General features: G+C 35.1%; 58 protein-coding genes and 1 pseudogene (1 of these 59 only partly in view). 22 read left to right on the top strand and 37 right to left on the bottom strand.

All coding sequences use genetic code 11. The features are described from left to right. Positions 1 to 85: the 5' portion of a S1/P1 nuclease gene (locus JHL15_RS13500; RefSeq protein ID WP_200246520.1), read on the bottom strand. Its footprint begins 707 nt before the window's first position; 85 of the gene's 792 nt are visible here — the first part of the coding sequence; it begins with the start codon at positions 83 to 85; the stop codon falls past the left edge of the window. Positions 86 to 424: 339 nt separating this feature from the next. Between JHL15_RS13500 and JHL15_RS13495 the strand changes: the two genes are divergently transcribed. The 3 genes from JHL15_RS13495 to JHL15_RS13485 are packed head-to-tail and all read left to right on the top strand — an operon-like array spanning position 425 to position 3,465. Beyond that, positions 425 to 1,342, top strand: a complete 918-nt coding sequence (locus tag JHL15_RS13495; RefSeq protein ID WP_234047774.1) for a type VI secretion system baseplate subunit TssG — start codon at positions 425 to 427, stop codon at positions 1,340 to 1,342. A 54-nt stretch (positions 1,343 to 1,396) separates the two neighbouring features. Further along, positions 1,397 to 2,299, top strand: coding sequence for a TssN family type VI secretion system protein (locus tag JHL15_RS13490; RefSeq protein ID WP_200246515.1), 903 nt, complete (start codon positions 1,397 to 1,399; stop codon positions 2,297 to 2,299). A gap of 26 nt (positions 2,300 to 2,325) precedes the next feature. Further along, the gene (locus tag JHL15_RS13485; RefSeq protein WP_200246513.1) at positions 2,326 to 3,465 is read left to right on the top strand and encodes a hypothetical protein; all 1,140 of its coding nucleotides are present in this window, start codon (positions 2,326 to 2,328) and stop codon (positions 3,463 to 3,465) included. A 65-nt stretch (positions 3,466 to 3,530) separates the two neighbouring features. Here the strand turns inward: JHL15_RS13485 and blaIND are convergent, their stop codons facing one another. Then, positions 3,531 to 4,256, bottom strand: a complete 726-nt coding sequence (gene blaIND, locus JHL15_RS13480; RefSeq protein ID WP_200246511.1) for an IND family subclass B1 metallo-beta-lactamase — start codon at positions 4,254 to 4,256, stop codon at positions 3,531 to 3,533. A gap of 164 nt (positions 4,257 to 4,420) precedes the next feature. After that, entirely contained in the window at positions 4,421 to 4,903 is a 483-nt protein-coding gene (locus JHL15_RS13475) for an Lrp/AsnC family transcriptional regulator (RefSeq protein ID WP_200246509.1), read from the bottom strand. Between the two features lie 119 nt (positions 4,904 to 5,022). On the opposite strand from JHL15_RS13475, the gene JHL15_RS13470 reads away from it, so the two are divergent. Both JHL15_RS13470 and JHL15_RS13465 read left to right on the top strand, forming a co-directional pair. Continuing rightward, a complete protein-coding gene (locus tag JHL15_RS13470) occupies positions 5,023 to 5,922 on the top strand; it encodes a DMT family transporter (protein WP_200246507.1) in 900 nt (299 codons plus the stop codon). 225 nt (positions 5,923 to 6,147) lie between these two features. Continuing rightward, the gene (locus tag JHL15_RS13465; protein ID WP_200246505.1) at positions 6,148 to 8,562 is read left to right on the top strand and encodes a TonB-dependent receptor; all 2,415 of its coding nucleotides are present in this window, start codon (positions 6,148 to 6,150) and stop codon (positions 8,560 to 8,562) included. Positions 8,563 to 8,631: 69 nt separating this feature from the next. On the opposite strand, the gene JHL15_RS13460 is transcribed toward JHL15_RS13465, so the two are convergent. After that, positions 8,632 to 9,285 carry a metal-dependent transcriptional regulator gene (locus tag JHL15_RS13460; RefSeq protein ID WP_200246503.1) on the bottom strand — a complete coding sequence of 218 codons (654 nt, stop codon included), beginning with the start codon at positions 9,283 to 9,285 and terminating at the stop codon, positions 8,632 to 8,634. A gap of 85 nt (positions 9,286 to 9,370) precedes the next feature. On the opposite strand from JHL15_RS13460, the gene JHL15_RS13455 reads away from it, so the two are divergent. Further along, the gene (locus tag JHL15_RS13455; RefSeq protein ID WP_200246501.1) at positions 9,371 to 10,399 is read left to right on the top strand and encodes a threonine aldolase family protein; all 1,029 of its coding nucleotides are present in this window, start codon (positions 9,371 to 9,373) and stop codon (positions 10,397 to 10,399) included. Between the two features lie 58 nt (positions 10,400 to 10,457). On the opposite strand, the gene JHL15_RS13450 is transcribed toward JHL15_RS13455, so the two are convergent. Both JHL15_RS13450 and JHL15_RS13445 read right to left on the bottom strand, forming a co-directional pair. Continuing rightward, positions 10,458 to 10,787 carry a hypothetical protein gene (locus JHL15_RS13450; RefSeq protein ID WP_200246499.1) on the bottom strand — a complete coding sequence of 110 codons (330 nt, stop codon included), beginning with the start codon at positions 10,785 to 10,787 and terminating at the stop codon, positions 10,458 to 10,460. Positions 10,788 to 10,884: 97 nt separating this feature from the next. Then, positions 10,885 to 11,385: a hypothetical protein gene (locus JHL15_RS13445; protein WP_200246497.1), complete on the bottom strand. Its 501-nt coding sequence runs from the start codon at positions 11,383 to 11,385 to the stop codon at positions 10,885 to 10,887. A 239-nt stretch (positions 11,386 to 11,624) separates the two neighbouring features. Here JHL15_RS13445 and JHL15_RS13440 point away from each other — a divergent pair, with 239 nt between their 5' ends. Beyond that, positions 11,625 to 12,629: a hypothetical protein gene (locus JHL15_RS13440; RefSeq protein ID WP_200246495.1), complete on the top strand. Its 1,005-nt coding sequence runs from the start codon at positions 11,625 to 11,627 to the stop codon at positions 12,627 to 12,629. Positions 12,630 to 12,986: 357 nt separating this feature from the next. Here JHL15_RS13440 and JHL15_RS13435 read toward each other — a convergent pair whose 3' ends face one another. From JHL15_RS13435 to JHL15_RS13380, 12 genes are all read right to left on the bottom strand, one after another. Next, positions 12,987 to 13,544, bottom strand: a complete 558-nt coding sequence (locus JHL15_RS13435) for a DUF4256 domain-containing protein (RefSeq protein WP_200246493.1) — start codon at positions 13,542 to 13,544, stop codon at positions 12,987 to 12,989. 23 nt (positions 13,545 to 13,567) lie between these two features. Beyond that, the gene (locus tag JHL15_RS13430; protein ID WP_200246491.1) at positions 13,568 to 14,137 is read right to left on the bottom strand and encodes a GNAT family N-acetyltransferase; all 570 of its coding nucleotides are present in this window, start codon (positions 14,135 to 14,137) and stop codon (positions 13,568 to 13,570) included. Between the two features lie 303 nt (positions 14,138 to 14,440). Further along, positions 14,441 to 14,878, bottom strand: coding sequence for a DoxX family protein (locus JHL15_RS13425; RefSeq protein WP_200246489.1), 438 nt, complete (start codon positions 14,876 to 14,878; stop codon positions 14,441 to 14,443). Positions 14,879 to 14,896: 18 nt separating this feature from the next. Then, on the bottom strand, positions 14,897 to 15,475 hold the full coding sequence (locus tag JHL15_RS13420) for a YdeI/OmpD-associated family protein (protein WP_200246487.1): 579 nt from the start codon (positions 15,473 to 15,475) through the stop codon (positions 14,897 to 14,899). A gap of 222 nt (positions 15,476 to 15,697) precedes the next feature. Then, a complete protein-coding gene (locus tag JHL15_RS13415; RefSeq protein ID WP_200246485.1) occupies positions 15,698 to 16,156 on the bottom strand; it encodes an SRPBCC family protein in 459 nt (152 codons plus the stop codon). A 295-nt stretch (positions 16,157 to 16,451) separates the two neighbouring features. Further along, on the bottom strand, positions 16,452 to 16,772 hold the full coding sequence (locus JHL15_RS13410; protein WP_200246483.1) for an ArsR/SmtB family transcription factor: 321 nt from the start codon (positions 16,770 to 16,772) through the stop codon (positions 16,452 to 16,454). Between the two features lie 107 nt (positions 16,773 to 16,879). After that, a complete protein-coding gene (locus JHL15_RS13405; RefSeq protein ID WP_200246481.1) occupies positions 16,880 to 17,758 on the bottom strand; it encodes a YDG/SRA domain-containing protein in 879 nt (292 codons plus the stop codon). A gap of 236 nt (positions 17,759 to 17,994) precedes the next feature. Next, complete coding sequence (locus tag JHL15_RS13400; protein ID WP_200246479.1) at positions 17,995 to 18,471, bottom strand: DUF6265 family protein; 477 nt, start codon at positions 18,469 to 18,471, stop codon at positions 17,995 to 17,997. Between the two features lie 68 nt (positions 18,472 to 18,539). Then, entirely contained in the window at positions 18,540 to 19,352 is an 813-nt protein-coding gene (locus tag JHL15_RS13395; protein WP_200246478.1) for a DUF6597 domain-containing transcriptional factor, read from the bottom strand. Positions 19,353 to 19,519: 167 nt separating this feature from the next. Next, a complete protein-coding gene (locus tag JHL15_RS13390; RefSeq protein ID WP_200246477.1) occupies positions 19,520 to 20,386 on the bottom strand; it encodes a DMT family transporter in 867 nt (288 codons plus the stop codon). 206 nt (positions 20,387 to 20,592) lie between these two features. After that, positions 20,593 to 20,988, bottom strand: a complete 396-nt coding sequence (locus tag JHL15_RS13385) for a VOC family protein (protein ID WP_200246475.1) — start codon at positions 20,986 to 20,988, stop codon at positions 20,593 to 20,595. A gap of 241 nt (positions 20,989 to 21,229) precedes the next feature. Next, positions 21,230 to 21,823: a dual specificity protein phosphatase family protein gene (locus JHL15_RS13380; protein WP_200246473.1), complete on the bottom strand. Its 594-nt coding sequence runs from the start codon at positions 21,821 to 21,823 to the stop codon at positions 21,230 to 21,232. Positions 21,824 to 22,216: 393 nt separating this feature from the next. Here JHL15_RS13380 and JHL15_RS21350 point away from each other — a divergent pair, with 393 nt between their 5' ends. Then, positions 22,217 to 25,084 (top strand): S8 family serine peptidase, encoded by a 2,868-nt coding sequence (locus JHL15_RS21350; RefSeq protein WP_200246471.1) that lies wholly within the window; start codon positions 22,217 to 22,219, stop codon positions 25,082 to 25,084. A gap of 79 nt (positions 25,085 to 25,163) precedes the next feature. On the opposite strand, the gene JHL15_RS13370 is transcribed toward JHL15_RS21350, so the two are convergent. Beyond that, the gene (locus JHL15_RS13370; protein ID WP_200246470.1) at positions 25,164 to 25,883 is read right to left on the bottom strand and encodes a hypothetical protein; all 720 of its coding nucleotides are present in this window, start codon (positions 25,881 to 25,883) and stop codon (positions 25,164 to 25,166) included. Between the two features lie 221 nt (positions 25,884 to 26,104). On the opposite strand from JHL15_RS13370, the gene JHL15_RS13365 reads away from it, so the two are divergent. Beyond that, the gene (locus tag JHL15_RS13365; protein ID WP_234047772.1) at positions 26,105 to 26,779 is read left to right on the top strand and encodes a helix-turn-helix transcriptional regulator; all 675 of its coding nucleotides are present in this window, start codon (positions 26,105 to 26,107) and stop codon (positions 26,777 to 26,779) included. 76 nt (positions 26,780 to 26,855) lie between these two features. Then, a complete protein-coding gene (locus tag JHL15_RS13360; RefSeq protein WP_200246467.1) occupies positions 26,856 to 27,248 on the top strand; it encodes a RidA family protein in 393 nt (130 codons plus the stop codon). Positions 27,249 to 27,359: 111 nt separating this feature from the next. On the opposite strand, the gene JHL15_RS13355 is transcribed toward JHL15_RS13360, so the two are convergent. Continuing rightward, on the bottom strand, positions 27,360 to 27,764 hold the full coding sequence (locus JHL15_RS13355) for a GNAT family N-acetyltransferase (protein WP_200246466.1): 405 nt from the start codon (positions 27,762 to 27,764) through the stop codon (positions 27,360 to 27,362). A gap of 54 nt (positions 27,765 to 27,818) precedes the next feature. Beyond that, positions 27,819 to 28,310, bottom strand: coding sequence for a cupin domain-containing protein (locus JHL15_RS13350; RefSeq protein ID WP_200246464.1), 492 nt, complete (start codon positions 28,308 to 28,310; stop codon positions 27,819 to 27,821). A 244-nt stretch (positions 28,311 to 28,554) separates the two neighbouring features. Here JHL15_RS13350 and JHL15_RS13345 point away from each other — a divergent pair, with 244 nt between their 5' ends. Next, positions 28,555 to 29,349, top strand: coding sequence for a CPBP family intramembrane glutamic endopeptidase (locus JHL15_RS13345; RefSeq protein WP_200246462.1), 795 nt, complete (start codon positions 28,555 to 28,557; stop codon positions 29,347 to 29,349). Between the two features lie 270 nt (positions 29,350 to 29,619). Here the strand turns inward: JHL15_RS13345 and JHL15_RS13340 are convergent, their stop codons facing one another. Then, entirely contained in the window at positions 29,620 to 29,889 is a 270-nt protein-coding gene (locus tag JHL15_RS13340) for a bacteriocin-like protein (protein ID WP_200246460.1), read from the bottom strand. A 274-nt stretch (positions 29,890 to 30,163) separates the two neighbouring features. On the opposite strand from JHL15_RS13340, the gene JHL15_RS13335 reads away from it, so the two are divergent. The 4 genes from JHL15_RS13335 to JHL15_RS13320 all read left to right on the top strand — a co-directional run bounded on the left by JHL15_RS13335 (position 30,164) and on the right by JHL15_RS13320 (position 33,165). Further along, positions 30,164 to 30,742 (top strand): TetR/AcrR family transcriptional regulator, encoded by a 579-nt coding sequence (locus JHL15_RS13335; protein ID WP_200246458.1) that lies wholly within the window; start codon positions 30,164 to 30,166, stop codon positions 30,740 to 30,742. A 17-nt stretch (positions 30,743 to 30,759) separates the two neighbouring features. Beyond that, on the top strand, positions 30,760 to 31,671 hold the full coding sequence (locus tag JHL15_RS13330; RefSeq protein ID WP_200246457.1) for an alpha/beta fold hydrolase: 912 nt from the start codon (positions 30,760 to 30,762) through the stop codon (positions 31,669 to 31,671). 185 nt (positions 31,672 to 31,856) lie between these two features. Continuing rightward, a complete protein-coding gene (locus JHL15_RS13325) occupies positions 31,857 to 32,429 on the top strand; it encodes a TetR/AcrR family transcriptional regulator (RefSeq protein WP_200246455.1) in 573 nt (190 codons plus the stop codon). A gap of 4 nt (positions 32,430 to 32,433) precedes the next feature. Continuing rightward, positions 32,434 to 33,165: an alpha/beta hydrolase gene (locus tag JHL15_RS13320; protein ID WP_200246453.1), complete on the top strand. Its 732-nt coding sequence runs from the start codon at positions 32,434 to 32,436 to the stop codon at positions 33,163 to 33,165. 169 nt (positions 33,166 to 33,334) lie between these two features. Here JHL15_RS13320 and JHL15_RS13315 read toward each other — a convergent pair whose 3' ends face one another. Continuing rightward, complete coding sequence (locus JHL15_RS13315) at positions 33,335 to 34,657, bottom strand: phosphatidylserine decarboxylase family protein (RefSeq protein WP_200246451.1); 1,323 nt, start codon at positions 34,655 to 34,657, stop codon at positions 33,335 to 33,337. Between the two features lie 266 nt (positions 34,658 to 34,923). On the opposite strand from JHL15_RS13315, the gene JHL15_RS13310 reads away from it, so the two are divergent. Then, positions 34,924 to 35,391, top strand: coding sequence for a hypothetical protein (locus tag JHL15_RS13310; protein WP_200246450.1), 468 nt, complete (start codon positions 34,924 to 34,926; stop codon positions 35,389 to 35,391). Positions 35,392 to 35,441: 50 nt separating this feature from the next. Here the strand turns inward: JHL15_RS13310 and JHL15_RS21290 are convergent, their stop codons facing one another. Together JHL15_RS21290 and JHL15_RS13305 are read right to left on the bottom strand one after the other, a co-directional pair. After that, on the bottom strand, positions 35,442 to 35,576 hold the full coding sequence (locus tag JHL15_RS21290; RefSeq protein WP_262895632.1) for a bacteriocin-like protein: 135 nt from the start codon (positions 35,574 to 35,576) through the stop codon (positions 35,442 to 35,444). Between the two features lie 91 nt (positions 35,577 to 35,667). Further along, positions 35,668 to 36,168 (bottom strand): hypothetical protein, encoded by a 501-nt coding sequence (locus JHL15_RS13305; RefSeq protein WP_200246448.1) that lies wholly within the window; start codon positions 36,166 to 36,168, stop codon positions 35,668 to 35,670. Positions 36,169 to 36,506: 338 nt separating this feature from the next. Here JHL15_RS13305 and JHL15_RS13300 point away from each other — a divergent pair, with 338 nt between their 5' ends. The 5 genes and pseudogenes from JHL15_RS13300 (at position 36,507) to JHL15_RS13280 (ending at position 40,368) form a co-directional block, all read left to right on the top strand. Next, the gene (locus tag JHL15_RS13300) at positions 36,507 to 37,439 is read left to right on the top strand and encodes an NAD-dependent epimerase/dehydratase family protein (RefSeq protein WP_200246446.1); all 933 of its coding nucleotides are present in this window, start codon (positions 36,507 to 36,509) and stop codon (positions 37,437 to 37,439) included. 29 nt (positions 37,440 to 37,468) lie between these two features. Then, the gene (locus JHL15_RS13295; RefSeq protein ID WP_200246444.1) at positions 37,469 to 38,377 is read left to right on the top strand and encodes a helix-turn-helix domain-containing protein; all 909 of its coding nucleotides are present in this window, start codon (positions 37,469 to 37,471) and stop codon (positions 38,375 to 38,377) included. Positions 38,378 to 38,475: 98 nt separating this feature from the next. Next, the gene (locus JHL15_RS13290; protein WP_200246443.1) at positions 38,476 to 38,850 is read left to right on the top strand and encodes a hypothetical protein; all 375 of its coding nucleotides are present in this window, start codon (positions 38,476 to 38,478) and stop codon (positions 38,848 to 38,850) included. A gap of 139 nt (positions 38,851 to 38,989) precedes the next feature. Next, positions 38,990 to 39,478, top strand: a complete 489-nt coding sequence (locus JHL15_RS13285; protein ID WP_200246441.1) for a DoxX family protein — start codon at positions 38,990 to 38,992, stop codon at positions 39,476 to 39,478. Between the two features lie 99 nt (positions 39,479 to 39,577). After that, positions 39,578 to 40,368, top strand: a pseudogene (locus JHL15_RS13280) (PhzF family phenazine biosynthesis protein). A gap of 100 nt (positions 40,369 to 40,468) precedes the next feature. Here JHL15_RS13280 and JHL15_RS13275 read toward each other — a convergent pair. The 12 genes from JHL15_RS13275 to JHL15_RS13220 all read right to left on the bottom strand — a co-directional run bounded on the left by JHL15_RS13275 (position 40,469) and on the right by JHL15_RS13220 (position 55,108). Next, entirely contained in the window at positions 40,469 to 40,657 is a 189-nt protein-coding gene (locus JHL15_RS13275; protein ID WP_200246440.1) for a hypothetical protein, read from the bottom strand. A gap of 118 nt (positions 40,658 to 40,775) precedes the next feature. Then, on the bottom strand, positions 40,776 to 42,296 hold the full coding sequence (locus JHL15_RS13270; protein WP_200246438.1) for a TSUP family transporter: 1,521 nt from the start codon (positions 42,294 to 42,296) through the stop codon (positions 40,776 to 40,778). After that, entirely contained in the window at positions 42,293 to 45,178 is a 2,886-nt protein-coding gene (locus tag JHL15_RS13265) for a TonB-dependent receptor (protein WP_200246436.1), read from the bottom strand. The genes JHL15_RS13270 and JHL15_RS13265 overlap by 4 nt, the downstream gene beginning before the upstream one ends. Positions 45,179 to 45,612: 434 nt before the next feature. Then, positions 45,613 to 47,286, bottom strand: coding sequence for an NADPH-dependent assimilatory sulfite reductase hemoprotein subunit (locus tag JHL15_RS13260; protein WP_200246435.1), 1,674 nt, complete (start codon positions 47,284 to 47,286; stop codon positions 45,613 to 45,615). A 36-nt stretch (positions 47,287 to 47,322) separates the two neighbouring features. Then, positions 47,323 to 49,071 (bottom strand): diflavin oxidoreductase, encoded by a 1,749-nt coding sequence (locus tag JHL15_RS13255; protein ID WP_234047771.1) that lies wholly within the window; start codon positions 49,069 to 49,071, stop codon positions 47,323 to 47,325. Then, positions 49,022 to 49,867, bottom strand: a complete 846-nt coding sequence (cobA, locus tag JHL15_RS13250) for a uroporphyrinogen-III C-methyltransferase (protein WP_200246433.1) — start codon at positions 49,865 to 49,867, stop codon at positions 49,022 to 49,024. Before cobA ends, JHL15_RS13255 begins: the two co-directional genes overlap by 50 nt. 25 nt (positions 49,868 to 49,892) lie before the next feature. Then, the gene (cysK, locus tag JHL15_RS13245; RefSeq protein WP_200246431.1) at positions 49,893 to 50,804 is read right to left on the bottom strand and encodes a cysteine synthase A; all 912 of its coding nucleotides are present in this window, start codon (positions 50,802 to 50,804) and stop codon (positions 49,893 to 49,895) included. Positions 50,805 to 50,830: 26 nt separating this feature from the next. Continuing rightward, entirely contained in the window at positions 50,831 to 51,661 is an 831-nt protein-coding gene (gene epsC / locus JHL15_RS13240) for a serine O-acetyltransferase EpsC (protein WP_200246430.1), read from the bottom strand. 3 nt (positions 51,662 to 51,664) lie between these two features. After that, a complete protein-coding gene (locus JHL15_RS13235; RefSeq protein ID WP_200246428.1) occupies positions 51,665 to 52,903 on the bottom strand; it encodes a sulfate adenylyltransferase subunit 1 in 1,239 nt (412 codons plus the stop codon). A gap of 76 nt (positions 52,904 to 52,979) precedes the next feature. Next, on the bottom strand, positions 52,980 to 53,888 hold the full coding sequence (gene cysD / locus JHL15_RS13230) for a sulfate adenylyltransferase subunit CysD (RefSeq protein ID WP_234047770.1): 909 nt from the start codon (positions 53,886 to 53,888) through the stop codon (positions 52,980 to 52,982). 11 nt (positions 53,889 to 53,899) lie between these two features. Continuing rightward, the gene (locus JHL15_RS13225; protein ID WP_200246425.1) at positions 53,900 to 54,613 is read right to left on the bottom strand and encodes a phosphoadenylyl-sulfate reductase; all 714 of its coding nucleotides are present in this window, start codon (positions 54,611 to 54,613) and stop codon (positions 53,900 to 53,902) included. 78 nt (positions 54,614 to 54,691) lie between these two features. Beyond that, positions 54,692 to 55,108 carry an RrF2 family transcriptional regulator gene (locus JHL15_RS13220; RefSeq protein ID WP_200246423.1) on the bottom strand — a complete coding sequence of 139 codons (417 nt, stop codon included), beginning with the start codon at positions 55,106 to 55,108 and terminating at the stop codon, positions 54,692 to 54,694. Positions 55,109 to 55,828: 720 nt separating this feature from the next. On the opposite strand from JHL15_RS13220, the gene JHL15_RS13215 reads away from it, so the two are divergent. Then, entirely contained in the window at positions 55,829 to 57,079 is a 1,251-nt protein-coding gene (locus tag JHL15_RS13215) for a hypothetical protein (protein WP_200246421.1), read from the top strand. The last annotated feature ends 592 nt before the right edge of the window (positions 57,080 to 57,671 follow it).

The following is a 57,671-nucleotide window of genomic DNA, read 5'->3' as shown; positions in this document are numbered from 1 at the left end:
TGTGTCCCGTTAATCCCCATGCATATGAATAAAGAGAAGAGGAGATGAATGCTAAAATTAAAATTTTAGAATAAATACTTTTCATTGTAAATAACATTTTCAATCTGCAAAGATAGGCTAGCTTTTCATATGTATGGGTAAAAAAGGTGAATTTCTTATCATAATGAGGTTAACAAAATGTAACCTTGCCGAATGATTTTACGAGTATTGGTTTTAAAAATTAAGATCGTTGGTTTTTATTTTCTATTTTTTAACCAAGCTACCTTTTGATTATATAAAAATTTTATATTTTTACCTCTATTAATGATGATATTATCTATGAAATATAAAAAATGAGTAATATTTTTTTTCATTGCGATGAGATATATTATCTTTACAAGCCATAATCACAGGAAACACTATGTATGAGAATAATATTGTAGATATGTATTACAATAAACTGCAGACCGATTTTAAAGCAGAATCAGTAGCGGTTAATCTTTTGAAATACCACAGAAGCGTAAGTAATATTTTCATTGATCGCATCGGAATCAATGACAGGGCCTATTTAAAAGATATCAAGAGTATTTCTAGTAATTACTTAGGCTTTGATGAAGAAGTATATACTATAGAAACGTATAGAGAGGGTATTTACGATTATCTTCCGGAAGGCTTATTTCACCCACCTTCATTAAGTACCACAAGAAAGAATATAGAGAGCGTAGTTAAAGAGATCCGTAAACAAAAAAGGATCGAGGGTGATGCCAGGAAATTTTTCCGTCCGTTTGAGCTGGAGATCTTTTTTACTGAGATCAGTGCTTTATCAAAAGAATTTGATTTTGATGTTTCCAGTGATACAGACACATTGCTTAAAACCATCAGTGATCTTTGGCCTATCGTAAAACAGCTTGATGATAAAAATGCGCATATCTTTATGCATATTTTACCTTTCTTCCATAATATCCGCGGGGATAAAAGATGGTTTGAGAGATGTTTGATGGCTTTTTTACAGGTTCCTGTAGAAGTAACTTTCACTCCAAACATTATAGATGACATAGAAGAAAATGATGACTCTATGTTATTGGGAAATTCCACATTGGGTGTAACGTATATTCCCAGTGGACGACATATGGATGGACAGAGAAACTGGGTAGTGAATATAGGCCCTATACCTTATGAAAGTATGATAATGTATATCTCAGGAAATCCTTTCAGAAAAGTACTTCAGGCTTTGTATGATTATTTTCTTCCTGTGACAGTGGATGTAGAAGAGAATTTTATCACGGAGAAACAGGAATATTCTTTTCAGCTTGAAGATGATGAAAGAAATGCAAACCGCCTTGGATACTCTACCTTTCTGTAAAATATTTTACTATATTTACAAGCACCAATACATTATAAATTTGAAAAACAACCAATGGAAATTTCTTCAGTAAAGGGAATCTTTTTAAGATATATTTTAATGCCTTTAATAGCGGTAATTATGCTGATTATACTCGGTGTGATCAGACGAAACAAACCTGCTATAAAAATTAAGGTCATTATCATTTATGTTCTATTATGCAGCTTATGTCTCGCCTTACCAGGCTTTTTTGGGTTTTCAGGGAATTTATTTAATCCCTACTGGTATCTTATTGCACAGATTATCTACTTGATTTTTGGTATTATCCACGTTAATTTATTGGACAAATACTTCAAAAAGCATATCGATTCTTTACCTATGAGTATTTTATTTGAATCTATACTTTCATTAACGTGTATCGCTTTTGGAGGATATCTTTTTGTGCTTTTGTTCAGATGGATGAGTGTGGGAACAGGTTACCCGGTAATGTCTGCAACAAGTGTTATCATATTCCTTGTCCCAATGGTCTTTTATTACTGCTATGTTCAGTTTATCAGCATTCCTGTTGATATTTACAAAACATGGCGTTATTCTCCAGAACAGAGGCTTCCGGAATTTGAAGGCGCGGATTTTGATAGACTTATGGTATTAAATGTAGAATTAAGTAAAAATCTGGAGGATTCCAACAGATTCAGGATTAAAGCTAAAACATTACCTACAGGAATAACGTTTGGTGATTGGTTTTACAGAGTAGTGGATGATTACAACCATAAGAATCCCAAGTCTATCATTCATCTTACCGATGAAGAAAAAGAATCTTATTATTGGATATTTTATACTAAAAAATCATTTTTCAGCTTTAGGAAATATATTGATTTTAACCAGGACATTACGGCAAACAATATTTCTGAAAATGAAATAGTTATTTGTAAGAGAGTTATTCAGCATGAAGAAGAAGGAATAACAAGAAAAGCATAACCACACAAAATTTAAAAGTATTTAATATGATACAGCCTATTAAACATTTTGCAATCAATTGGGTAGATGGGATGAAAGTTTCCCAGAGACACCTCAATGATCAGGATAATTTTTTAATTGACACCATCAGAGATTCCAATTCTTTAGGAATCACTCCTTATAACTTCGGGCTTTTACCTATTTCAAACGAATTTACCGACAAGACCATTTTTGATGTTCATAATACAGCAACTAATGATGTCCAGTTGGTGATCAAACGTTGTAGCGCTGTAACATTGGCAGGCTATAGAATAGAGCTAAGTGATAGGAGAGTGAGCGTAAAATCACTGGCTAAATCGATGAATGAAGAGCAGGCTGATGGAGAATATTTTATTCTGATTTCGGTAAATCCTTTTGACAAAGTACCTTTTGGTGATATTGATCCTGAGGAAATTCCACCACGACATCCTAATGCTCAACCTAATTATCATATCGAACTCCTTCCGGTTACCTCTTTAAACAGTAGTTATTCCGGAGGAAACTATCTGATCGTTGGAAAGGTTGATTTAAAAGGAAATATCGCTCAGGTAAATTCTACTTTTATTCCGCCATGTACTTCTATCCAGAGTCATCCGGTTTTGATTGATTATTATGGAAGTTTTGCGAAATCTATCGGAAATCTACAGCAATATGCATTTAAGATCATTCAGAAAGCATCACATAAAAATCAGAATACAGCATTAGCTCAAAATGTAAAGTTCCTATGCAACTCAATGATCAATACATTTGGAGATATGTATTTCCAATTCAGAAATGTAATTCCTTGGCAACCACCAGTATTTCTGATTGATTCTTTTGCTAAATTGGCGCTTCGACTTTATAATTCTACCCAGGTTTTAGTTCCTGCAGAATTAGAAGAAATGTTGAATTATAGTTTGGAGTGGAGTGAGATTGCTCCTCATACTTTGCTTAACCAGCTTTCAATCGTTGCAGAAACCAATTACGATCATCATAATTGCGGAGAACCGTTATTATACATCCAGCAGATGTTGAGAAGTCTGGAAATCATTTTCTCTAAATTAAGTGAACTTGATTATATCGGTCAGAAAAAAGAAAATATTATTGTTAATGAGCAGGAAGTTTCTAATAATGCCAATCCTAAGAGAGGTTGGAGTGTATTGGATTAGCAATTGACAACATATACAATAATAAAAACGGCTTGACAATTTGTCAAGCCGTTTTTATTGATCTCTTATTTTTTATTTAAAAGTTCCAGTGTATGTTCCACGTGTCCACCACCTTTCCATTCATCATGACCTGGGACAACCATTGTTGCTTTTGCATATTTGGTTTTCAGTTTCGCCATTGTTTCCGGCCATTGTTTTACGTTGGCCTCTCCGGTGTAGCCCAGATCTGTTGCACTTCTGCTTTTTACCAGACATCCACCATCTAGGATATTGTACTTGGGAAACCATACCACTACATTATCCTTTGTATGTCCTTCACCAAGAAAATCAACGATAAACTCCTCACCTCCGATACGGTAAGGTTTTCCGATTTTTGTAATTTCAGTAGATGTGGCTTTTCCTTCTTTTTTCAGCAGTTCATTGGTCTTTGCTGTTGCATAGGTCTTTATTCCTTTCTTATTATAAAAACTTAAATCTCCCGCTCTGTCTTCATGGGAGTGAGTTGCAAATACAGCAATAATAGGAAGGTTGTGTCGTTTTTGTATAGTGTCCATTAAGCTTTGATACTGTGTCTTCTGCCAGGGAACGTCAAACAGAACAACTCCTTTTTTGGTAATCAGGTACATTGCATTGGTAGAATATTCCTTTCCTCCGAATACCCCAAATGTTTTATAGATGTATAAATTAGGCTTGATGGGAGGTTCAATAACAAAATCTCTTACTTGTTGAGCATTAATAAATTGACTTAAAAACAGTAGTGAAACAATCGAAAATCGAATACTTTTTTTCATAATTTTTTAGAATAATAGTTTAAGTGTTGCTGCTTGTAGAAAGAAAAAAGCAAGCAGAAGATTTTGCAAACCTAATTAAAATAAAGATATCAACCATTTTAAAGAAGAGGTTTAACCGTTTTTTAACGGTTGTAGCAAAATCAATTACTAACTATTGAAAAGTTCTATTCAATTTGATTTAAAATACTTGCCGGGATTTCCAAATTTGATTTTATATTATCCATTGATACTAACGTTTTGAAATGTTTAACATTATCATTGCTGTAGAATAATTTTCGGGTAAGTAATTCATAATCTTTCATTGATGGGACGACAATAATTAAGACAAAATCAGCCTCACCCGTTACATAATAACACTGTTGAACTTCAGGCGTATTCTTAAAGATTGTTTTCATCTTATCGATCAGAATAATTTTGTCACTTTCTATAAATACTTCTACAATTAGGGTGACTGAATTTTTGAGCTCTTCAATGTTAATTACAGAAACATCTGCCTTAATAATACCGGATTCCCGCATTCTTTTAATGCGTCTCTGAACAGCAGCGGCCGATAGACCGATGTGATCACCAATATCCCGTTGTGGTGTCAGATTATCTTTTTGTAAAATCTCCAGAATTGATATGTCGAAACGATCTAAATTTTTCAAATTGTAAATATTAAGTGATGAAACAAAATTGCAAATAAGCTATCAAATTTCATACAAAAACAATTGTTTTTTGATGCATTTTTGCATCGTAAGATAATGAAAACAATTTATTTAAGGACATGGATAGATTAAAAGGCTTTTTTTTAGCAATGATAGCTGCAATGCTATGGGGAGTTTCAGGTACTTTTGGGCAATTTCTATTTCATGAACGTGAAATAAGTATAGAATGGTTGCTTACTATGAGGCTTCTAATATCTGGAATAGGTCTGCTTTTGTATGCTCAGTTTGGAGAAAGATCCCATCTTTTTGAAGTATGGAGGGATAAAGGAGATGCTTTGCAGTTGATTGTTTTTAGTATTACAGGTATTCTGGCTGTACAATATACCTATTTTGCAGCGATCAAACATTCCAATGCGGCTACTGCTACTGTTCTTCAGTATGCTGGTCCGGTAATTATAGCTATTTACCTGGCCTGTAAAAATAGAAAAGCGCCTACTTTATTGGAGTTAGCTGCAATTACGCTAGCAGTACTGGGTACTTTCTTATTGGTTACCCACGGAAATGCCAATCGTCTCTCTATCTCGGGAACAGCACTATTTTTTGGCATTGCCTCTGCTATTGCACTGGCTACATATACCTTGCAACCCATTCGATTATTATCAAAATATAAACCTTCGGTAATTATGGGTTGGGGAATGCTCGTTGGAGGAATTGTCTTTAGTTTTGTTAAGGCTCCTTGGGACATTGAAGGAATCTGGGATCTGAAGACATATGGATATACTGTATTCATTATCATATTTGGAACTTTGATTCCATTTCAGGCGTATCTTACTGCAGTACAAATGATAGGAGGGCAAAAAACAAGTTTATTGGCCTCTGTTGAACCTCTGTCTGCTGCGGTTCTGGCGGTTGTATGGTTACATGTTTCATTTTCAACAATGGATTGGATTGGAAGTTTATTCATTATTTCAACTGTTTTCTTATTGAGTAAAGGCAGCCCGAAAGAGGTAAGAGAGTAATTGAGAATGAGGATGTTTTAAAAATGGAGAGGTATTTTTTTCTAAGATAAATTTTATACGAATAAATTAAAAAAACAAACTAATGCAACAAAGTTGCATTAGTTTGTTTTTTTTTATACTTTTGTTTTTTTTATTCACATAAATTTCTATCAAAGTTTAGCCTGGGCATCAGGCTAAACTTTAAATTAATTCCAACGTAGTATGATGTATAAGAAATCTAGATTAATGCTTTTAGCTTTAGGGATCTTCACTTTTTCTATCATAAAAGCTCAAGATGCAGAAGCGACAGGAAGAGTCCTTTTTGAAAACGGAGGATCTCCAAATACCGAAATAATGCTTAAAGACACACCCACGAAAACTACAACCGATAAAAATGGGAATTATACAGTTAAAAATCTTGTTCCCGGAAACTATAAACTTTTAATTAAAGCCAAAGGATATGAAGATATTGAGCAAGAGATTTCTGTAGAGAAAGTACATACGATAATTCCAGATATCCTGTTGCTTCGTAACAGTAATAAGATAGATGAAGTGGTCATAACAGGAGTATCCAAAGAAACCTTAATTAAAGAAAATCCTGTTGCCATCATTAGTATTTCGGCTAAACAGATCGAAAAAACAGTAGCTACCAATATTATCAGTGCCTTGGTAAAATCGGCTCCCGGACTGAATGTAGTAGAAACGGGACCTAATGTTTCAAAACCTTTTATACGAGGATTGGGATATAACCGGGTATTAACACTCTACGATGGTGTACGCCAGGAAGGGCAACAATGGGGGGACGAACACGGTATAGAAGTGGCTCCATATATTGTAGAACGTGCAGAAGTGATAAAAGGACCCGCTAGTTTGATGTATGGCTCTGATGCATTGGCAGGAGTAGTTAGCCTCTTTCCTTATCTTCCTACTCAGGATGATGGAATTGTTCACGGGAAAATAACTAGTGAATTTCAGGGAAACAATAGCCTTATCGGAAATGGAATGCAATTGGGTTATAAAAAGGACTCTTTCATAGCTGCATTTAACGGATCTTACAGGATGGCCAAAAATTATAAAAACCCTATGGATGGTAGAGTATATAATACCAATTTTGAAGAAAAGAATCTTTCTTTTCTCTTGGGACGTAAAACCAATACAAGTTTTTCAAAGATCAACTTTACCTTATATGATAACCTACAGGGAATTCCTGATGGCAGCCGTGATCCGAAGACGGGAAAATTTACTTATCAGGTAGGAGAAGGTGATGATGATGACATTGAAAAAAGACCTACCGTTTCAGAAAAAGATCTGAACTCATATGGACTTTCTCCTTTACATCAGAGAATTCAGCATTATCGATTGTATGCACAGCACAGCCAACAATTAGGGAAGGGGGATCTCGATATTCAGTTGGCTTTACAGCAAAATATCCGTAGAGAGTATAATCACCCAACGGTACCTTCTCAGGCGGGGATGGATGTCCGGCTTAATACTTTAAATTATGGAGTACGTTATAACTTTCCCAAATTTTCATCTGTTGAAATTTCTACAGGTATTAATGGAATGGTACAAAACAATAAAAATAAATCAGCGACAGATTTTCCTATCCCGGATTATGATCTGAGCGAAGGAGGGGCATATGTGTATGGTAAATGGAAATATAACAGACTGAATATCAACGGTGGAGTTCGCTATGATATCCGAAACATCCATTGGGATAACTTTTACGTACAAACCAATCCTGTAACCCAGTTTGAAGAACATATAACACAGGCATCTTCAGGTGCAGACTTAAGATTTCCTTCATACAAAAAAACATTCGGAGGGTTGTCTGCGAGTATAGGATCTACTTTTCAACTGACAAACCAGATCAGTCTTAAAGCTAATATAGGAAGGAGTTACAGAGCACCTAACATTACAGAGATTGGTTCCAACGGACTAGATCCTGGAGCACATGTCATTTATAAAGGAAACAGAGATTTCAATCCTGAGTTTTCATTACAGGAGGATCTTGGAATAAGCACACGTTTCAAAGATTTCTCAGCGGATGTAAGCCTTTTTAATAACAATATTCAAAATTACATTTACCTCTCGTTACTGGTAGATGGGCAAGGCAATGCTCTTGTAGATGCTCAGGGAAATAAAACTTATCAGTACCAACAGGCTTCAGCTCAGCTTTATGGTATGGAGGCCTGGTTATCATTACATCCTGAAAAATGGAAAGGATTTAATTTAGAAACCAGCTTATCACTTATTTATGGATTCAATCGTGATAAAATGTTTAAGGATAAAGGAAATAATGGCGAATACTTACCATTGATTTCTCCTTTAAAATTATCCAGTAATATCTCCCAGAAAATATTGACAGGTTCAAAATCCATTTCATCCATTACTCCCACTGCAGAAGTAGAATTTTCTGCAGCACAAAACAGATATCTGGGGTTGAATGATACAGAAACTGCAACTTTGGATTATACCTTATTTAATGTAGGAACCTCTTTTGCGATCAACTATTCTGAAAATCATTCTGCAGTATTGCAATTTCAGGTAAATAATCTATTCGATCGCGGTTATCAGTCGCACCTAAGCCGATTAAAATATTTAGGGAATATATACAATATGGGACGAAATATATCATTAAAACTTGTAGTTCCTTTTTAATATAGACATAGAAAAGGTGACTTCGAGAGCCTCAGTCACCTTTTTATCTAATATATTTTTCAGTACTATTTACTTTTTTACTAAGATTTTCTCGGTTGCTTTCTTGCTGAGAATTTCTTTTTTCCCTTCTATTTCTATAGTGAAAGATTTATCGAAGCTTTCGATTTTAATGATTTTGATTTTAGTATTCAGCAGGAGTTTTCTTTCTGTGAGATAGCTTAAAAAAGCATCGTCAGATAAGGTTACGGAAGTAAAAATTACGGTTTCTCCAACCTCACAATTGCTTAATTTCTGTAAATCTTGTGCGATGATATTACCATCTTTATCCGGAATAGGCTCTCCATGCGGATCGAATTTTGGATAATCTAAAATTTCATCCATCTTATCAAAAAAGACCTGTGAGTGTACGTGTTCCAATTGTTCCGCAATTTCATGTACATTTTCCCAACCAAAGTTCATTTTTTTCACCAGAAACATTTCTGTAAGCCTGTGTTTGCGTACGACCAAAGCGGCTTCACGTCTTCCTTTTTCAGTTACTCTGAGAGGTTTATACGTTTCATAAATTACCCAGCTCTTTTCTGCAAATTTTTTCATCATGTTATTAACGCTTGGCATTTTTACATTTAAAAATTTGCTCAACTCGTTAATCGTTACTTTTCCTTCATTATCAACCAAATGAAACAAAGCTTTCAGATAATTTTCTTCTGTTAATGTTGTTTTCAAAATGTTAGATGATTTTAACTACAAATCTAACAAAATATTATTGAAATTTTACCCTTGTTGTTCTAAGTTTTTTTAATTTTGTTCTATGAAATTTTCATTCAAAAACGACTATTCAGAGGGATGTCATCCCAATATATTACAAGCACTTTTACAATCTAATCTCGATCAGGAAGCAGGCTACGGAGAAGATCGATTTTGTTTACAAGCCAAGCAACTTATTAAAGAAAAAATGAATCGTAAAGATTCAGAAATCTATTTTGTTTCGGGAGGAACGCAGGCTAATCTTATTGTTATTTCTTCTATTTTAAAACCTTATCAGGCTGCTATTTCTGCATCTACCGGGCATGTGCTTAATAATGAAACCGGAGCGATTGAGGCAACCGGGCATAAAGTATTAAGTGTTGAAACTGAGGATGGTAAATTAAGACCGTCGGATATTATCCAAGTGTTGGAGGGACATAGAAATGTTCCACATCAGGTGATGCCTAAACTGGTTTACATCTCAAATTCTACGGAATTAGGAACCGTCTATAATACTAAAGAATTAGAAGATCTTTCGAGTTTTTGTAAGGAGAATAACCTATATCTTTTCATGGATGGAGCAAGATTGGGACATGGCTTAACAGCAGAAATAAGTGATTTAACTTTAGAAAAAGTGGCTCAATTAACTGATGTTTTTTATCTTGGAGGAACTAAGAATGGAGCGTTAATAGGAGAGGCGATTGTGATCAATAACCCTGTTCTTCAGGAAGATTTTGGTTTTCACATCAAACAAAAAGGGGCGATGCTGGCAAAAGGAAGACTTCTTGGAATTCAGTTTTTAGAACTGATGAAAAACAATCTCTATTTTGACCTTGCAAGACATGCGAATCAGCAAGCCATGAAAATAAAAAATGCTTTACAGGAGAAAGGGGCTTCTTTTCTCTCTGACACCTACACCAACCAGATATTTCCTATTTTGAATAATGATTTGATTGAGGTCTTATCAGAGAAATTTGAATTTTATGTATGGAAGAAAATAGATGAAGAATCTTCAGCCATAAGATTGATAACCTCATGGAATACACCAGATCAAGGAGTAGAGGATTTTATTGAGATTATAAAAAACAACTAATAAATGTAAATAAAAAACAGCCCAATAAAGGCTGTTTTTATTTTTTAATTATTGTAGATTAAGCGTGAGGATCTTTCATAAGTATTCTGTTTATGCCTGCAACCACTTCATCTTCAAGACGTTTGATCTTATCTTTTTTCATCCTGATATAAATAGCTATAGGGAAAGAAAAAATAAAATAAAACATAGGAATATCACTATTGGTTTGTGTAGTGACTACACCTGTTCCAGGATTGGTATTTATTTTAACATTTCCGGTGATCGTAAAACCACTTGTGCGAACTTGTAATGTCCCAAAACTTGTCTGAATTTTATATTGAGGAAATATTTTCCTTAAATCTTCAATAAATTCGGTTTGTGAAAAAGGTCTGAAATATAAAGTTTGCATAGAATGTGATTAAGTTATTAGTCATTATAATGAAGTTCTTGTATAGCAAATATCATGCAAGGATCTCCACTATTATATGAATAATTCCGTAAATGATTTATTTTAATCCTTTTGAAACCACTGCACAATCTGCTGTTTGCATTTTTGGACCATCTTTGTAGGTAATCTTTTTTTCATCAGCATATTTACTTTGTGCACCTTCTTCTTTATGATCTCCAATTCCTTCGGTCAGCGTATTATCTTTTTGAATAAAGAAAATATCACGTTTGCTTTTTGATCCTTCAGACTGAAATTCATAAGTCAATTTTAAGGTATCTCCTGATTTAAAACCAGTTATATCACCTGTTGAGCTATCTTTTTCGTTGTTTTTGTACGATAATTTTCCAGAAATAGTTCCCAAATTATCATCAATCGATGCAAATACGCTGTCTTTTCCAATCACACCTAAATAACAAAATGTTTTTGGCCCTAATGTATCAACAACTGGTTCTGTGGCTGTTATAGAATCTGTTTCTACTTTGGGAGCTACAGTTTCAGCTTTTTTGTTACAATTCATTAAAAAAAATGATAATGAACCCAACATGATTAATTTTTTCATATCCTTAGTATTATATTAAATCAAATTTCAATTTTGCTAAAATAGCAATAGTATTTAAATCAAAGATACATTTATTGTAAATAAAATTTCATTAAAAAAGTTTAGAAAATCCTTGTGTATATCGAATATTTTCTAATTGCTGAGAATCGCTTAAAAAAAACTTTTCCGAATATTTTATCGTACAGCGAAAATATATTTAGGCATAAAAAGTGCTTATAAAAGGATAATAAAAATCTGGTATGAAAAAAAGTTTTAAAATTCTTTGTCTTGTTTTAATTTTCTTAGGAATTAATTTATTTAAATCCCAAAAGCCACAAAATTATATTTACACTTCATCAGGAGATCTTCATGATATAGAAAAAATGATCACCCGGAAAGATATCGGTGGTGTTCAAATTGTTTATAATTGGAAATCTTTGGAAACTGAGAAAGATGTGTACGACTTTTCCAGAATTGAAAATGATCTGGCATATTTAACTCAATTGGATAGAAAATTATTTATTCAGCTTCAAGACAGATTTTTTGAACCGGAGGCCCGATATGTTCCGGATTATATTCTAAAAGATAAAGAGTACAACGGAGGGCTGGTAGCACAATATGATAATCCAGGTGAAAATAAACCGATTGGAAATGGTTGGGTAACTCAACAATGGAATCCTGAAGTTCAAAAAAGATTTCAAAAACTGATAGGAGAGTTAGCGAAAAAGTTTGATGGAAAGATTCAGGGCATCAACCTTCCGGAAACTTCCATAGATATTGAAATGAAAAAAGACAAAACAGGTTTCAGTTGTGATCGTTATTTTCAGGCAGAACTTGATAATTTAAAATTTGCGAGAAATGCTTTCAAAAAATCTTATGTTTTACAATATGTCAATTTTTTTCCTTGTGAATGGGAAAACGATCATCAGTATATGTCACGGCTATTTAAATTGGCCAAAGAAAATAATATAGGATTGGGTGGGCCGGATATTGTCCCCAACAAAAATGCACAAATGAAAAACTCGTATCCTTTTTTTCATCAATACAAAGGAAACCTTTCATTAGTGGCGATGGCTGTTCAGGAACCAACACTTACCTATAAAAATCCTAAAACAAAGAAACCTTTTACAAAAGAAGAATTTGTAGAATATGCAGAGAACTATCTGGGAGTAAATATTATTTTCTGGAGTGTGGAATCACCGTGGCTTAGGGAGTTGAAAGTTGAAAATGGAGAGTCTGAGGGTTTGAGAGTGGGAGTTTTATAGGGTTCTGGATCCGAGATTCGAGATGCGAGGTTCGGGGTCTGGATTTCGGGTTTGAGAGTGGGAGAGTTATAAGGTTTGGAATCCGGGATTCGAAATTCGGGGTTTTGGGTTCAATATTCTAGTTTCGGTGTATAGATTCGGGATACGAGTTTCGTGATTTGTGATTTGAGTCGAGTTCTATATTTATAAAATTATAAGATTATAAGATTTTGATAGGTTGTGTTCATAGTTATAATCCAAGTCGTTACTTTTGTTCTAACTTTCAACTTTCAACTTTCAACTTTCCATTTTCAATTTTCAACTCATAACTCGCATCCCAACCCCCCAACCAAACCCGCATCTCGTACCCCGCACCTCTCAAACTCTCAAACTCCCTCTAAACCCCCTCGCTGCATAATAAGAATCAGCACCGTTATGGTACATGAAGACTCTATTATACCTGCGATCACAGAAAATAGCACCACCTCTTTCTCGGATATCAGAAGGTGTTTTTACCCAGCTTGAAGTTTTTAAATCAAACTTTCCTAATTCCTGAAGTTGACGGTATTCCTCTTCTGTAAGCAATTCGATTCCGATTTCAGAGGCTTTATCAATCGCGTTATTTTCTGGTTTATTGGCTTTTCTGGATTCCCAGGCCTGATAGTCATAACACAAACTTCTTCGTTTTGGACTTTCGGGGGAGCAGTCGAAAAAGATATATTCGTTAGACTTTTTATCGTATCCTACAACATCAGGTTCACCTTCGGTCTCTTCCATTTCGTTCAATGACCAGAGCTTTTCAGGATTGGCTTCTAATTTTGTTTGGATTTCATTCCAGTCGAGATCTTTATGACGGTTCATATTTTTCTCAAAACGGGTTTTCAAAATTTGTAAAAGCTCCTGACTTTGTTCTGCTGTTAATTTTTTCTTGCTCATATTATTATTTGTAGAGTTGGGTTTTAATTTTGATTTTGATTTTGATGTATTTCATACAGTACACATTCCTGCAGCCTTGGGGTATCATGAAGTCGAGGGTGAAGGAAATTTTTAATTTTATGCATTCCTATTTTTTTCATCACTGCTTCAGATCTCACATTAATTAAAGGGGCGATGGAATTGATTTTTTTTATTTTCAGATCATGAAAGGCGTACTCCAGGCATCTTTTTGCCCCTTCAGTAGCGTATCCGTTGTTCCAATCTTCCACTCGTATTCTCCAACCGATATCAATACAGGGAGTGAAATCTGATTCGAAGTTTTGTTCGGAAAGACCGATAAAACCTATAAATTCTTTGGTGTCAAGTTTGTCAACTGCAAAATAACAGAATCCCTTTGCCTTTAATTGATTTTGCATTCTTTCAATAAACTCTAAGGTTTCTTGTTTTGATTGGATGGCGGGAAAGAATTCCATGACTTTAGGATCTGCATTAATCTCTGACATGATTTCAATATCTGAAGGTAGCCAATCCCTGAAACCCAGGCGATCTGATTGAAAAATATAGTTTTTATGTTCTGTTTCTTTTGTGATCATGTATTGCTTAATTTGGTAAAATGGAAAGTTGAAAATTGAAAATGGAAAGTTTTCTTTAAAGCTAGCAGATTTTGCTGATTACGCAGATCATTTTTTATCAAAATATCTTAAAAAAATCCGTGCTATCTGTGTTAATCTGTGGGAAAAAAGAACTCTAATAAAATTCTGAATGGATTATTAAAATTTTTTGTATTTATTTGTCCCACAGATTTCACTGATTACACAGATCTTATAATTATGTTACTCTTAAAAAATCTGCTTAATCTGTGAGAAAAAAAATCAAAAAACATAAAGAAAAAGCAATTAAAGCCTATTTCTATTTGTTAAAGAAAATCTACGATTATCAGGTCTAAAGTACCAAGAAATAATGGTAAGAACAAGAAGTAATAATGAAGCAAATATTTTGCTAAAATTATGATCTGAAGCAAGATGTGAAAGGATAGCTCCGGACATTACAAAGAAAAATCCCGCGTATGCCCATTCCTTTAATAAAGGTTGTTTTGGAATAAGTATAGCAATGACACCCAAGATTTTCCAGACTCCAATAATGGTCATCAGGTAGACAGGAAATCCTAAGCTGGTAAAGTTCGCTACTTCATCTTTATTCTTCAATAGTTGGACAGCAGCAGTGGATACCATTCCTAATGCCAGCCATAAAGTGAAAATCCAGTAGATGATTTTGTTTCTTTTTTGAGATTGTGTTTGAGTTTGAATCTGTGTTGTTTGTGTTTGTGTTTCCATGATATTTTGGTTTTAGTATTAGTCGTTAAGTCCTTTACCATCGAGAATTTGAGGGATGCATTTTTCAATTCTTGATTCGCGGGTTTTAGATTGTTTGGGTGAAGAAAAGTGGAGTAGATATGCTCTTTGGCGCCCTGGAGTTAATGTTTCAAAAGCTTCTTTCAAAACAGGATTTGTGTCCAGTTGATACTGAAACTCTTCAGCTACTTCAAATTCTCTGGTTTTTTTCAATTGAACTTTTACGCCTGATTCTTCGATCTCAACTGCTTCGAACATATAAGCTTGAAGAACTTTTTCCAGGTCATTAATTTGGTTCAGATCTGTAAAACGGATTTGCCTTGCTGCCTGTACATTTTCTGACTGCTGGATCAGGATGTTATCCGGATCCTTCATTAAGGCTCCTTTAAAAAAGAGTAGGGCGCAATATTCTTTAAATCCGTGTATTAAAAAAATATTTTTCCCTTCATAGGTATAACAAGGGCATCCCCATTTCAAATCTTCTACAAGTTCTGTGCTTAAAGCAATTGTTCTCAGTTTTTTAAATTCTTTCTGCCATTGTTGGGCATCGTTGAAAAAGAAATCTGTTTTTGGATTCATGGTGTTTTGAGTTATGAGTTATGAGATCCGAGGTTCGGGTTTGAGAGTTTTAGAGTATGAGGGTATGAAAGTATGAGAGTTATGGGTTCGAGGATTGTAGTTCAAATTATTATTTTTGTGTTAACCTCCAGCTTCTCATTTTCCACTTTCCACTTTCCATTTTCAATTTTCCATTCTTCAACTTCAACTTCCGCTACCTGCAACCTAAAATCTACTACCTATCTACCTAAATATTTCTTGCAGTCTATTATGTGCCATATTAATTCCCTGCGCAAATGGTAATTTCAGGTGTTGATCTCTGAAGTCTACTGATTTGTAAATGGTCTGGATGGTAATTTTGCTGGTACTATCCGTTAATTTTTCAAATTCTAAAAACTCGATTTGCACAGGAAAGTGGGTATTTTCCATCTGAAATGTTCGGGTTATTTTCTGATCAGGAATGATCTCATGAATGGTTCCATTGGCACTGAAAACGACGTCTCCCTGTGGATTCGAGGTTTCAAAGCGGTAACCGCCATGTTGCTTATTTTCCATCTTTACCACTTTAGTTCCCATCCATTGTTCTACTAATTCAGGTTCTGTGTAGGCTTTAAAAAGTAGATGTACAGGAAGGTCAAATTCCCTGATGATGAAGATTTCCTGTTTGCCATCTTCGGCTTGAATTTTTGTTTTTAGTTCCATGATTTTTTTGAGTTACGAGGTTCGAGATTTGAGTTGAAAATTGAAAGTTGAAAGTTGAATGGTGGGAGAGTTATAGAGTTTTGATTCGGGTTACGAAGTTCTACATCTGAGTTGAAAATTGAAAGTGGAAAATTGAAAGTTGAAGAGTGGGAGAGTTATAGTTTGATTCAGGTTACGAGGTTTGTATTTTGAGTTCGAATTATTATTTTCGTTCTAACTTCTAACTTCTAACTTCTAACTTCTCATTTTCAACTTTCAATTTTCCATTTTCAACTCTATTTCTCCACTCTATTTTTCAACTCTCCTTATACTTCTTCATGACATCTTCCAATTTATTAAATCGGTCATCCCACATTTTGCGGAAGGGTTCTATAAAATCTGCTATTTCTTTCATTTTATTTGGATTGAGGTGGTATATCATTTCACGGCCGTTTTGTTCCTGTGTTAAAAGTTCACATTCCGTAAGGATCTGTAAATGTTTGGAAACAGTAGGTCTAGCGGTATCAAAGTTGGAAGCAATGGCTCCCGCAGTCATTGCCTGAGTAGCAACTAACATCAGAATTGATCTTCTGGTGGGGTCTGCTATAGCTTGGAAAACATCTCTTCTTAAATTCATCGTGTAGTTATTTGACTACAAATATATATGGAGTTATTTAACTACACAAATTTTTGATGATAAATTGTTGATTTTTAGAATAATTATTTTAGTCTTATATCTTTATTCTAATTATGACCATATGTTTTTCTATGATATTGTAGATTTGAAATATTCAATTTGTGTTCAGGATGCATGGTCAATTTGCCATTTTCTGCACCTATTAATTGAAAGTCATCTTGTATTGAAAATGAGCCTTTATCAAGCATTATATGATGATTAGGGCATAGACATAGAATATTATTTTTGTCATCATCTCCATCATGGGGCATTCCTAATGGTTTTATATGTGCGCCTTCAGCATAATGACCCAGCTTTGTTGGAATGCTTATCTGGCAAACTTGACATTTAAAATTGTATAATTTTTTTATTTCTAAAGCAATTTTAGTGTCTCTGATTATTCTTAATACAACAGTTTCCTTTCTTTTTTTATTTAACTTAATAAATTGTATTTCAGATTGTTCTTGCGTTTTATGATTGTAATTGTTACCCGAATATTTTAGACGAAATCTGCAAATTTTAAAGCCACTTTTTCCTATTTCTTGCCATGCATCTATTACACTATATAATCCAGCATACACATATCCTTTACTGGGAGAAAATTGAGATTTATGATTAAATCCTCTAATTACTCTAACAGGCAGGCCTTGATCCATACTTGTCAATAATCCCGCGTTACCACTAGTTTCCCAGGTCTGATCTTTTATTTGTTTTTTTGTATTTGGATCATTACCACCGGCTCCAGTATAGATAATTTCATCCCCCTCATCTATGTCATCTTCATACCCTCCAGATAAGACAATTGCAGATGAACCTTCTTTTCCATTTCCGTCAATACCTGCTTGCAGATTTCTATGAAAGCTTGTAGGCAGCATTTCGTTACGCTTTTCAAATTGATATCCCTCTTTAATACCTTCTATTTCTCCAAATATAATTGGTTTGCTCATTGTTATTAGTTATAATTTTCAAAAGATCTTTATTCCATTAAGGTTTTTTCTTTATTTATATTGCTAAATCTTGTAATTAGTATGTTTATATGATATATAAACAACAAATATAAAATTTTAAGTTAAAAAAATAAATATAAGAGAAGCGTTGGATTTTTTTTACTGTTTTTTAGCACTACTAAAAAAACCTCCCATTAATAGGAGGTTTTTCAAAGTCTTATATTCTTTTTATATATCTACTTCATCCTTTGCATAGGAAACGTCATTTTTTTTATTTTTCCATTTTTCGTTGCTGAAATTTCAGCAATGAGAGCATCTGCACTGATCTTTTTATAGGAGATGATTTGTGGGAAATCGTGTTGAAGGTTTTCGAAGATCAAATGGGAAGGATCCGGATTTTTATTTGAAGCAAAACTGACTGGCAGTTCTTTATTTTGACCGGATACACTTACAATATAATAGAGTTTCTGTTCTTTTTCTACTAATTGAACACTTTCCAGTATAACGGTATCTTTCTCTTTCAGATAATAGCTTTTTCCCTGAAATTCTGAAGAACTCTTTTTAGTCCAGGTTTCATAAATGTCTCCCTTCGGAGTTTTGTTTATCCATGTTCCAATCAGCCATTCCAGCTTTTTGAGTTCATTGCCTGATTCATATTTCCAGCTGGTTAGAATAAGGAGTCCAATAATGCTAAAAATGAGCGTTGTTTTCATTGTCAATATTTTTATAAGGGCAAAGTTCAGTATTGCAATAAGCTTAAAATTGTAAAAATGCGACAGTGCTAATCTTTTCCATAAAATAAAGAAGACATTTTCAGATTTTCGCCATAAAATTCTTTTGGAGTCAGTCCTGTGAATTCTTTAAAGTCTTTGATGAAATGGGCTTGATCATAATAATCAGCATCATGAGCAAGGGTAGTGAGATTAGTGAATTCTTTATTCAGGAGGAGTTTAAGAGTAGATTGAAGTCTGATCGTTTTAGAAAGTTGTTTGGGACTTAGGCCAATGGCAGAAGAAAATTTTCGTTCCAATTGTCTACGGTTGATATTGATTTTCTTCGAAAGGGCATCAACAGATAATTGTCCATTGGCTGTTAATATGGTATCTACAGTTGATTGTACGATCTTATCAAAGGCTTCGGTGTTTAACCTGTTTAATAAGAATGCTTCAACCACAGCAATTTTCTCTTCAGTATTTTTTGCTTTTAAAACGTTTTTCTCTAATGTTGTTCCATCGGCTCCAAAGAGCTTTTCAAGAGAAATCGCTTTATTATCCATTTCTTTTATAGGCATTGTTGCAAATGGGAGAAAACCTTCGTGATGAAAACGGACTGAAAATATACCGGTAACTCCCGTTGGTTCTATATTAAGAGGTTGGGTTAACTGACCAAAAACACAACTTCTTGGTTGGACAATGGCTTTTCCGTCTTCCATATATTGTTTATACAGATCACCATGATGAAAGATCATTTCCATACAGCCATCGGGAACGATGGTTTGTTTTTGTGGATTTTCTTCTTTCGGACTTTCCATAATCCAATAACACTTTATAAAAGATGACAAATCCGGATGGGGTTGAAAAGTTTGATAATTCATGGATCGTTTAGGATTAGTATTACCCTGATTAAGGACGTTTAAATATAAATAAATTTCAATATAATTTGGAAAATGAAAGTGTATGTATTGGTTTATTTATTTTTTTTATCACTTTTTAGTGATTTATAAAAACCCTCTTGCCAAGTGTAACAAGAGGGTTGTGTTTATTACTTTTTCCTAATGGATATCAGTGTTTGTAAAATAACTGAAGTAATGATCAATAAGAGTCCTATATAAAAGGCAATGTTAACCTGTTTACTTTCATTAAAGAACAAAAAGGCCATAATGATTGCATATACAGGCTCCAGATTGAATGTTAAATTAACTGTAAATGCCGGGATCCTTTTTAAAACTTCAGCGAAAATAACATAGAGACCAACCGTACAAAAAAGAGACAGAACAATCAGGTAACCAATATCTTTCATCCCGGGAATAATGCTTTCTACTGGGAAAAAACATAGGTAAACCGGTAGGATAGCACCCAGACAGACAGTACCACTGAGCATCTGGTAATAATTAATGACTTTAGTGTCATACCGATGAACCAGGCGTTTGTTGAAGATAGTATACAAAGCGCCAATAGCTGATGAAATAACACCCAAGCTAATTCCTAATTGATAAGATGTATCAAAATGAAAGATAAGGCTTATTCCCAGAACTGTAAGCAAACTCAGCAAGAGTTCTGAAATTTTAAACCGTTCTTTATCGATGACTGGTTTGAATACTGCCGTAAAGAAACTGGTCAGGCAATAACACACAACACCTATAGAGATATTGGCATATTTGATACTTGCATAAAAAAACAGCCAGTGCAAAGTAATCAGCAATCCAACTTTGGCTATATGGATTTTTTCCCGGGTTGAAATCGTATAACGGATTCTCAGCGATTTCAGGATCAGGAATAAAATGACCGTAGAGAACAGAAGCCTGTACCAGACCAGAAGACCTTCATTTAGGGAGATAAGTTTTCCGAATATTCCTGTAAATCCAGCCAATATAACGGCCAGATGTAATAATACATATGATTTTTTCATGAGACAATTTACCTGTCTGTGAAGACAAAGATTTTTAATTAATAGATAATTGAATCTGAAGCATCAGAAAACAGCCAATAAAGTCTTATTAGCATTAAATACTTCAGTTATACTTTAGAAATATTAAAATCTTGGAGGAGGCAAACAGCTTGAATGATTCATATTGAATTGTATTACAACAAATATAAGGAATAAATCCCGGAATACTACATATGGAATACGTTATAGCTATGACCGTCAGGATCGGAAAAAACAAATCCATAATAATTATCTCCGAAGCTTTGAGGTGGTGAAACAATGGTACCACCAGCTTTTTCAACTTCTTTAGCCCAGTCATCTGCCTGATCTTTGCTTTCTGCGGATAGTGTAAAAACAATTTCATGTACTTTTTGAGTATCACAAAATTCTAAAGGTTTTAAATTGGATTCCAAAATATTTTTCAGAAAGAAATGAATAACAAAATCATTGTCACCAAAGAAAAAGCTTACCAGTTGATCAGAGGTATGTGGACCATTAGGTTTAAATCCTAAGTCTGTATAAAATTTGTGGGTGCGTTCCAGATTGGCTACGGCCAGATTTGACCAAATCATTTTTGGTTTCATAATATTTTATTTTTTGGTTAGGATAAAGGTAGCAGGTTTCTTAGAAACTAAGCTTGTCATAGGACAAGATTTTAAATGCTGAGAATCCGTTGTAGGATATTATAAGGAAAATGGTCGGATTTACCCTATTAAGGTTGTGTTATAAAAAGTCCTATAATTTATATTATGTTAAATTGTATATGTGTGAAGATTTATATAATTGGATCTATAAACTTCTGAACAGGCTTCTTTATATACCCTGCTATTCCTCTGATTTCCTTTTTTTATAATTCATAAGATAAATCCCTTTGTCAGAACCTTTTGAAAAATTACTACCGAACTCCCAAAGAAAACGTGCATTGGCTCTGGCTTCTTCGTTAGTGAAATTCTCATATTCAATTCTATATAATGAACTAAATAGTCGTGATCGTCCTACGCCATGATGACAATGAATTAAAACAGGATAATTTTTTGGATCATCCATTATTTTTAAAAACTTTTGCACTGTACTATCCTGAGGAATCTGATCTGTTGGCAGATTGAAATAATGAACACCTGAAAGCTTATCTACTGCATTTTCCTCCTCATTCACCTGTTTTTTTGTTTCCGGATTGAGCGCTGTTCTTTTTAGGCCGTCACGTAAATCAATAACAGTTTTTATATTATGGCTTTTAAGGATACCAGGTAATTTGTCAGGCGGGATGACGCCAGAATTGTAGACCTTATTTTCCGAAATCGTTACCAGATTGTAACGTATTTTCTTCTGATAAAGAGAGCAAACTAAAAATACCAATCCTATTATAACTAAAGGAATCAGTATTTTCTTAATTGTATTGGTTTTAGAATTTCGATTCATAGCGTTGTAAGGATTAAATCTTAGATAGTACAAGGCACTAATTTATTTAAAAATATTCATTTTTTTATTCATAAACTGAACTTCTAAAAATTTGAATTAAAAGAAAAAAGAATACCACTACTCTTTTCTGTATACTATTTGTCAATTCTAAAAAATAATACTTTAAATTTTTGAACTAAAAATAGATCATATAGTAACACTTAACCTATAATTTACACCACTTATTAGTTAACTGGCGACACTTATTAATTGTCATTAGGTGAAGGATTTAGGATTTTGATACATTCATTGATACTTAAAACTCACCCGACTATGAATAAAAAAATTCTCTATCCTCCCTAGTAGAGGCTTATTCTCTTATTACAAAAAACAATAACCGAAAAAACAAACATCATGAAACTAAAAATTTTTACCCTCGTTCTATTGCTCTTTGCTCTGTTGAATGTAGACGCACAGGAGTTTTTTTACTATTCTTATAATGGGAAGATCCCAATAAACCTCGATAAAAAAAGTATTACACTGAACGCTTACTCTGATTTTGATCCTTCAAGTATTAGAGATGCCAATTTAAAATCCTTTGAACTTCTTACAGATTATACGGATAAGAATTACAAGTATGCTACTACTGAAATCTCGAATAATCTTAGTGCTGAAGAGTATTTTAAATTCATTAATCGCTTAAATTCCAACAGCAGGATAATTAAAGTAAATCCTAATTTCACCAATGACCGGGGACAAAAACTGGGTTTGTCCAATTATTTATATGTGAAACTAAAATCTAAGGAGGACTACAGCCTTTTGAAATCTAAGGCAGCAGAACTTTTTATTGATATCATTGAACAGGATCAATTTATGCCACTGTGGTATACCTTAAAAATTACAAAACGTACTCCTGTAAACACATTACAGGCTGCCAATTCACTTTACGAAACCGGATCTTTTGCTTCCAGCCAACCGGATTTTATGTCCGATGATTTGCAATGTACCAATGACCCTATGTTTGGAAGTTTATGGGGTATGCCAGCCATCAATGCTTGTCAGGCCTGGACTCTTTCTCAGGGTGATGGTGTAACTGTAGCAGTCCTGGATGTAGGAATAGAAAAAACGCATGGTGACCTAAGTGCCAATATACATCCTTTAAGCTATGATACAGAATCAAATTCAAGTCCGAGTCAGATATTTGGTGACCACGGAACGCATTGTGCAGGAACTATCGGAGCTGTAAAAGATAATAACCTTCAGGTAGTTGGGGTAGCCCCAAAATCAAAACTAATGGCTGTAAGTAATTCTCTGGCAGCTACTACTAACAGCAGAAAGAAAAGAGGCAATGGTATTAACTGGGCCTGGCAAAACGGAGCTGATATCATTAGTAACTCCTGGGGATCCAGTGTCCAGTTCGATGAAATTACTGATGCAATAGCTAATGCCATACAAAATGGAAGAAATGGAAAAGGTACCATTGTTGTATTTGCTTCTGGAAATGAATATGGAGCAGTAGCATATCCTGCGAAAATCAATCCTGATATTCTTGCTGTAGGTGCGACAACAAGCACTGGTACACGTGCAGGTTTCTCTAATTATGGAAATGAACTCGATGTGGTAGCTCCAGGAAGCGGAATATTATCAACAGTACTTAATAATGGTACCGGAACTAAAGATGGAACTTCTATGGCTACCCCTCACGTAGCGGGCGTTGCAGCCTTGATTCTATCTGTAAATCCTTGCTTAACAGGAAAGCAAGTAAGGGATATTATAGAAAAAACTGCACAAAAAATAAGACCAGATCTTTATTCTTATACAACGACTCCGGGAAAGCCAAACGGAACATGGAATAACCAAATGGGCTATGGTCTTGTTAATGCTTATGCAGCGGTAGAGATGGCTAAAAAAGTCAATAACCTGGCAGCATTTGACAGTGCAGCAGATATTGGTTTAGAACCTAATCCTTCCGCAAATACCTGGGCCAATATCTACCAAAGTAATGATATCTGGAATAGAGTAACGAATGATAATATTAATATTACTCATGAAAATCCAGGTTATGCCGGCCCGGGGAAAAATGTAATGAGATTCAGAGTACGTAATATAGGATGTACTACCTCCAGTCCAGGTTTTGCAAGACTGTACTGGACGATGGGTTCTACAGGAGAATCATGGCCGGAGTCATGGAACGGAGTTAGAACACTCGGTCCATACCCCTACTACTCTGCTGGAGGAGAGCTAACTGATCCATATACTGGATTTAATTCTTCTAATCAATATTCTCCCGGACAAGGGTTTAAAATACCCGCTTTATCCCCAGGACAGGTATACATTATTGATGCAAAATGGTCACCAGTAGATCCAACTATCTATGGTGCTAATCAAGATAATGTAATCTGCTTTTTAGGAAGAATTGTTTATGCTAATGATCCTATGTACGATGAAAATCCAGGTCCTAATGCACCGATTGAACCTAATGTAACAAAGAACAATAATATTGTAACAAGGAATACAAGACTTGTAAATCTAAGCGGTGTATTTTCCAAGAGATCGGGCTTTTTTATCGGGAATTATTTAGACGTGGAAAGGCTATTTGACGTACGCCTGCAGCTTATTAAAGATTCTAATGTTCAATTTAAATCTATTGCCACTTTATTTGTTACCCTGGACAATCAGATTTGGGAAAGATGGAAAGAATCCGGATTTCAGTCAGAGGGTATTGAAATTGTAAATCAGAACACGCATGAAATTAAAGTAATCAATCCTCAAACGGCAATTTTAAAGAAGATCAGATTGAAGCCTGAAGAATATTTTCCTTTGACACTTAACTTCACTTTACAAACCAGTATAGGTTCAATGGAAGATTATGATTTTGCTGCTTCACAATATGTAAGTGATGAGCAGGATAAGCAATATGGAAGTGTTTGTCATTTCTTAGTGGCTATTAACCAAAAAGAAAAGCCTGGAGAACCTTACTGTGAAGACGGATGTAAAGAAACAAATAAACAGATCTCAGTATTGAAGGATGTGAAACTTTCCCCCAATCCTGCATCGTCCAGAACCACTTTAGAAGTGAATTTACTTGAAGATGCTTCAGCGAGTATCCTGTTAACGGATTTTAATGGTAAAACATTGAAGAAAATTATCAACTCCGAAAAACTGAATAAGGGAATTAATACAAGAGAATTCTCAGTCTCTGAACTTCCGGATGGTGTATATGTCATAACAATTTTGGTCAATTCTGAAAGGAAATCTGTCAATCTTATTGTTAAGCATTAATTACATAATTAAAATAAAAAAAAAAAGAGTAGAAATTAATTTCTACTCTTTTTTATGTTTAAAAGAAGTCTTTTGGCTTCTATTTTAATTCGTCAAATTCCAGATAAATTATTTCAGGATTATTAAAATTAATATTTTTATAGTCCTTATGTCCACTGCATTTCTCACTTAAGATTTCAGTTTTTTTAGCTTTACTTGGAACGATAGCTATTTCACCATTCTGCAATGAAGTGGCAATGGTTTTATTCTTTATATTAATTTTTGAAAGTTCATCAAAATCCGGACGATTTAAAATCTGATGGGCTAAAAATTGTTGCTTTTGATCGCCAAATAAAATATAATCACACGGATTTCCTTCACTTTTATCCATGTTCAGCTTGTGGAAGTATAATACTTTGGTTATTTCTACTTGTGCATCTTTTATGATCAATTCCCCACCACGTTCAAAATGACCTCTGTAAATATTGGCTTTAAATGTAGTGATATCATTCATGATAGACGGAAGAACAAATTTTTCAGGTTCCAGCGTGTACATGCTATTTTCGGGATGTACTACTCTATCTTTTTGATAAGTTAACGCAGAAGGCTCATCTAATTTAATTTTTAAAATAACCTGATAATCATGGGGAGTATGAAAAAGCGGAAGATGAGAAGCATATTGGGTCTCATTTCCCAATAAAATCATCCCATGAACTCCGGGATGATCCATCACCATATCATGTTTTTGAGAAAAAATAAGTGTTGAACTACTCAATATAATTGCTAAAATAAGACGAGATGCAATAAGATAATGTTTCATTTTGGTATTGAAAATTAAGTTCTGCAAAGGTACATTGGAAAGCATTATCAATATCTTATGAAATGGTATTTTTTTACTTTTGGAAAAATTCTTTTGAAAAGAAGTTGCAGATCATTTTTCTAGCCATTAAATAATTATAATCCACTACTCTTCTTGTTCTAAAAAGAACTATTATTGTGTACAGGATTTAATACGCTTTGAATACTATGGGAGAAAATGATATGAAACGGCTTTCAAGATTAACCGCCATATTGACCTTATTACAGACCAAAAAATTGTTGACCGCAAAAGAGATCTCTGAGAAGTTTTCAGTGAGTATCCGTACAGTGTATAGAGATATCAGAGCCCTCGAAGATTCAGGTGTTCCTGTTCTGACAGAAGAAGGAAAAGGATATACATTAATGGAGGGTTTTAGAATCCCACCAATCATGTTTGAGGAAAAGGAAGTCAATGCTTTAATTTTAGCAGAGCAGTTGGTCTTGAAAAATAAAGATTCTTCATTTATCAAAGATTATATACAAGCAATGGACAAAATAAAAGCGGTCCTGAGATACAGTGATAAACAAAAAGTAAATCTTTTATCTGACCGGACACGTTTCAGCCAGAATAGCAATCGAGATAGAAATAGCAATAATCTTTCTGAGCTTCAATATGCTTTAACGAACTATTTCGTGGTGAAAATCGACTACATCAATGAGTCAGGTATAAAGTCAACTCGAGAGATAGAACCTTTTGCGCTGGTGAGTACACATGAAAACTGGCTTCTTATTGCATGGTGTAAATTACGAAATGATTTTAGGTATTTTCGTTTAGATAGAATGGAGAACCTAATCCTTTTGCATGAAAAGTTCACTCCGCATAAGCTTACATTACAAGAGTTTTTTGACCAATCATAATTTTTTTGACCCCTGACATAGGGCTGTCATTAAGGCCTTCCATCTTTGCATTGTAATATTTAAATACATCATCAAAATGGAAAAACAATCTTTTGACCCTTGGGTATGGGGTAAAAACACAAATTCTGCGCAGGCAGTAGAAGTAACCAATGTTAAAGGAACTTTGTACTGTTCAGGGCAAGTTGCAATAGATGAAAACGGAATGCCTAGTAGTGAAGATATGAGGAGCCAACTCATTCAGACGATCAAAAACCTTGAAAAGCTCATTTCCGAATCAGGATATGAATCTAAAAATATCGTTAGATTGAATGTTTATACAACATCTGTCAATGACTTTTTCAATACCTGTATGGATGTGTATGTGCCTTTTCTTAAAACAAATGGTATTGAACAGGCCACCACTCTACTTGAAATCAAAGGTCTTTTTGCAACTTTAACTGTAGAGCTTGAAGCTACTGTTGTGAAATAAATCGAATTGATCAATTGTAATGATAAAGGCCTTGAGATTTCTTTCAAGGCCTTTTATATTTGTTTTTAAATATTCACCATTTTCTCCTATGTAGAAGAAAGTCTGTACTTACTAATGACTTCGCTTTATGATAAAAGCCGAGTCTATTTGTTCCATTCCAATAGTGGAATAAAAGCCAATTGCGTTTGGTGAAGATTGAAGAATTAATTTGCATTCATCACCAGCCATTGTTTTTGTAATGTTTACCAATTCTTTTCCAATGCCATTTCCTTTATAGTCGTCTCTTACACATAGGTCAGAAAGGTAGCAACAATAACAAAAGTCTGAAATAGATCTTGCCAAACCTACTAATTTATTATTATCCCAGGCCGTCACGACAATATTGGCATTATGATGCATCTTTTTTATTCTTTCAATATCATTTTTATCAGCAATTGGAAAATAATCGGAAAAATTATATAAATCAATTATTTCTTCTATTTCAGGGATGATTTCAGTTTTGTAAATGATTTTCATTCTTTAGTTTCTTTATAGTTCGATGATAATTCTCTAGGGGTTTCAAAAAATATTTTATCCAAGAAAATCAGAAGGAAATGTTTTAATCCCATGTTTTTCATTTAATTTTTGTAAGAATTCTTTTCGTTCTTCTGTGAATTCCGGAACTGGCAAAATTTGACCAGGTAATGCAGGAGTACCTACTTCTTCAAATAGAACTTCTAATCCTGCAGGAATGACGGTACAAAGTAATCGTGCATATTTTTCAGAGGTATTTTTAAAAGAATGTATAGAACCTCCAAAAGGGATATTAACAAAACCATCTTGCCCAACGATTTGTTTGCCTGCTTCAGTTTTAAATTCTACCTCACCTTCCAGAACATGAAACATTTCCTGAATATCTGGATGTGAATGTGGCGGCGGTCCACCTCCCGGAGGGACTACCATTTCTATGACAGCATAATTTCCATCGGTTTGGTCTCCAGAAATAATAATTCTGTAATTACCTCCTGCAACGGCTAGTAATTTTCCTTTGTCTTTATTGATGATGCTTATATTTGAATCCATGAGTATATCTTATATATTGATTATGATATTATGTTGAGGAAGCAGTTAGTTTGCTATTATTTGCCATCACTATACTTTTTCATATCCACTTTATGGGTTTATGCTTGTCAAACAAATATAAATAGATATTCAATACGCTCCTACTCAATGGAAATCTTGTATTGGAGCAAGCTTTGACTTTTTTATTAGTATTTTTACTCCTTTAAAAAGATACCTGCTTATCTATTTTATTTAAAGTACTCATATGGAAAGAAAAGAATCTGCCAAAATGCTCCTGTTATTTTCAGTTTTAATAATTTGTCTTTTTACTCAACTCATATCGGTTGTAGGACTTCTGATTATCCTGGCTTTTGTAGCGATGGTTTATGGATATAGTATGTTGGAAAAAAATCAGAAATACAGCAGGTTTTTATATCATGCCATGGCATTGGGTATCTTTGTATTTTCTATTGTTGTTTTTCAGCATTTGCTGCCAGGATTTAATAATGTACTAATTTTCGATAAAATACAGGTATCAAAAGATGCAGTTCCCTTTACTATGTATTTCAATATAGATAAAACGTTGACTGGGCTTATTTTGCTCTTGTTTGTAGTGCCGTGGGAAATGAACTTTAAATCTGCTCTGAAGAAGAATTGGTATCTTATTATAATAGCTGTTCTTTTACTTATGGGACTTACTTTATTGTTTAATTTTGTCAAAATTGATATTAAGTTTCACTCTTATTTCTTTATTTGGGCTTTAAATAACTTATTGTTCGTTGTGATGGCGGAAGAAGTTTTATTCAGAGGTTTTTTTCAAAGGCACCTATCTTTGCTGAATATAAAAAATAGCGGAATCATTGCTGTTTTTATTGCTGCTTTGGCTTTTGGGGCCTTGCACTGGCAGGGTGGAATATGGTATGTTTTGTATGCTGCTATAGCTGGGATGATGTATGGACTGATCTATTATAGGGCAAAAAATATTATACTGAATATAGTGAGTCATTTTATTCTGAACTTAATTCATATTCTGTTTTTTACGTATCCGTTCCTGAAGTAAAGAATCAAATGTATTTTAGAATATTAAAAAAAACCGCTCTGGAAAGAGCGGCATAACTAACTATAAATACTTTGTTGTCTTAACAGGTAGTTTTACCCTTAGGTAAAGGAATGTGTACTACTCTATTTATGACAGCCTGTACATTGCCTAATGTATTGTTTGTAAGAATAAGGTACTATACCAGTAAGCCTCTATTCTGTAGTATTACATATTACTTATTATCATAAAAAAAACCGCTCTTTTCAGAGCGGTAGTAATTTTTAATTTTTATTAGTGGCAAGTATTAGCTCCACAGCTAACTACAGTAATGTGTACAACATTGTTGATTCCACACTGTACTTGGCAAAGTCCGTTTTCAAGATTTTTAACAACTTGAACAACAGTTCCACCTACAGCACCGCCAATAGCACCGATAGTACCACCAACGATAGTTCCAACTCCACCTAGAACTCCACCTACTAGGCCTAAAATTGGATCAAGAAATCCATCTCCTGAAATAGTTTTTAACTGCTCTCTGTCTAATTTTTTAAAATTTTTCATGATAATAATTTTTTATGATTAATACTTCACTAAGATAGGAAAAATTACAATACGTTGTATTTTTTTTTGAAAAAATATTTAATTATTTATATAATTTAATATTCCATTAATATAATGGTTATTTGTTGGAGATATCATTTTATTAGATTTGCTTTATTTTATGATATTTGTGATAGGTTTTGTCCAATAATTTTTCAGACGAATTTATTTTTCAGGCTTGAATTAAAATTATAAAAATGTCACATTGTTGAGTCATTTTACATATATTTGCGACATGAAAAGTACAGAAAGTAAAATTATTGATGCAGCAGTATATATATTAAATGATAATGACGCTGCAACAATTGATGATATTGCTAATCATATAGGAATTAGCCGACGTACCATCCATAGATATTTTAAGGATAAGAATTCCTTAATTGAATGCTGCAAACAAAAAATGATGGAAACATGTAATGCTACAATGATTACAGCCTATCTGAGCAGCGACATTCCTCTTGTACAAATGGAAAATATGTTCTACGCTGCGCTCAGTATCGGACATGAATATTCTTTTGTGAAAAAACGATTTGAACGAAGCGGTTATTCAGAAGTGGTGCATAATGAAAAAGAATTATATGATGATGTTAAGGCAAAATGGTTTGGAATCGTAGAACATCTTCAGGAAAATAGAATGATTGATCATAAGTTTACGGTGCCATGGATTTATAATCTTTTTGGGGGGATTATAGATATCGCCATTGCTGCCCAGCGCAACGGAGAAATTGCAGGAAATGATTTGAAAAAATTTGCATGGTCTTCTTTTAAAGGAAGTGTTGGGCTGAAAGAGTATACAATATATAATAAGTCTTAATCTAAAATTTAAATCATATGAGCTCAATATTCGTTGACAATGATCCAGGAAAATATGAGGATAGCCAACTTGTCAATCTGATTCCAGGATACACTAGCCACATCGAGGAAGTGGAGGGCCTTGCACTACATTATGTAGCAGGTGGAACGGGCTCCCCTCTCGTATTACTCGCTGGCTGGCCACAAACCTGGTGGAGCTTCCATAAAATAATGCCGGCCCTGGCTGAAAAGCATCATGTAATTGTTATCGATATCAGAGGAATGGGAAGTTCAGGAAAACCAGATGTTGGATATTCAAAGAAAAATATGGCTCATGATATATTGAATTTGATCAAAAAGATTGGATATGAAAAAGTGAGTATTGGAGGCCATGATATTGGAGCAACTGTTGCAATAAGCTTTGCGGGTAATTTTCCTCAGAATACAGAAAAGCTTATTGTGTTGGACACTCCACACCCGGATGAAAATATGTATCAACTTCCAATGTTGCCCGTAGGACTTCCGGTATATCCATGGTGGGTTGCATTTAATCAGGTTAAAGATCTCCCCGAAAAACTGGTAGAGGGACGATTTCATCTGATTCAGGATTGGATCTTTGACCAACTTTTGAAAGATCAATCTTCAATAAGTGATTTTGACAGAAAGGTTTACAGTCAAGCCTATAATGACAAAGCTTCTATAAGAGCCTCCAATGCATGGTATCAGGCATTTACCCAGGATATTCAGGATATAAAAGCAATGAAAATTATTGATGCCCCTAGTATAGGTATTACTGGTAGTGACAACTACGAAATGCTCAAGCTTAGTCTTTCCCCTTATGTCAAAAATCTGGAGATGAAAGAAATTGATGGAGCTGGCCATTTTTTAATGGAAGAACGACCAGAGGAAACTGCTAAATCAATTCTAAGATTTTTGGCTGGGTTAGAATAATACTTTAAGCCTCAGTAAAAATATTCAATATACCTGTAATTCTGATTTTACAGGTTTTTGCATTTATATTAGAATTGATTGCTTGTTCAAATTCGTAGTATGTCTGATAGCTTACTGAAAATAATTTTATATGTAAAAATAGACAATTATGTCTAATTTGTGAAATAAAATATTACTTTTGTCATATGAATACAAAAGATCGTATTATGGAAACAGCTGATAAGCTTTTCTATTTTCAGGGATATCAAACAACGGGAATCAATCAGATTATTGACGAGGCCAATGTGGCTAAAGGAAGTCTGTATAATCATTTTCCCTCAAAAAAAGATCTTGGCCATGCCTACGTGAAGCAATCAAGTGATCAATGGTTCAAAGGACTTGAAAAGGAGCTGGAACTTTGGTCTGATCCTGCTGAAAAACTGCTAGCCATTTTTTCATTTTTAGAAAAGTACGCAAAAATCAACCAATTTAACGGCTGTCGTTTGATCAATATTCTGACTGAAGTTACAGACCAGGACGATCAAATAACAGAAATGGTAGTTGCTCATAAACAAAGATTCAGGGAATTGCTATACCAGATAACAACAAAAATAGATATTGGGGTAATGCAAGCCCGTGAAGTATCTGATACTATTTACCTATTGTATGAAGCAGCAACTGTAGACAGTAAAATTTTCAAAGACGATTGGCCAATTCAACTGGCTCGTAAAAATGCTGAACAGTTCTTAAACCAAAACAAAATGCCAAATAATCAATAAATCAATGGATATTACAAAACAAACTGAACTTATTTTTGAGCCTATTCCTTTGTCTCAGGATTATCAATTTGAATTACCTGAGAATGTTGAAGAAGTCTCTATTCAGGTTACCCCTGAAGTAATCTTGCATGGTCTTTATTATAAGACTACAAAAAGCCCATTGCTTTTAGTCTATTTTCAAGGAAATGCGAAAAATATGCAGAATTTTTTTGATAATCATGGGATGATACTGGACTGGGGATATAATGTTTTAGTTACCGATTACCGAGGCTTTGGAAAATCAACAGGATCGATTGATGGTGAACAAAATATGTATAGTGATGCAGAGCATGTGTATGACTTTGCATTACAATTAGGGTATCAGCCGGAAAATATTATTCTTTATGGATATTCAATGGGAACTTCAATGGCCGCTTATCTGGCTACAAAGAAAAGGGCTAAAGCGGTTATTTTAGAAAGTCCTTACTCCTCTATTGCTGAAATCAGTATTTTTGGAAATCAGGCGCCAGATTATCAATTGAATACTGCAAAAAGAGCCCATGAGATTAGTATTCCTACTCTACTGATTCATGGGGAATTGGATGATATTATAACTCCCGACCATTCCGAAAGAATATTGGCTAATCTTGTTACTCCTCAAAAAGAAATGATTGTAATTTCTAAGGGCGGGCATGGTGATTTGAAAGGAAGAGAAGAATATCAAACCAGTTTTAAAAGGTTTATTTCTAAATTATAAGATTTTTACTATATAAACAGACGTGTATTCTAACTGACACAGACCAATCTATTAAAAAAGACCTCAAATTTTTTTGAGGTCTTTCTCTAAAATTTAAAATATATTTTGTCGAATTAGAAGATCTAAAGATGCTCCAATTTTCCATTTTCAACTTTCAACTTTCAATTAATTAAGAAACGACACCAATCTTTGATTTCACCGGAATATTATACGTATTCAAACTCGGTGTTTGTCCATGGAAGTCAAAATCAATATTCACTCCCGGTCTGAAAATTAAGCAATGGGTAGAGCCTCCAAAATGGAATGTACCTGTTGGGTCTCCTTTTTTGATGTGATCTCCTACCTTTACGGTGATTTCACAGCTGGAAACTTCCGCCATACCGATAGCGACAAAGCACATTAACCCTATTTTTTCATTATCAGATTGAATAAAGATTAAGGCACGGGCAGCCAATTCAGCGATGTACCCCTGAGAGTCATTTGGACCTGCCGGATCATATCCTTCAACAGGGGCTTCCGCATAATAGGTTCCGGGAACATTCTGAATAGCTACTACTCTACCATCTACAGGACTGTTCCAACGGTGATAAGTTTTAGCACAAAGAAATGCCTGATAGACTGTACTGTTATCTCCAAATTGTTGTGATAACGGATGATTGTTCATAATATCCAACAGAGAATATGGTTGCCCCTTCATCCAGAACTTATCTCTCATCATGGCATTAGTCACACAATTATAGGGAGCCGATTCGCAGGCACTTACAATCACTGATGGGTCTTTGTCTGCATCACTTACCTCTCTTACGCCGGGATTGAATTCACGGGTGAAAAAATCATCCCAGCTAGTATACCCAAAATTAGGAAGATCGGGTCTGCATTGATAATTATAGATGAAATTAGCCAGTGCATTTTCTGGATCGTTACCCTGACCTCTTAATGGGTCCATAGCTGCGATAGCTTCAAGTGCTTCTGGTGAAAACCAGCCCACCGGATTGGTATAGTCAGGTTGTGGCTGAAATATAGGTCCGTTTACCAAAACGTATTTTGAAGCGTCGGACTGCAGAAATACTTTCCATTCGTTGAGGATCACATTTAATTTTTCATTCACTAATGTATTGGTGAATGCGAGATATCCACCACTGGTACCCATAGCCCAATCCAAAATAGCATTAATGGGGAAACCAACTAATCCAATTGTATTCTCTATGGTACTGTAACATGGAGCTTCCTGTAAAATCTGATTCATAATAAGAAGCATGGTTTCAAAGTTTTTTACAGGCTCATTATACCCTTGTGGAATCTCATCATACATGCTTGTAAAACTCATCCATAAAATAGGATCATTGTATATGGCATCTCTAAGGTCTGCAATAGCCGGATTCATTGGAAGATTAGACTTTTTAGCCTGAATGATTTTTTTCTCTATCCAGTTATTTAGAAAATTCCTGTCGGATGGAAGCCATTTTCCAACCCTGTACTTTACATGATTCATAATATTAGTTTTTTCTCCCTACTCATATGGCTTTTCGGAATGGCGCCCCGTTTTATAATGGTTTCTGGTCTCCATGGTTATTGTTCCTAAAATAAGATAGGATAAAGTTACAATGGGAAACAAAGAACAGCAAGAGTATTTCTACTCAATGGGAAATAGGTAGTATTACTGATAGAGCTTGTGTTACAATATCCATAGTTCATTTGAAATATTTTATACGACGGGAAAGGTTGAGTATATTTGCTTTTATATTGTAATTATTATTGATGCATACTTTTGAATTTGTTTTACCAGATAACAGACGTGCGGTAATAGGCGTAATACTAATTCCTCTACTTCTTTTTGTAACGATTATATCAGGGAAAATTATAGATATTCCTATCAATTGGTTATTGGGTATCGGTATTACAGAATTTATTATTCTGGTTGTTGTATTGGTAAGATGGATGGGGAGAAAAGAGCGTATTATATTCTATCCGGATTATCTTGAATCAGCGCTTTATGGAAGAATTCCCTATGAAAATATGATAGAAATAATAGCTCCATGGTACTTTCTTTATCCAGGCTTTATACTTCGTGTAGTCGGTAAGCGATCATACCATTGGGCGATAAGTCATCCCCGTGCCTCCCAACCATTGAGTAATACTCAGAGTGAAATGGATGCTTTTAACTATTTTAAAGAAACACTGAAGAAAAATATGGATGATTTTCATAGAAAAAGCCCCACTAAGTAGAGCTTTAAGTTTTACAATCTTTTACTGATCGTTATAAAGTGTCTTTCTGTTTATAAACAACAAGTTTGTGCTTCAGGAATACAGCCTCCGGATGGTGTACACCAGTAATATCCTTTAGAGCATACCGAAGCAGCTCCTTTGATTGTTTTTAAATCCTCTTTTGAGATTTGTTTAAGATTTTTCATTGTAAATAATTGAGTGGTTTGTGATGTAAATATGATAAATATTTTCATAACCAACTGTAAATCATTTAAAAAAATCTGTCTAAGAATACTATTACTTGATACCAATAGCTTTTAGAGCAGTAGCACTTAAATATATTTCATCGAAAACTGTAAGAGATTCAATGTCTTCGAATGTCTGAAATTTTTGATCAATTTTGTTAAAAGATAATTCGATAGCATCGTCATAAGAGGCCACGATTCTGACTACTGAATAGCCATTATAAGCTACTTTAAAACCTTCAAAAAAACAATTTTGTTCTGCTCTTTGGTATATGTTGTTTTCTTCAAATCCAGGTACTGCAGAGTTTTCATTGATATGTTTTGTGTTATGTTCAAGTGATTTCCAGCTCACATAATTTTTAGGTTCTTTCAACACATTTCCGTCTGCATCGACAGGAATGAACATTCCAAGCGTTAAAGGATGCTTCAGAAGATTAGCATAATTATTCATCAGATTTAACGTCTGAAGATCAGCATATCCCTCGTGTGAATAATATTCAAGAACGAAGGTAGTCATCGGGATAAGCTTATGGGAAGCATTGGCTGGAACCATTAATAATTTTTGTGTTGTGAATGAATTTACTATTTTGGCAAATATACAAGTTTAGGATAAATAGACCTCCTTCACAACAGCCAAGAATGCAGTTTAGTACAGGATTTTCCGGTATTTTTTCTTAGAATAAATAAGGTTAAATATTCATTTTATTAGTCATTCAATTAAATTCATCACTATTATAGATACAGAGTGGCTCAAGAATAAGGTTTGAAAAAGATGCATTTAAAATGCAAGAACAGAGATGAGGTTACAAATTCGGATGATTGAGTTACAGTTTCTTATAAGTTATGCCCGAATTTTGCATAAGAATAAAAGTCAGAAATAAACATACAATTATGCAAACTATATTAGGTGCTAATGGCCAAATCGGCGAAGAACTGGCAAGGGAGCTGAAAAAGAATTTCACTTCCGATATCAGGATTGTAAGCAGAAATCCAAAGAAAGTGAATGATACAGATACTACATTTTCTGCCGATTTATTTGTTAAAGAAAATGCTATTGAAGCTGTAAAAGGCAGTCAGATTGCCTATTTTACTTTGGGGTTGCCTATGAATACGGATTTGTGGGAAAAACGATTTCCTACTATTACAAAAAATGTAATTGAAGCCTGTAAAGTGAATGGAGCTAAACTGGTGTTCTTTGATAATACCTATATGTATCCGCAAAATAATAATCTTCTCACAGAAGATACTCCCTTTGCTCCTGTAGGAAGAAAAGGAAAAGTGAGAAAGGAAATGGCAGAAATGGTTTTAAAAGAAATGAAATTGAGAGAAATGGATGTGGTAATTTGCAGGGCTCCGGAGTTCTACGGGCCTGGAAAAACACAAAGTATTACCAATGCTCTTATTTTTGATGCTATAAAAGAGGGTAAAAAGCTAAAAGTTCCGTTGAGGGATGATAAATTAAGAAGCCTAATCTGGACTCCTGATGCAAGTAAGGCGACTGCTCTAATAGGGAATACACCGGATGCATATGGACAAACTTGGCATCTGCCCGTAGATAACCATAAATTAACCTATAAGCAATTTATTGAACTAGCCTCAGAAATTTATGGACAAGAATTAAAATATACTACGATTCCTAAATTTGCATTCAGGCTCAGTGCGCTCTTCAATGAAAATGCACAGGAACTGAAAGAGCTGCTTCCAAGATATGGATATGATAATCTGTTTGATGATTCTAAATTCAGGAAAAGGTTTCCGGATTTTGAAGTAACGACTTACAGAAAAGGAATAGAACAGATCAAAAAAGAGCAACAAGGTTATTAACCCGAATATTTAAATCATAAACTACAAAGATGAAAGCTCCTGAAAAAGTAACTTCAATTGCAAAAATGCATCATTACCTGAAGCTTAAAAAACCTTCCAATCCACTGATCAGTGTTTTTGATTTTAATGAGATTTCTGTACCTCCTGAGACTTTTCTTCGTGCTATTACTACAGATTTTTATGTGATTGTCATTAAAAGTGATTGTGCCGGAAAGTTCAGATATGGTCAGCAATATTATGATTTTGATGGTGGGATTATGTATTTTATTGCGCCCCATCAGGTGGTTCAGTTTGAAGATATTTTGCTTTCTGATGTCAAAGGAAATGTATTAGTGATTCATCCAGATTTTCTACAAGGCTACCCGATTGCTTCTGTTATAAAGGATTATGGTTATTTTTCGTATTCGGCTAACGAGGCTTTACATCTTTCGGAAAATGAAGAAAATTCAGTCACAGATATCATGGCTAATATCAGGAGAGAAACAGAAAATAATATGGATGTTTTCACCCAGGATTTACTGATCTCTAATATTGATCTGCTTCTGAAATACTGTGATCGTTTTTATAACCGTCAATTTTTAACAAGGAAAAAAGTAAATAGTGATCTTTTAACTCAGTTGGAGAAATTGTTGGATGATCAGTTTAAAAATGATAATCTGATAATCAATGGGATTCCATCGGTGCAATTTATAGCGAATGAGCTGCACATCAGTCCTAATTATCTTAGTGATATGTTGCGTGTCCATACGGGACAAACTACTCAACAGCATGTACAAAACAGGTTAATAGAAAAAGCGAAGGAACTCTTATCTACGACCTCAATGTCGGTATCGGAAATTGCCTTTCATCTTGGTTTTGAACATTCACAATCATTACATCGTTTATTTAAAAACAAGACTTCCCTGTCTCCACTTGAGTTCAGACAGACTTTTAATTGATAAGTTTTTATCATTAATGAAATACTGATTTCCTGTAAACCGATTAGGAACGTATACTACCATAAATATTTCATTATATTTGTTATCCATTTTAAAAAATGCCTATGGTTAAACAGATTGGTTTATTGCATTATACAAGAGTATTGAGTCTATTTTTGATGCTAACCCATTTGTTTATATCTACTACAAGTTATAATAGTTTTTCAACAACGCTATTCAGTACTTACCAGCATTTTAATTCGAATGCTCATCAGGAATGTGATCAAACCAGTCTCAAAGAAAACAACAGAACTCCGATAAAATGTAATGGAAATTACTGTTCTAATTTTTCATCATTTTTTACGGCTTCGTTTACATCTTTTAGGTTCAAAGGATTTGAAGAGAGCTTAGAAAGTCGTTTCTTTTTATATAACGATCCACCCTATTCTTCTTTTTTTAATTCCATTTGGATTCCTCCTAAAATAAAAGTTTAATTCTCAAAGTTTCAGCTCTAATATATGCTGAAAACTTACAAAAAGGAATAAGCATTATTCCTCTATTATTAATCTTACATAACATGACTGGCTCCCTTTCATGGGCTTGTTATTTAATCTAAAATGAATTAAAAAAATAATGAATACAATCACATCAAAATTCGAAAAAAACAGCAAAAATATATACATCATATGCAGAATCCTTATTGGATTATTCTTCTTTATTGCGGGCTTTAACAAATTATTTCATCCTATTTTTCAGGGATATATGTTCAATACGATTAGCAGTATTGGATTTCCGTTTCCCGGATTTACAGCTAATTTTACCGCTTTTTGTGAGTGTATATTTGGACTATTTTTAATGATTGGTTTATGGACGAGAATAAGTTCGGTCTTTTTAATCATCATTATACTCGTTGCCTTATTCACCCATGACCTCAATACAATTCCTAAGGAACTTATTCCCATTAAACCGGAGACGGGCGTATATGAAATGGATCCTTTTACCTGGCTGAGCTATTTTCTGTATCTGCCACAGACACTGTATCTGTTATTTTTAACGATGTTTCTATCGCAGGGATGTGTTGGATTTGGAATTGATACTTCAAAAAAGATCAATGGTCAATAATGAGTTGAAAGAATTCTTTTTATAATAGTATTGTCTTCAGTTAAGTGGTAAAGATGAAAAGAAATTTTTACTTTTACTGAAGACAATTTATTCTTGATCATGAAATTAGAATTATACCAGATAGACGCATTTACAGATGAACTTTTCAGAGGAAATCCTGCCTGTGTAGTCCCCTTAAAAGAATGGCTTCCTGATGAAACCCTTCTAAAAATTACCAGGGAAAATGCGGTGGCTGAAACAGCATTTTTTATCGAAAATGGTTCAACAATACATCTCCGGTGGTTTACCCCTGAAATTGAGATGGATCTCTATGCGGACATGCTACCCTGGCAACAGCTCATTGTTTGATTTCAATTTTAAATTATAAAAGCAATGAAATTATTTTTGAAACCAAAAGTGGCGAATTGAAGGTAAGCTTTAAGGATGGATTGTATTATCTTGATTTTCCTTCAAGGATGCCATTACCCTCTGTATTGCCTGAAATTATTTCAAAATCATTGAATATTCAGCCAAAAGAAGTATTTCAATCAAGAGATTATGTTTTGGTATATGATACAGAAGATGAAATAAGAAATATCAAAATTGACCGAGCAACCTTTGATCTCATCAATTTGGATCCAGGTGGTGTGATTGTAACTGCGAAAGGAAATGGGAGTGATTTTGTTTCCAGATATTTTACCTCACAATCCAGCATTCTGGAAGATCCGGTAACGGGTTCTGCTCATTGTTCACTGATTCCTTTCTGGTCAGAAAGACTGGGTAAAAAGGATATGTTTGCAATGCAGCTCTCCGAAAGACTTGGAAAGTTATATTGTGAAGATCAAAATGAGCGGGTCATCATTGCAGGAAAAGCAAAGACCTATTCTGCCGGACATCTTTGGACAGAATAAAATATCTGTATAAACCCCTTTCACTCTAATTTGTTAATCATAAAATAAATTTCCCTCCATTTTAACAATGGAGGGAAAAATTATGTGCTGATTGTTTATTTTAATCCAAGATTATAGCAGTACATAAGCCATACTTAGGCCCTGCGTCAGAGATCGGGTGACATGCTCCGGCTATGCAACAGTTCCCTGCTCCACAGTCATTATTAGCAGGACAAGGAATGCGGCCCCCATTGATTGATTTCATTTGTTTTCTGTCTAATGAACTTAGATTTTTAAGATGTGATTTCATAGTAGTTTTTTTAAGTTATTAATCAAATATAATAAAAAATATGACTAGTTTTTAATTAAAATTTAAAATAAAATACTAATTGATAGCAACTTATGCCTATTAGCGACCATAATGATTCTTATGATATAATGGATTTTACAATCGTGATAAGGCTCATTATACTAACCACTACGCCCACCACTACAAACATTTTCTTTGTCGGCAGTTTGGAGGTCAGCATGGCTGAAAAAGGAGCGGTGAAAACCCCACCCAGTAAAAGACCTAATACAATATTCCAGTGGTGAATACCAATGGTAAAAATAAAAGTGACTGCGCTGGTGATGGTAAGCAAAAATTTGGCAACAGTAGAGCTTCCCACAACATAACGGGGAATTCTCCCCTCTTTGATCAATGTTCCGGTAACCAGAGGACCCCATCCTCCTCCAGCAAAAGAATCAATAAAACCACCCACAAGTCCCAAGACCCTAAGATTTGTTCTTTTTTTTGTTTTTACCTGATTGGCTCTTTTTTCTTTGAAAGCATTTTTAAGAATATTTAATCCAAGATACAAAGTATAACATGCGATAATAGGCTTTACAATATGTGCATAATATTCGCCGTAATGAGATAGCGTTAATGCCCCGATCACAGAACCCGCTATTGCCAGTGGGAATAATACGAGAACCATTTTCTTATTAACGTTTCCTAATTTATAATGGCTAAAACTTCCGGCTGCTGTTGTAAAGGATTCTGCAGAGTGAATGCTGGCACTCACGACTGGTGGTGGCACGTTAAGCAATAAAAGTATCGTTGTACATATGACTCCATATCCCATTCCCATAGAACCTGCGACAATTTCCGCTAAAAATCCAGCAAGCAGCATCCAGTAAAAAATATGTCCATCTTTACTAAGAAAAACCTGAATGTCATCTGATAGATTGAACTGGTAAATGATAATTCCCAACACTCCAAAAAGAATTAAAACGCCTATTATGGCCAAATAGATATTCGCCCGTCTTTGAGCTATTTTGGTAATATTGATGAGCTTTTCTATTTCAAGATCTGATTTTGAGGAGTTCCTTTTTCCTTCATCCAGATATTCTGTGGTTACCCGGTTCAGCTCCTGGACTTTGTAGTTGAAATCTCCTTTTAGCTGATTGCGGATATTCTGCATATTCTCCAATACATCATCCATTTCATCAGGGATGGTTTCGGTAAGAATTTCCCGTAATCTCTTTGCGATAGTTGGGGATTTTCCATTCGTTGAAATGGCAATTTTCAGACTTCCTTTTTTTACAATAGATCCTAAATAGAAATCACACAGATCCGGTTTATCGGCAATATTTACCAATACATTATTAAGATGTGCTTTGTCACGGATCTGCTCAGCTAATGTAATATCATTTACTGCTATAATAGCTACGTCTATATTGCTGAAATCAGAATCCTCGTAAGCTCTTTCGTATAAGGTTAAATTGGGATACTGGGTTTCCAATGATCTAATCTCCGGGATAATTTCTATTGCTACCAGCTTTACGGAGGTTTTCGGTGAATTACCAAGCACTGATTCTAATTTTTCAAGCGCTATTTTACCACCACCAATGACTAATAATGGTAATTTTTCGAGCTTTAGAAATATGGGATATAGGGAATTACTCATTTTGACGATAATTTTAGATCATAGGTAAAAGTAAGATAATACAGACCACCGATTTCAGGACCTGCTGCATACTGAAAATATCGGCGATTAAGTAAGTTGGTAGCCCCTATTTTTACATTTGCATTGATTTCAGGAAGCTTCCACGTTGCCTGAGCATCTATTGTATAGTAAGCTGGAATTTTCCCCGAAGCCAAAGGACTTTCCCATAAGAAATTGTTCTGCCATCTTGCAACGAGGGTAAACCCAATATTCTTGATGATCTCTCTGTTTCCTACACTTACATTAACCATCCATTTTGGAGTGTTGAAAGAGGTGATAAACAAATCAGAATTATTGTTGGATGCCAGATCATTATAAGAGATATTGGCATTGATATTATAGTTTTTTACAATGTTATAACGGACACCTAATGACGTTCCGTAGCTTTTGTAGGTACTGTTACTGTTGGTATATACTCTATAACGATCCTGCTTACTGCGATCGATCATATCCAAAACAGCACTCTCGCTTCCTACTTTACCATTTTTAGGAACAGCTACTTCTACCTGGCCCAGAAACCCTTCATATATATTATAATAAAAATCCCAATCCAACACCAGCTTGCTATTAAAGAAAACGGACTTATACCCTACTTCAAATGAATTGATTTTTTCAGGCTGAAGCTTTTGAAGATTGGCAACAGCCAAAAGATTCTTATTGTCTAATGCAGCCTGGTTTGGACTTTTCCCTCCATCAACATCTGCATTCACAGCAGAAGTAAATTTGTCAAGTGATGCCAGTGTATATGAATTATCCAGATAACCCAATCCTTCATTCACTTTTGAAAGTCCACCTACTCTTCGTACGTTTCCGTTATTGACGAAAGAAAGTGCTTCAAAAAGGGATGGGAAACGGTATCCGTTTTGAAAAGAAGCCCTGAAATTATGTTGATTGACAGGGGAATATACAATACTTATTCTTGGATTCACTTTGGCTTCGAATTCAGGATTTCGGTCAACGCGCAGGGCAACATTAAGTTTTAATTTATCATCAAAGAAAAGCTTGGTGATCTGAGCAAAAGCACCATATTTCTGATAAATAACATCTTTACCGAAAGTACCATTGGATAAAGGAATATTTCTTTCTTTAACCGGTCTGTCAAAATCAACGAAATTATTTCCATCAGGGGTTATGCTGTACAAACGATAATCAATACCTGCAAGTAGGTTGAATATTTTTACAAACCTGCTGAAGTCGTAGGTGAGCTCGCCCTGGTAAAAGCGTGATTTCTGTTCAAGCTTAGCCCCTCCTGTTGCCGGAGCTCCGGCAACTCCCCCGTTTGCAGAATCCCAATTATTGATTCCGATAATGGTATTCTTTAACTGGTCAAAAGCATAGGTTCCGGGAACTACTCTATTTTTATCTGCTTCCTGTCTTGCGAGGATAAATGCATCATTCAGGTTGACACCAGAATTAATACTATTTTGCAAAGCGGATTGAAATATATTTCTCCAGTTGTTGTTGGACAGATTGGTCAGATCCAGATTATCGGCCAAAGGTTTTAAATTGTAAGAGTCTCCTGTATTTTCAATAGATACATATGCTCTGAAAGTAAGTTCCCTACCCGTCAGTTCTACTTTATGATTTTGAACCGTTGCATTTTGCAGTCTGATCTTATTTCCTCTCTGGAAAGTCCCATCCAGTAATCCATAACGATACACATAGGATGCTCTCCATTGGTCTCCAAAACGATAATATAATCCGGCATCAAATTTTATATTTTTCACCTCCGGGCTTACCAGATCTTTTTCAAGATATCCTGTTCTTGATACATTAAATGTGGTAGGCTTTCCATTATAGTCCACTTTTACGGCTACCCTATTGTTTCTTTCGTCTCCGTATTTGTTCCAAAGGTCTTCCGCTGGATTATTCGGCAATGAAAAATTAGGATTGGCGGTAATTAATGGATTGGCATTCTGATCGGTCTGATTATTTGATATCCAGTCCACTCCACTAAAATAAGAGGCATTTACTTTGATGGCCAGATTTTTATTTAAAACCTTTGCAAATCGTATAGCACTTTCTCCCAAAGAAGATATTTTGTGGTTCACATTGTCTACATGATTGACACCCCCTCTGAAATAAACACTTAGTCCTTCAGTAGTAAACGGATCTTTGGTTTGAAGACTCGCGAGCCCATTAATGGCATTCATCCCGTAAAGAGCTGATGCAGCACCCGGAGTTACCTCCATAGACTGGATATCCAGCTCCGTTGGCCCTATAGCATTTCCTAATGGAACTCCTAAGGTAGCTGACTGTACATCAACCCCATCCACCAATTGCATAAAGCGAAAATTATTCGGTGAATTAAAGCCACGGGAGTTAGGGATTTTTAACGTAAGGCTTGAGGTTAAAAGCTGTAACCCTTTTACATTTTCTAATGTTTCATAAAATGATGCAGCAGGACTTTCCCGGATCGCTCTGATATCGATCTTTTCAATGGCTATAGGAGATCTTAGAACCTTTTCAGGAACTCTGGAAGCGGAAATAACCACTTCATCTATAATGGCATTCTGAGGGTTGAGTTCTATCGCTATTTTATTAGATAATGATAGTATTTCAACCGTCTGGTCGATAAATCCTTCTTTATGAATAACAATTCGAAAAGGTATTTTAACCCTCGTTCTTATTTTAAAATTTCCCTGTTGATCGGTTAATGCTGTATCCTGCGTATTTTCAACCTGAACTTTGGCAGTATTAATCCCTTTTTGCGTATCTGTGTTTTTGATGATTCCACTTAATTCTATAAGCTGTTGCTGTGCTTCTGCCAGATTAAAAAATAAAAGTGTAAATACTATAATACCCGTTTTTTGCAGAAAATATTTCTGCCTTATATTTTTCATTTTTCATTTTTTGAGGTTATACGAATGATTCTGTTTAAACTTTTGAATAAGGGAGATTAGAAGTACCTATCATTCCACTCCTCTGAGGGGTGGGCAACCAAAGATTTGACGGGGTGTTTCAATAACACACTCAGAAAATCCTTTGAATAGTTTTAATAGGGTTTAAACAGTTTTAATGTTATTTATTGTTTCAATCAACAACACATACACATTCGCATACCTGAAAGATAATGGCAATGTTTTTTAAATTTTTTCCGACGATACAATAGTTTTATCATATTTTCAATTTAAGTTTTTATTTTTTCCAACCACAAAAGGGACAAAAGTTTTTAACACTTTAGCTATTATTATAAACCAGCTTACGTGCTCTAAAGTGTTTATAAATAAAGCTTTTGTGACTTTTGTGGTTTATTTTAACTTTTGTGGTTTAATTTTTAATTTAAATTCTGTAAATAACGGTATGAGAAATCACCAAACGTTTCCTCAGTCAGTTTTTCCTGTACATATATCCCGAAAAGCTGATCCAAGGTTTCAAGAATTTCTTCCTCACCTAAATTTTCTTTAAATTTTGTATTTAGGCGCATTCCTAATCTGTCTCCACCGATGTGAAGGTTATATTTACCATACGCAGTTCCTACAAAACCGATTTCAGCATTAGGAGACCTTCCACAGCCGTTTGGACATCCGGTCATTCTGATGGTTATATCTTCCTGAAGAAGGCCATACTTTTCGAGTACAGGTTCTATTTTTGTCACTAAAGAAGGCAGATAACGCTGTGCTTCTGCTAAAGCCAATGAACAAGTATTTAATGCCACACAGGCAACAGAATTTTTACGTAAGGCACTTGCTTTCTCTGTGTAATCTGAAATTCCAAATTCTTTCAGGAGAGATTCAATTTGAGGTTTATCAGCTTCTTTAATATCAGAAAGAATAAGATTTTGGTTACAGGTAAAACGGAAATTCACTTTACCGGATTCTGCAATCTTTAATAATCCTGATTTTAAAGGATATTCGTCGGTGTCAAGAACTCTTCCATGCTCCACGAAGACCGTATAAAACCATTTTCCTTCATGATTTTGCATCCACCCGTAACGGTCTTTTCTTTGTTCAAATTTAAATTCTCTGGCAGTCTCAAAGGCAAATCCTGTTCTTTTCTCAACTTCAGTTCTGTATCCGTCAATTCCCAGTTTATCGATCGTATATTTTAATCGGGAAAGCTTTCGGTCACTTCTGTTTCCGAAGTCGCGCTGTACAGTTATAATTTCATATACTGCTTTCAGTGCTTTCTCTTCCGAGTCTACAAATCCAAGAACTGATGCCAAACGCGCATAGGTCGCTTCGTTTCCATGAGTGGCTCCAAGTCCTCCCCCTGCTGCAATATTATACCCTACAATCTGATTATTTTCAATAATAGCAATAAGGGCAATATCGTTGATGAATACATCTACATCATTATTGGGAGGAACTGCAATTCCGATTTTCAGTTTTCTTGGCAGATACCTGTCCTGATATAGAGGATCTTCTTCCGTTTTTCTATCTACAATCAATTCATCATCAATCCAGATATCGTAATATGACTTGGTTTTCGGAAGACACATTTCACTGATCTTACCAGCCAATTCATAAGCCTGTTGATGCAGTGGAGATTCAGAAGGATTCGCAGTACAGGTTACATTTCTGTTCACATCGCCACATGCTGCAATAGAATCGAGATGTTGAATATTGAAGCTCTGAATGGTAGGCTTCAGATGGGATTTTAAAATACCATGCAGCTGAATGGTCTGTCTTGTTGTGATTTTTATGGTTCCTGTGGAATGGTCTTCTGCAATTTCATTCAATCCTGACCATTGTTCAGAAGTTAAAAACCCACCTGGGAGTCTTAACCGGATCATATAGGAATAAAGCCATTCTAGCTTTTTACCTACCCGCTCTTCCCTTCTGTCTCTGTCATCCTGCTGATACATTCCATGGAATTTGATCAGCGTCTGGTCATCTTCTCTTATGGCTCCCGTGAAATCATCGGAAAGGCTTTCCTTTAAGGTTCCTCTGAGTCCGTTACTCCCGGTTTTAATTCTTTCTACCGGTGAAAGGTTATCTTTATTGCTCATTATTTCTTTTTATTTTACGATTACTCCGAATGGGATTTAATAAACATCTTTTGCGTATCTGCCATTAAGTTCCATTTCTTCCAGATAGCTAATAGCATCCTCCTTACTGCGTTTTCCTTGACTTTGGATAATATTCAGAAGGGTTTCTTCAACATCTCGGCTCATGGGTTCTTTGGTCCCACAGACGTAGATTGATGCCCCTCCTTCAAGCCAGTAAAAAACTTCCTGCGCCTTTTGTTCCAGTTTATGCTGAACATATATTTTTTCATCGGTATCTCTGGAGAAAGCAAGGTCTAAATGAGTAAGACCTCCTGTTTTAAGAAAATCCTGAAGTTCTGATTGATAAAGGAAATCTGATACAAAGTTCCGGTCTCCGAAAAATAGCCAGTTTCTGCCTTCCGCTCCTATTGCATCACGTTCCCAGAGAAATGATCGGAAAGGAGCAATTCCTGTTCCCGGCCCAATCATAATAATATCTTTATCCTGTTCAGGTAATCTGAAATGACCTGCTTCCTGAATATAGAACTCAATACTTTCTCCCTCCGCGAACTCACTAAGGAAACCACTGCATAATCCATTCTGTTTCTGGTCGTCAATCAGGAATTCTGATTTAGCAACAGTGATATGGATCTCAGTATCTCCATGAGCCTCCAAAGAAGAAGAGATCGAATACAGACGTGGTGATTGTCCTGTTAACACCGTGATGATCTGTTCAAATTCATCTGCATTTTTCACCGGATAAATCCGAAGGAGATCAAGAAGTCCTAAACGAACTTCCGGAATCGAATGTCCCGTGATCAGAGCATACTGAGCTACAACAGTCTTTAATAAATAGCTGATATTAAGATGTTGGGATAAAAGTTCTTGCACACTGGCGGTTACTCTTGCTGTTTCAATTTCCTTTTCAGGATCAATCCCTGTTAATTCAATAATTTCATCGACCACAGATCTTGAATTGATCGGTACTATGCCTAGAGCAGCTCCAGGGCTATAAACAAGAGCTTCTTCCGTTTCTATTTCTATGTGATAGGTTTCTTTATCAGAAGTAATATCGTTCAGATTAATAATAGTGGAAACGGTTCCCTGATACTTTTTTCTACCCTTTGAAACCTTTGGAGCTGAAATATTTTTTGTTGTATTCTCAGAGGTCTTGTTTACTGTTTCGAAAACATGTTCGATCCAATGGGTGGCATCCTGTTCATAATCTACATCACATTTTTTTAATGGAATGATACGCTGAGCTCCCAATATTTCAAAACGATAATCTACATCTTCTCCCGTTTTACAGAATAGCGGATAGCTACTGTCTCCCAACGCTAAAACTCCAAACTTGAGGTTGCTGAGATTGATTTCGTTCTCATAAATATAATCATAGAATTTCTTTGCAAGAACAGGAGGATCTCCTTCCCCTTGCGTACTGATTATCACAAAGAAAAACTCTTCCTTAGCAAGATCTTTTGGCTTATATTGTGAAAGATCGGCTAGCTTAACCTGAATTCCTTTTTTCTTAATAATTCCCGCCAGTCCTGTAGCTAGTTTTTTACTGTTTCCGGTTTCTGTACCATAAGCAAGGGTAATTTTCTTTACCGCAACCTGATCTGTGTTGTCAATTGCCAGAGATGGCTGAACTGCAGCAAAAGATGATCCTGCAAGACCTGCTAAATATCCGCTTGCCCAGATGGATTCGTCTCTGGAAAAGTTATCAGATATTTGTTTTAATATTTTCAATTTATTTTCAGACAGCATATTCGAAGAAGTTTTGAGTTTTTTGTATAAGGCTTCCATTTTCAACTGATTTAAAATAAAGACCTTCGTTTTCGGAATTTTGAAGCCACGAAAATTCTTCATGCAGATTGACTACTTTACCGATCACTACCAATGATGGAGAGGCAAAAGTTTTATCTGCATACTTTACTGCAAAATCATTAAAAGAAGAGGTATACACTTTTTGATAAGGTGTAGTAGCCTGTTCAATCACGGCAATTTTTTTATCCCTTGAAACATCTAGCTGTATAAATTTCTCTACGAGAGCTGTAAGATTCCCTTTAGACATATAAAATACAAGAGTATCATTGGTCACAGCAAGTTCTTTCCAATAATCATTGGTTAGAATTTCAGACTTATAATAAGTAAGAAAACGAACTGATGTAGCATATCCTCTGGCTGTCAAAGGCATACCTGCATAGGCTGCGGCTCCTAAGGCTGCAGTAATTCCCGGGATAATTTCAAATGGGATTTGATTTTCTTTTAAAGTCTGCAATTCATCCAGAATATTAGAAAATATAGATACATCACCTCCTTTAAGTCTTACCACTGTTTTATTTTGGCGGGCATAATCCACCATTAAAATATTAATGAGCGACTGAGGAGTAGATGCATTCTTACTGCATTCTTTACCTACATAAATAACTTCTGCGTTTTTACTGACATACGTCTCTAAAATCTCAGGACTTACAAGACGGTCGCATAAGATAACATCCGCTTTAGCAATAGCTTTTACCGCTTTTACTGTGATGAGATCTGGGTTGCCGGGTCCTGCACCAATAAGATAAACCTTGGGTGCTTTATTATGTGTATTCATTTAAAGTCTGTGTTAGTTAAAGAGTTTAGAAGAGCCCTTCAATGGAGAGATACCTCTCGCCGGTGTCGTAATTAATGGTAAGAATTTTAGCACCATGCTGTATCTCGGGTAAATGTTTTGCTATGGCAGCCAGTGCAGCTCCTGTAGAAATTCCTACGAAAAGGCCTTCTTTTTTTGCTGCATCTAAAGTATACTCAAAAGCTTCATCTTTACCTACAGTAATAACACCATCTAAAAGGGTTATATCTAATATAGAAGGGACAAATCCAGCTCCTAAACCTTGTAACGGATGAGGTGCAGGACTTCCTCCACTCAATACAGGGGATAACTCTGGTTCTACTGCAATTACTCTAATATTGGGATATTTCTCTTTCAAGACTTTTGCAATTCCAGTGATGTGCCCCCCTGTTCCTACTCCTGTGATCACATAATCCAGGCCATCAGGAAAATCTTTTATTATTTCCTTTGCGGTCGTTTCGGTGTGAATCTTTACATTGGCAGGATTATCAAACTGTCTTGGGATCCACGAATTTGGAGTTTCCTGTGCCAGTTCATTAGCTTTTTCAATGGCACCCTTCATCCCTTTTTCTCTTGGGGTCAATACAAATTGAGCTCCATAGGCTTCCATAATTTTACGGCGCTCTATACTCATACTATCGGGCATTACCAGAATAAGTTTGTATCCTTTTACGGCAGCAACCAATGAAAGTCCTATTCCTGTATTTCCACTGGTAGGTTCTATGATCGTGCTGTCTTTGTTCAATAATCCTTTGGCTTCTGCATCCTCAATCATTGCTAATGCTATTCTGTCTTTGATGCTTCCTCCGGGATTGCTTTTTTCTAACTTGATCCAGACTTCATGATCTGAATTAAAAAGCTTGTTAATTTTTACGACTGGCGTATTCCCAATCGTTTCTAATGTGTTCTGAAATTTCATACCAATACAATTTTTATTTTTCTATTTTAAATAACAAAGGTTAAAGATTCTGGTAATGAGTTGTTATCCTTTATTTTTATTTCACTTTTATGATAAACCAGAGAGTTGGGAGGAACACTTTGTGTGATCCATACATTTCCTCCGATAATACTGTCTTTGCCAACTGTTGTATTTCCTCCAAGAATGGTCGCTCCGGAATAAATAGTAACATGATCCTCAATATTAGGATGTCTTTTCTGATTGGCTTTTTCTTTAGAAACATTTAAAGCCCCAAGGGTCACACCCTGATATATTTTTACATGATTCCCAATGACTGCCGTTTCACCAATAACAATTCCGGTTCCGTGATCAATAAAGAAATACTCCCCGATCACTGCTCCGGGATGGATATCAATTCCTGTTTTGCTGTGTGCATATTCTGAAATGACGCGTGGTAATATTTTCACTTCCTGATTCCATAGCTGATGAGAAATACGATACACATAGGTTGCAAAATATCCAGGATATGCAAGAAGTATTTCTTCCAGAGAACCCGCTGCCGGATCAAATTCAAGAATAGCTACTGAATCCAGAATCAGTTGATCATAGATTTCCGGCAATGCATTAAAAAAGGCATCCGTTTGTATTTCTGCAAGATCTTCATCTGCAGTAATGCAGTTTATCAGGCTAAAAAGAGCACCATACAATTTTGCAAAGTTTCCCTCCAATTGATTTGTTGTATTTTCTTTTTCAGGAAGAAAAAGTACCTCATACAATCCGGTAACGAAATATTTTGCTTTTACCTTATCAAAAAAACGATGGGGATGACTTTGTTTGTTATTACGGATTCGGTCAATTAAATTATTTGAAACTGTCATTTTCTATTGAATTATGCATGCTGCTACTGTTGAATTGGAGGTCTCATCTACTAAAATTGAAGACCCTGTTCTTTTATTATTGATAAAACTATCGTACACCAGGGGTTGTGCAGTTCGAAGCGTCACTTTGACAATCTCATTGAGTTTAATTTCTCCTTCAGCCTTTTCCTGTTCAAGAGTATTTACATTGATCTTGTAGTCCACCTCTTTTACAATTGCTTTTACCAGTCTGCTGTTTTGTTGTAATATATATTTATTACCAGGCTGTAATGATTTTTGATCAAGCCAGCATAGCAGAACCTCAAGATCTTTCTCAATAACCGGAAGCTGTTCTTCGGTGGCGAAAAAATCTCCCCTGCTGATATCTAAATCGTTGGCTATATGAATAACTGCAGGCTGCCCTTCAAAGGCTTGTTCCTTTTCTACTCCATTGATTTCGATTTTAACAATTTCAGTGGTTGAACCTGCCGGAAGTATATGAATTTTGTCGCCTTTTTTAAACTGACCGCTTAAGATCTGTCCCGCGTAACCTCTGTAATCATGTAATTCTTCTGTTTGAGGACGGATCACATACTGAACCTGAAAACGACTTCCGTTATTCAATTCCTCATTCAATTTTACCTGTTCCAGATAGTCCAGAAGAGAATCTCCTTCATACCAATCTGTCTTCGGTGATAAAGAAACAATGTTATCTCCTTTAAGCGCTGAAATAGGGAAATAAGTCACGTCTTTCAAACCCAGTCCTTCAGCAATTTTTGAATAGTCAGCTTTTATGGTTTCAAAAACTTCTTGTGAATAATCTACCATATCCATTTTGTTAATAGCTACGGCTACCTTTTTTAATTGTAGTAAAGACGCAATAATGGAGTGCCTTCTTGTCTGTTCAATAACTCCTTTTCTCGCGTCGATCAGGATGACCATCAAGTCAGAATTAGACGCTCCGGTGATCATATTACGTGTATATTGTACATGGCCGGGGGCATCTGCAATAATAAATTTTCTTCTGGGTGTAGAAAAATATCTGTAAGCTACATCAATAGTAATTCCCTGTTCTCTTTCTGCACGCAGACCATCTGTTAAAAGTGCTAAATCAACACCGTCTTCATTTTTATTTTTAGAGTGTTTTTCAAGTACTTCCAGCTGATCCTGTAAAATACTTTTGCTATCGTATAGCAGTCTTCCGATAAGGGTACTTTTACCATCATCCACACTTCCTGCTGTTATAAATCTTAATATATCCATTTTTTGAATTATGAGTTATGAGTAATAATTGATGACATTCTGCCTTAATCATTGATCAATTATCTTTTATCATTGATTAAAAGTATCCTCCTTTTTTACGGTCTTCCATAGCGGCTTCCGTTACCCTGTCATCAATTCTGGTTTCTCCACGCTCAGAGATCCGGGTTGCTGAAATCTCTTCAATAACCGCGTCTATTGTTTCTGCATAAGATTCAACTGCTGCAGTGCATGTCATATCACCTACGGTACGATAGCGTATTTTTTTTGTGGTTACGAAATCATGGACTTCCAGAGAAGCGTGTTGAGAATTGGCAATCCATTGACCATTAAAATCCACCACTTCTCTATTGTGCGAGAAGTAAATAGAAGGCAGCGCGATTTTTTCTCTACGGATATAATTCCAGACATCCAGTTCTGTCCAGTTGCTTATAGGGAAAATTCTTACATTCTCACCCTTATGAATTTTGCCATTGAAAATATTCCATAGCTCAGGACGTTGAAGTTTAGGATCCCATTGTCCAAACTCATCTCTGACAGAAAATATTCTCTCCTTTGCACGGGCTTTTTCCTCATCTCTCCGAGCACCTCCAATACAGGAATCAAATTCAAACTCTTCTATGGTATCGAGCAATGTATAGGTCTGCAGCCAATTTCTGCTTGGAAATTTACCTTTAGGTTCTGTTAGACTTTTCTTTTTTATCGTGTCCTCCACTTTACGCACTACTAAGTCTACTTCCAGTTGATGCACGAGTTGATCTCTAAAGGTTAAAACCTCCGGAAAGTTATGTCCAGTATCTACATGAACAAAAGTAAAAGGGATCTTTCCGTGACGAAATGCTTTTGAAGCCAGATGAGCCAGTACAATACTGTCCTTTCCTCCGCTGAATAAAAGAGCCGGACGTTCAAATTGTCCTGCTACTTCTCTTAAAATGTAAATGGATTCAGCTTCTAACTGATCTAAATAATCTAAATGATATGTTGACATGTGTTCTTTTTTTATTGATGAATATGTAATCCGCATTCTTTTTTGTTGGCATCTTCCCACCACCATCGGCCTGCTCTGAAGTCCTCTCCTTCTTTTATCGCTCTTGTACAGGGTTCGCATCCAATACTTACAAATCCTTTTTTATGCAGATAATTGTAAGGCAAATGATGTGTTTTTACGTAATCCGTTACCTGTTCTGTCGTCCAGTGAAGGATTGGGTGAAATTTAATGATCTGATTGTCCTCATCCCATTCCACCTGCGGCATATTTTGTCTGTTGGCAGAATGCTCTGATCTTAATCCGGTGATCCATACCTTATATCCTTGCAGCGCTTTTTTCAGAGGATGAACTTTTCGGATCGTACAGCATGCCTTTCTCTGCTCGACCGATTGGTAAAATGAATCCGGTCCGTTTTGTGAAACGAAGTCTCTTATTTCTTCGGTGTCGGGATAATATGCTTTAATATTTTTTTTGAAGAATGCTATGGTTGCAGTCCAGGTTTCATAGGTCTGTTCGAAAAGTCGTCCAGTATCCAGTGTAAAAATATCAACATTAAGATCTTTAATGAGATGTGTGATTACCTGATCTTCATAACTAAAGCTCGTCGAAAAGATGAGCTCATTAGGAAACCGTTCTACCAGTATCTGTAAAAAGTCCTTCTGAAAGGGAGTTTCAGAAGCTTCTTTCACTAGTTTATCGAATTCTATTTTAAGGCTATTTTCCATTTGCATTGACATTAATCTGTGCAAATATATATAATCCTATTAATCCTACCAAATTAGTAGTATTTAAAATTAAAAAAACTAACTTTTTTTCATAAACGTGGTCAGAGTGGCCTCCATCATGCTTTTTCTTGTTTTCTCCCTTACAATAATAAACTCTTTTCTAAGGTAGCAGGTTTCTTCATCCACACAATCATCGCATGGTTCATAAAAGTTTAAAGAGACACAAGGAGCCAATGCTATAGGTCCATCAAAAATCCGGTAAATGTCAGCAAGAGAGACTTCGTCAGGAGATTTCAGCAAATAATATCCACCTGCTTTCCCTTGTTTACTATTAACAAGTTTTACTCTCTTTAATTCTAGAAGAATTTGTTCTAAAAATTTTCTGGGAATATGTTCATCTTGTGCAATAACAGAAGTAGGAAGAAAGCCCTGATTGTAATTTCTTGCTAACCTGACCATTGCTTTTAAAGCATATTTGCAACGTTTGGACATCATAATGACTGCAAGTTATAACATTTTCTTTTATTAATGAAATGTTTTTCAAGTGGGGAATGTTTTGTACCACCCCGTCAAATCTTTGATTTGCCACCCCTCCGAGGGAGGGGAATTGTAACAGCTTCAATTGTGATGTTAATAATTAGTTTTTGTTAATCGTAAAGGCACAAAGGTTTTTTTAAGGATGTTGTTTTTAAGGCGCAAGAAAATCAAAGATTTTCGGCCAGGTTTATTACGGAGACAATGATTCGTCACTTCGAGTAGGTTTTGAAAAAAACGTATCGAGAAGTTGGATTATATTTTTAAATAGCTATTTTTTATTTTTTAATCATTATCATCTGCGTTATCTGCAAAATCTGCGAGAATTCTAATTTTTATTTCTTTTCCCGCAGATTGCACAGATTACACAGATCTTTTTTCCTGCTGGTTTGATCAAGTATCTTTATAATAATCATCTGTGATATTTGTGAAATCTGTGGGAGCTTTAATCTCTTCGTTTTGTTTTTGCTCTCGCGGATTGAGCAGATCATGCAGATTTCTTTAAATTTTCATCGAAAATAAAAATCTTTAAGACGTAATGTTTTGAAGATTTTAGCGCCTTTGCGATTAACCTATTATCTTTACAATCAAACTATTGATATGAAACAAAGATTAAGATATTTAAGTGTTTTGACTGTATTTATTATCTTGGTGTGCTGCCAGCAATCTCTTCAAAATCGGATGTCTTCCAAGAAGGGAATAATAACAAAAAAAATCATTTATACTGAAGCTTTATTTCCAAGCTATAATGCGAATTATACTCCCCCATCAGGAATGAAAACATTTGAATTGAGTCAGGATTATCCGAAAATATTGATTGTTGAAAATTATCCATGGCAAAGTATTGATTTCACCAAAGATCCTGAGCTTTATATGCAGACTGTTTTACATTATTGCCTTGAAGGCAATAGAGAGGTTGATTTCAGAGGACAGGAAAATAAAATCAGAAAATGGTATCATGCTCCGTGGCTTCATGATGATGGAAAGTACCTGAATAAAGCGTATATAGGAAATGGACGTGAATATATCCATGGTCTGACAAGGGAGTTTGCGACACCAAAATATAAAATACATGATCAACAGGATATAGAATTGGAAAATTGGGCAGTAGGAATGTATAATTCTCCGGGAGGTTATACACTAGGGCAAGTTTGGTCCGCTCCGAATCAAGATCCGGATCCGGTAAAATCTAACTTTCCGGAAGGAACCGTAAGTTTTAAATTACTATTTACTGATGGAACTTTGAGTAAGGTTCCTTTTCTAAAAAATACATTGGAATGGAAGGCTAATATTTATGTATGCAATCCTAATACAGAATGTGCCGATAAAACAAGAACTGAGAGAACGGTTAGACTGCTTCAGATCGATATTGCGATCAAGGATAAAAGGGCATTAAAAACTGGTTGGGTATACGGAACATTTATGTATGACGGATCCAGTAAAGGGAAAACGGTTTGGGATCGAATGGTTCCGGTAGGGTTAAGTTGGGGCAATGATTCAGGGATAACAAAAGATGTGCATCGTGATGGTGCATTTATTAATAAAGAACTTCAAGAGTCTTTTATCAATGCATCATTGATACATTCGGAAAAGAAAGATAAAACAGCAGCTTATCTCAAATATCATGGATTAGGAGGAAGGCTAAACGGGCCTATTGATAATTCAATATCATCATGTATTTCGTGTCATGGTAATGCAGCAGTTAGTAGCAAAGGCGTTACTCTGCCTTTAGGAGATTTTAAAGCAACTACAACACGACTGAATTATTCTCCGGAATCATTCAGACAGTTTTTTTCTGATATTGCTCCGGGAGCGAATACGATGAGATATAAAGGAGAAGAATATGTAACTACAGACTATTCTTTACAGGTTTCAACGGGTATTAGAAATTACTATGCAAATAAGAGAGCTTTGAATAGTAGCATAAAGTAGGGGGCTATTTTTTATCTCTCGCAGATTGAGCAGATCATGCAGATTTTTTAAATTTTTATCGGAGATAAAAATCCTTGCGCCTTAAATATATAATATTTTTAAAAAAAATTAGCGTCTTTGCGATTAACCTATTTTAGATTCTTCACTTCGCATGCGCTTCGTTCTGAATGACAAATGTGATGATTAGAATGAGTGAGATAAAAATCAAAGATTTTTAAAAGCTTATGTGTCCTTCATTATGCAGCAATATGATAAACTTTCTTACGTGTTCTAAAGTGTTTAACACTTTTGTGACTTTTGACTACGTCGAACCTTTGGTTGGTGGTTAAAAAACTCGTGTAGATTTGCTTTATTTATCTCTCGCGGATTGAGCAGATCGAGCAGATTTTTTTTAATTTTTATCGGAGATAAAAATCCTTGCGCTTTAAATACATAACACTTAAAAAAAATTAGCGTCTTTGCGATTAAGTATTTTAGATTCTTCACTTCGCATACGCTTCGTTCTGAATGACAAGTGTGATGATTAGAATGAGTGAGATGAAAATCGAAGATTTTTAAGAAGCTTATGTGTACTTCATTATGCAGCAATATG

The sequence above is a fragment of the Chryseobacterium paridis genome, from assembly GCF_016595215.1.
GTDB lineage: Bacteria > Bacteroidota > Bacteroidia > Flavobacteriales > Weeksellaceae > Chryseobacterium > Chryseobacterium paridis.
This window is presented reverse-complemented; position numbering and strand designations above follow the sequence as displayed.

Excerpts from the sequence above, each read along its gene's own strand:
- JHL15_RS13270 (WP_200246438.1), bottom strand. The coding sequence starts at position 42,296 with ATGAGTAATTCCCTATATCCCATATTTCTAAAGCTCGAAAAATTACCA.
- JHL15_RS13235 (WP_200246428.1), bottom strand. The coding sequence starts at position 52,903 with ATGGATATATTAAGATTTATAACAGCAGGAAGTGTGGATGATGGTAAA.
- JHL15_RS13490 (WP_200246515.1), top strand. The coding sequence starts at position 1,397 with ATGGAAATTTCTTCAGTAAAGGGAATCTTTTTAAGATATATTTTAATG.
- JHL15_RS13380 (WP_200246473.1), bottom strand. The coding sequence starts at position 21,823 with ATGAATCGAAATTCTAAAACCAATACAATTAAGAAAATACTGATTCCT.
- JHL15_RS13290 (WP_200246443.1), top strand. The coding sequence starts at position 38,476 with ATGCCTATGGTTAAACAGATTGGTTTATTGCATTATACAAGAGTATTG.
- JHL15_RS13300 (WP_200246446.1), top strand. The coding sequence starts at position 36,507 with ATGCAAACTATATTAGGTGCTAATGGCCAAATCGGCGAAGAACTGGCA.
- JHL15_RS13450 (WP_200246499.1), bottom strand. The coding sequence starts at position 10,787 with ATGCAAACTTTATATTTCAGACCTTTTTCACAAACCGAATTTATTGAA.
- JHL15_RS13430 (WP_200246491.1), bottom strand. The coding sequence starts at position 14,137 with ATGATCACAAAAGAAACAGAACATAAAAACTATATTTTTCAATCAGAT.
- JHL15_RS13410 (WP_200246483.1), bottom strand. The coding sequence starts at position 16,772 with ATGAATTTAAGAAGAGATGTTTTCCAAGCTATAGCAGACCCCACCAGA.
- JHL15_RS13435 (WP_200246493.1), bottom strand. The coding sequence starts at position 13,544 with ATGAGCAAGAAAAAATTAACAGCAGAACAAAGTCAGGAGCTTTTACAA.
- JHL15_RS13265 (WP_200246436.1), bottom strand. The coding sequence starts at position 45,178 with ATGAAAAATATAAGGCAGAAATATTTTCTGCAAAAAACGGGTATTATA.
- JHL15_RS13440 (WP_200246495.1), top strand. The coding sequence starts at position 11,625 with ATGAAAAAAAGTTTTAAAATTCTTTGTCTTGTTTTAATTTTCTTAGGA.
- JHL15_RS13330 (WP_200246457.1), top strand. The coding sequence starts at position 30,760 with ATGAGCTCAATATTCGTTGACAATGATCCAGGAAAATATGAGGATAGC.
- JHL15_RS13285 (WP_200246441.1), top strand. The coding sequence starts at position 38,990 with ATGAATACAATCACATCAAAATTCGAAAAAAACAGCAAAAATATATAC.
- JHL15_RS13365 (WP_234047772.1), top strand. The coding sequence starts at position 26,105 with ATGAAACGGCTTTCAAGATTAACCGCCATATTGACCTTATTACAGACC.
- JHL15_RS13420 (WP_200246487.1), bottom strand. The coding sequence starts at position 15,475 with ATGAATCCAAAAACAGATTTCTTTTTCAACGATGCCCAACAATGGCAG.
- JHL15_RS21290 (WP_262895632.1), bottom strand. The coding sequence starts at position 35,576 with ATGAAAAATCTTAAACAAATCTCAAAAGAGGATTTAAAAACAATCAAA.
- JHL15_RS13350 (WP_200246464.1), bottom strand. The coding sequence starts at position 28,310 with ATGGATTCAAATATAAGCATCATCAATAAAGACAAAGGAAAATTACTA.
- JHL15_RS13320 (WP_200246453.1), top strand. The coding sequence starts at position 32,434 with ATGGATATTACAAAACAAACTGAACTTATTTTTGAGCCTATTCCTTTG.
- JHL15_RS13355 (WP_200246466.1), bottom strand. The coding sequence starts at position 27,764 with ATGAAAATCATTTACAAAACTGAAATCATCCCTGAAATAGAAGAAATA.
- JHL15_RS13325 (WP_200246455.1), top strand. The coding sequence starts at position 31,857 with ATGAATACAAAAGATCGTATTATGGAAACAGCTGATAAGCTTTTCTAT.
- JHL15_RS13315 (WP_200246451.1), bottom strand. The coding sequence starts at position 34,657 with ATGAATCATGTAAAGTACAGGGTTGGAAAATGGCTTCCATCCGACAGG.
- JHL15_RS13360 (WP_200246467.1), top strand. The coding sequence starts at position 26,856 with ATGGAAAAACAATCTTTTGACCCTTGGGTATGGGGTAAAAACACAAAT.
- JHL15_RS13465 (WP_200246505.1), top strand. The coding sequence starts at position 6,148 with ATGCTTTTAGCTTTAGGGATCTTCACTTTTTCTATCATAAAAGCTCAA.
- JHL15_RS13370 (WP_200246470.1), bottom strand. The coding sequence starts at position 25,883 with ATGAAACATTATCTTATTGCATCTCGTCTTATTTTAGCAATTATATTG.
- JHL15_RS13275 (WP_200246440.1), bottom strand. The coding sequence starts at position 40,657 with ATGAAATCACATCTTAAAAATCTAAGTTCATTAGACAGAAAACAAATG.
- JHL15_RS13445 (WP_200246497.1), bottom strand. The coding sequence starts at position 11,385 with ATGAAAAAATTAATCATGTTGGGTTCATTATCATTTTTTTTAATGAAT.
- JHL15_RS13415 (WP_200246485.1), bottom strand. The coding sequence starts at position 16,156 with ATGGAACTAAAAACAAAAATTCAAGCCGAAGATGGCAAACAGGAAATC.
- JHL15_RS13255 (WP_234047771.1), bottom strand. The coding sequence starts at position 49,071 with ATGGAAGCCTTATACAAAAAACTCAAAACTTCTTCGAATATGCTGTCT.
- JHL15_RS13345 (WP_200246462.1), top strand. The coding sequence starts at position 28,555 with ATGGAAAGAAAAGAATCTGCCAAAATGCTCCTGTTATTTTCAGTTTTA.
- JHL15_RS13405 (WP_200246481.1), bottom strand. The coding sequence starts at position 17,758 with ATGAGCAAACCAATTATATTTGGAGAAATAGAAGGTATTAAAGAGGGA.
- JHL15_RS13395 (WP_200246478.1), bottom strand. The coding sequence starts at position 19,352 with ATGAATTATCAAACTTTTCAACCCCATCCGGATTTGTCATCTTTTATA.
- JHL15_RS13485 (WP_200246513.1), top strand. The coding sequence starts at position 2,326 with ATGATACAGCCTATTAAACATTTTGCAATCAATTGGGTAGATGGGATG.
- blaIND (WP_200246511.1), bottom strand. The coding sequence starts at position 4,256 with ATGAAAAAAAGTATTCGATTTTCGATTGTTTCACTACTGTTTTTAAGT.
- JHL15_RS13340 (WP_200246460.1), bottom strand. The coding sequence starts at position 29,889 with ATGAAAAATTTTAAAAAATTAGACAGAGAGCAGTTAAAAACTATTTCA.
- JHL15_RS13220 (WP_200246423.1), bottom strand. The coding sequence starts at position 55,108 with ATGATGTCCAAACGTTGCAAATATGCTTTAAAAGCAATGGTCAGGTTA.
- JHL15_RS13305 (WP_200246448.1), bottom strand. The coding sequence starts at position 36,168 with ATGGTTCCAGCCAATGCTTCCCATAAGCTTATCCCGATGACTACCTTC.
- JHL15_RS13295 (WP_200246444.1), top strand. The coding sequence starts at position 37,469 with ATGAAAGCTCCTGAAAAAGTAACTTCAATTGCAAAAATGCATCATTAC.
- JHL15_RS13455 (WP_200246501.1), top strand. The coding sequence starts at position 9,371 with ATGAAATTTTCATTCAAAAACGACTATTCAGAGGGATGTCATCCCAAT.
- JHL15_RS13470 (WP_200246507.1), top strand. The coding sequence starts at position 5,023 with ATGGATAGATTAAAAGGCTTTTTTTTAGCAATGATAGCTGCAATGCTA.
- JHL15_RS13215 (WP_200246421.1), top strand. The coding sequence starts at position 55,829 with ATGTCTTCCAAGAAGGGAATAATAACAAAAAAAATCATTTATACTGAA.
- cysD (WP_234047770.1), bottom strand. The coding sequence starts at position 53,888 with ATGTCAACATATCATTTAGATTATTTAGATCAGTTAGAAGCTGAATCC.
- JHL15_RS13260 (WP_200246435.1), bottom strand. The coding sequence starts at position 47,286 with ATGAGCAATAAAGATAACCTTTCACCGGTAGAAAGAATTAAAACCGGG.
- JHL15_RS13310 (WP_200246450.1), top strand. The coding sequence starts at position 34,924 with ATGCATACTTTTGAATTTGTTTTACCAGATAACAGACGTGCGGTAATA.
- JHL15_RS13385 (WP_200246475.1), bottom strand. The coding sequence starts at position 20,988 with ATGAAACCAAAAATGATTTGGTCAAATCTGGCCGTAGCCAATCTGGAA.
- JHL15_RS13390 (WP_200246477.1), bottom strand. The coding sequence starts at position 20,386 with ATGAAAAAATCATATGTATTATTACATCTGGCCGTTATATTGGCTGGA.
- cysK (WP_200246431.1), bottom strand. The coding sequence starts at position 50,804 with ATGAAATTTCAGAACACATTAGAAACGATTGGGAATACGCCAGTCGTA.
- cobA (WP_200246433.1), bottom strand. The coding sequence starts at position 49,867 with ATGAATACACATAATAAAGCACCCAAGGTTTATCTTATTGGTGCAGGA.
- JHL15_RS13495 (WP_234047774.1), top strand. The coding sequence starts at position 425 with ATGTATTACAATAAACTGCAGACCGATTTTAAAGCAGAATCAGTAGCG.
- epsC (WP_200246430.1), bottom strand. The coding sequence starts at position 51,661 with ATGACAGTTTCAAATAATTTAATTGACCGAATCCGTAATAACAAACAA.
- JHL15_RS21350 (WP_200246471.1), top strand. The coding sequence starts at position 22,217 with ATGAAACTAAAAATTTTTACCCTCGTTCTATTGCTCTTTGCTCTGTTG.
- JHL15_RS13400 (WP_200246479.1), bottom strand. The coding sequence starts at position 18,471 with ATGAAAACAACGCTCATTTTTAGCATTATTGGACTCCTTATTCTAACC.
- JHL15_RS13225 (WP_200246425.1), bottom strand. The coding sequence starts at position 54,613 with ATGGAAAATAGCCTTAAAATAGAATTCGATAAACTAGTGAAAGAAGCT.
- JHL15_RS13425 (WP_200246489.1), bottom strand. The coding sequence starts at position 14,878 with ATGGAAACACAAACACAAACAACACAGATTCAAACTCAAACACAATCT.
- JHL15_RS13335 (WP_200246458.1), top strand. The coding sequence starts at position 30,164 with ATGAAAAGTACAGAAAGTAAAATTATTGATGCAGCAGTATATATATTA.